Annotated in this window: 55 protein-coding genes, 1 other RNA gene, 4 pseudogenes and 1 other annotated feature (1 of these 61 running past the window's edge); of the genes and pseudogenes, 33 read left to right on the forward strand and 27 right to left on the reverse strand. The window is 47.2% G+C overall.

The genetic code is table 11. From position 1 onward, the window contains the following. Positions 1-246: 246 nt before the first annotated feature. From clpB to rluD, 3 genes are all read right to left on the reverse strand, one after another. A complete protein-coding gene (clpB, locus tag ACVCAM_RS10285; RefSeq protein ID WP_025912341.1) occupies positions 247-2,820 on the reverse strand; it encodes an ATP-dependent chaperone ClpB in 2,574 nt (857 codons plus the stop codon). A 129-nt stretch (positions 2,821-2,949) separates the two neighbouring features. After that, complete coding sequence (gene yfiH, locus ACVCAM_RS10290) at positions 2,950-3,681, reverse strand: purine nucleoside phosphorylase YfiH (RefSeq protein ID WP_023344708.1); 732 nt, start codon at positions 3,679-3,681, stop codon at positions 2,950-2,952. Beyond that, positions 3,678-4,658 (reverse strand): 23S rRNA pseudouridine(1911/1915/1917) synthase RluD, encoded by a 981-nt coding sequence (gene rluD, locus ACVCAM_RS10295; RefSeq protein ID WP_008502468.1) that lies wholly within the window; start codon positions 4,656-4,658, stop codon positions 3,678-3,680. Before rluD ends, yfiH begins: the two co-directional genes overlap by 4 nt. A gap of 131 nt (positions 4,659-4,789) precedes the next feature. On the opposite strand from rluD, the gene bamD reads away from it, so the two are divergent. The 4 genes from bamD to pheA all read left to right on the forward strand — a co-directional run bounded on the left by bamD (position 4,790) and on the right by pheA (position 7,564). Beyond that, complete coding sequence (bamD, locus tag ACVCAM_RS10300; protein ID WP_008502469.1) at positions 4,790-5,527, forward strand: outer membrane protein assembly factor BamD; 738 nt, start codon at positions 4,790-4,792, stop codon at positions 5,525-5,527. 268 nt (positions 5,528-5,795) lie between these two features. After that, positions 5,796-6,137: a ribosome-associated translation inhibitor RaiA gene (gene raiA / locus ACVCAM_RS10305; protein ID WP_008502470.1), complete on the forward strand. Its 342-nt coding sequence runs from the start codon at positions 5,796-5,798 to the stop codon at positions 6,135-6,137. A gap of 110 nt (positions 6,138-6,247) precedes the next feature. After that, positions 6,248-6,373, forward strand: a sequence feature (Phe leader region). Next, positions 6,249-6,296, forward strand: a complete 48-nt coding sequence (gene pheL / locus ACVCAM_RS10310; RefSeq protein ID WP_100249759.1) for a pheA operon leader peptide PheL — start codon at positions 6,249-6,251, stop codon at positions 6,294-6,296. It overlaps the preceding feature by 48 nt. 30 nt (positions 6,374-6,403) lie before the next feature. Continuing rightward, positions 6,404-7,564, forward strand: a complete 1,161-nt coding sequence (gene pheA, locus ACVCAM_RS10315; protein WP_008502471.1) for a bifunctional chorismate mutase/prephenate dehydratase — start codon at positions 6,404-6,406, stop codon at positions 7,562-7,564. Here the strand turns inward: pheA and ACVCAM_RS10320 are convergent. Genes ACVCAM_RS10320 through aroF form a run of 3 tightly spaced genes read right to left on the reverse strand, consistent with a single transcriptional unit; the run spans position 7,561 to position 10,696 of the window. Beyond that, a complete protein-coding gene (locus ACVCAM_RS10320) occupies positions 7,561-8,433 on the reverse strand; it encodes an SMP-30/gluconolactonase/LRE family protein (RefSeq protein WP_025912342.1) in 873 nt (290 codons plus the stop codon). The genes pheA and ACVCAM_RS10320 overlap by 4 nt on opposite strands. A 60-nt stretch (positions 8,434-8,493) precedes the next feature. Beyond that, the gene (gene tyrA / locus ACVCAM_RS10325; protein WP_008502473.1) at positions 8,494-9,615 is read right to left on the reverse strand and encodes a bifunctional chorismate mutase/prephenate dehydrogenase; all 1,122 of its coding nucleotides are present in this window, start codon (positions 9,613-9,615) and stop codon (positions 8,494-8,496) included. 10 nt (positions 9,616-9,625) lie between these two features. Next, a complete protein-coding gene (gene aroF / locus ACVCAM_RS10330) occupies positions 9,626-10,696 on the reverse strand; it encodes a 3-deoxy-7-phosphoheptulonate synthase AroF (protein WP_023294341.1) in 1,071 nt (356 codons plus the stop codon). A 214-nt stretch (positions 10,697-10,910) separates the two neighbouring features. Here aroF and ACVCAM_RS10335 point away from each other — a divergent pair, with 214 nt between their 5' ends. From ACVCAM_RS10335 to ACVCAM_RS10350, 4 genes are all read left to right on the forward strand, one after another. Beyond that, the gene (locus tag ACVCAM_RS10335) at positions 10,911-11,285 is read left to right on the forward strand and encodes a DUF2799 domain-containing protein (protein ID WP_008502475.1); all 375 of its coding nucleotides are present in this window, start codon (positions 10,911-10,913) and stop codon (positions 11,283-11,285) included. A gap of 138 nt (positions 11,286-11,423) precedes the next feature. Next, a complete protein-coding gene (locus ACVCAM_RS10340) occupies positions 11,424-11,975 on the forward strand; it encodes a YfiR family protein (protein WP_447093589.1) in 552 nt (183 codons plus the stop codon). Continuing rightward, positions 11,968-13,188: a diguanylate cyclase DgcN gene (gene dgcN / locus ACVCAM_RS10345; RefSeq protein ID WP_021241998.1), complete on the forward strand. Its 1,221-nt coding sequence runs from the start codon at positions 11,968-11,970 to the stop codon at positions 13,186-13,188. Before ACVCAM_RS10340 ends, dgcN begins: the two co-directional genes overlap by 8 nt. Before the next feature lie 12 nt (positions 13,189-13,200). After that, positions 13,201-13,686 (forward strand): OmpA family protein, encoded by a 486-nt coding sequence (locus tag ACVCAM_RS10350; RefSeq protein ID WP_407223596.1) that lies wholly within the window; start codon positions 13,201-13,203, stop codon positions 13,684-13,686. A 2-nt stretch (positions 13,687-13,688) separates the two neighbouring features. Here the strand turns inward: ACVCAM_RS10350 and ACVCAM_RS10355 are convergent, their stop codons facing one another. From ACVCAM_RS10355 to ffh, 7 genes are all read right to left on the reverse strand, one after another. Continuing rightward, positions 13,689-15,059 carry a PepSY-associated TM helix domain-containing protein gene (locus tag ACVCAM_RS10355; RefSeq protein WP_407223597.1) on the reverse strand — a complete coding sequence of 457 codons (1,371 nt, stop codon included), beginning with the start codon at positions 15,057-15,059 and terminating at the stop codon, positions 13,689-13,691. A gap of 37 nt (positions 15,060-15,096) precedes the next feature. Then, the gene (locus ACVCAM_RS10360; RefSeq protein WP_008502480.1) at positions 15,097-15,501 is read right to left on the reverse strand and encodes a DUF2946 domain-containing protein; all 405 of its coding nucleotides are present in this window, start codon (positions 15,499-15,501) and stop codon (positions 15,097-15,099) included. 132 nt (positions 15,502-15,633) lie between these two features. After that, positions 15,634-15,981 (reverse strand): 50S ribosomal protein L19, encoded by a 348-nt coding sequence (gene rplS / locus ACVCAM_RS10365; protein WP_002914145.1) that lies wholly within the window; start codon positions 15,979-15,981, stop codon positions 15,634-15,636. Positions 15,982-16,024: 43 nt separating this feature from the next. Beyond that, complete coding sequence (gene trmD, locus ACVCAM_RS10370; protein WP_008502493.1) at positions 16,025-16,792, reverse strand: tRNA (guanosine(37)-N1)-methyltransferase TrmD; 768 nt, start codon at positions 16,790-16,792, stop codon at positions 16,025-16,027. Positions 16,793-16,823: 31 nt separating this feature from the next. After that, positions 16,824-17,363: a ribosome maturation factor RimM gene (rimM, locus tag ACVCAM_RS10375; RefSeq protein ID WP_021241995.1), complete on the reverse strand. Its 540-nt coding sequence runs from the start codon at positions 17,361-17,363 to the stop codon at positions 16,824-16,826. Positions 17,364-17,378: 15 nt separating this feature from the next. Beyond that, positions 17,379-17,627 carry a 30S ribosomal protein S16 gene (rpsP, locus tag ACVCAM_RS10380; protein ID WP_003863133.1) on the reverse strand — a complete coding sequence of 83 codons (249 nt, stop codon included), beginning with the start codon at positions 17,625-17,627 and terminating at the stop codon, positions 17,379-17,381. Between the two features lie 116 nt (positions 17,628-17,743). Then, on the reverse strand, positions 17,744-19,105 hold the full coding sequence (gene ffh, locus ACVCAM_RS10385; RefSeq protein WP_008502496.1) for a signal recognition particle protein: 1,362 nt from the start codon (positions 19,103-19,105) through the stop codon (positions 17,744-17,746). A gap of 166 nt (positions 19,106-19,271) precedes the next feature. Between ffh and ACVCAM_RS10390 the strand changes: the two genes are divergently transcribed. Then, a complete protein-coding gene (locus ACVCAM_RS10390) occupies positions 19,272-20,063 on the forward strand; it encodes a cytochrome C assembly family protein (protein ID WP_032623031.1) in 792 nt (263 codons plus the stop codon). 18 nt (positions 20,064-20,081) lie between these two features. After that, complete coding sequence (locus ACVCAM_RS10395) at positions 20,082-21,368, forward strand: HlyC/CorC family transporter (protein ID WP_025759264.1); 1,287 nt, start codon at positions 20,082-20,084, stop codon at positions 21,366-21,368. Positions 21,369-21,420: 52 nt separating this feature from the next. Here the strand turns inward: ACVCAM_RS10395 and grpE are convergent, their stop codons facing one another. Beyond that, positions 21,421-22,014 carry a nucleotide exchange factor GrpE gene (gene grpE / locus ACVCAM_RS10400; RefSeq protein ID WP_008502499.1) on the reverse strand — a complete coding sequence of 198 codons (594 nt, stop codon included), beginning with the start codon at positions 22,012-22,014 and terminating at the stop codon, positions 21,421-21,423. A 122-nt stretch (positions 22,015-22,136) separates the two neighbouring features. Between grpE and nadK the strand changes: the two genes are divergently transcribed. The 3 genes from nadK (at position 22,137) to bamE (ending at position 25,239) form a co-directional block, all read left to right on the forward strand. Beyond that, the gene (gene nadK, locus ACVCAM_RS10405) at positions 22,137-23,015 is read left to right on the forward strand and encodes an NAD(+) kinase (protein WP_008502500.1); all 879 of its coding nucleotides are present in this window, start codon (positions 22,137-22,139) and stop codon (positions 23,013-23,015) included. A gap of 85 nt (positions 23,016-23,100) precedes the next feature. After that, on the forward strand, positions 23,101-24,762 hold the full coding sequence (gene recN / locus ACVCAM_RS10410; protein WP_023325902.1) for a DNA repair protein RecN: 1,662 nt from the start codon (positions 23,101-23,103) through the stop codon (positions 24,760-24,762). Between the two features lie 138 nt (positions 24,763-24,900). Continuing rightward, positions 24,901-25,239: an outer membrane protein assembly factor BamE gene (gene bamE / locus ACVCAM_RS10415; RefSeq protein ID WP_407223598.1), complete on the forward strand. Its 339-nt coding sequence runs from the start codon at positions 24,901-24,903 to the stop codon at positions 25,237-25,239. A 108-nt stretch (positions 25,240-25,347) separates the two neighbouring features. Here bamE and ACVCAM_RS10420 read toward each other — a convergent pair whose 3' ends face one another. Continuing rightward, positions 25,348-25,635, reverse strand: coding sequence for an RnfH family protein (locus ACVCAM_RS10420; RefSeq protein ID WP_025912348.1), 288 nt, complete (start codon positions 25,633-25,635; stop codon positions 25,348-25,350). Beyond that, on the reverse strand, positions 25,625-26,062 hold the full coding sequence (locus ACVCAM_RS10425) for a type II toxin-antitoxin system RatA family toxin (RefSeq protein WP_014832955.1): 438 nt from the start codon (positions 26,060-26,062) through the stop codon (positions 25,625-25,627). The genes ACVCAM_RS10420 and ACVCAM_RS10425 overlap by 11 nt, the downstream gene beginning before the upstream one ends. A gap of 156 nt (positions 26,063-26,218) precedes the next feature. Here ACVCAM_RS10425 and smpB point away from each other — a divergent pair, with 156 nt between their 5' ends. The 3 genes from smpB (at position 26,219) to ACVCAM_RS10440 (ending at position 28,549) form a co-directional block, all read left to right on the forward strand. Next, a complete protein-coding gene (gene smpB, locus ACVCAM_RS10430) occupies positions 26,219-26,701 on the forward strand; it encodes an SsrA-binding protein SmpB (RefSeq protein WP_008502505.1) in 483 nt (160 codons plus the stop codon). An 89-nt stretch (positions 26,702-26,790) separates the two neighbouring features. Further along, positions 26,791-27,154, forward strand: a transfer-messenger RNA (tmRNA) gene (ssrA, locus tag ACVCAM_RS10435). A 165-nt stretch (positions 27,155-27,319) separates the two neighbouring features. Then, positions 27,320-28,549 carry an integrase arm-type DNA-binding domain-containing protein gene (locus ACVCAM_RS10440; protein WP_174592890.1) on the forward strand — a complete coding sequence of 410 codons (1,230 nt, stop codon included), beginning with the start codon at positions 27,320-27,322 and terminating at the stop codon, positions 28,547-28,549. 1,059 nt (positions 28,550-29,608) lie between these two features. Here ACVCAM_RS10440 and ACVCAM_RS10445 read toward each other — a convergent pair. Beyond that, positions 29,609-29,884 (reverse strand): annotated as a pseudogene (locus ACVCAM_RS10445) (integrase core domain-containing protein); the annotation flags it as partial. Between the two features lie 211 nt (positions 29,885-30,095). On the opposite strand from ACVCAM_RS10445, the gene ACVCAM_RS10450 reads away from it, so the two are divergent. The 11 genes from ACVCAM_RS10450 (at position 30,096) to ACVCAM_RS10500 (ending at position 42,345) form a co-directional block, all read left to right on the forward strand. Then, positions 30,096-31,643 (forward strand): type I restriction-modification system subunit M, encoded by a 1,548-nt coding sequence (locus ACVCAM_RS10450; protein ID WP_021241924.1) that lies wholly within the window; start codon positions 30,096-30,098, stop codon positions 31,641-31,643. Next, a complete protein-coding gene (locus tag ACVCAM_RS10455) occupies positions 31,640-32,764 on the forward strand; it encodes a restriction endonuclease subunit S (protein ID WP_447093590.1) in 1,125 nt (374 codons plus the stop codon). Before ACVCAM_RS10450 ends, ACVCAM_RS10455 begins: the two co-directional genes overlap by 4 nt. Before the next feature lie 58 nt (positions 32,765-32,822). Beyond that, positions 32,823-36,062 (forward strand): type I restriction endonuclease subunit R, encoded by a 3,240-nt coding sequence (locus ACVCAM_RS10460; protein ID WP_089667082.1) that lies wholly within the window; start codon positions 32,823-32,825, stop codon positions 36,060-36,062. Positions 36,063-36,555: 493 nt separating this feature from the next. After that, on the forward strand, positions 36,556-37,542 hold the full coding sequence (locus ACVCAM_RS10465; protein ID WP_073544700.1) for an ankyrin repeat domain-containing protein: 987 nt from the start codon (positions 36,556-36,558) through the stop codon (positions 37,540-37,542). 356 nt (positions 37,543-37,898) lie between these two features. Next, on the forward strand, positions 37,899-38,339 hold the full coding sequence (locus tag ACVCAM_RS10470; protein WP_001044498.1) for a hypothetical protein: 441 nt from the start codon (positions 37,899-37,901) through the stop codon (positions 38,337-38,339). 15 nt (positions 38,340-38,354) lie between these two features. Next, on the forward strand, positions 38,355-39,299 hold the full coding sequence (locus ACVCAM_RS10475; protein ID WP_021554038.1) for an ankyrin repeat domain-containing protein: 945 nt from the start codon (positions 38,355-38,357) through the stop codon (positions 39,297-39,299). A 177-nt stretch (positions 39,300-39,476) separates the two neighbouring features. Further along, positions 39,477-39,881, forward strand: a complete 405-nt coding sequence (locus ACVCAM_RS10480; RefSeq protein ID WP_012139001.1) for a hypothetical protein — start codon at positions 39,477-39,479, stop codon at positions 39,879-39,881. After that, positions 39,878-41,101: a relaxase/mobilization nuclease domain-containing protein gene (locus tag ACVCAM_RS10485; protein ID WP_112016342.1), complete on the forward strand. Its 1,224-nt coding sequence runs from the start codon at positions 39,878-39,880 to the stop codon at positions 41,099-41,101. The genes ACVCAM_RS10480 and ACVCAM_RS10485 overlap by 4 nt, the downstream gene beginning before the upstream one ends. A gap of 188 nt (positions 41,102-41,289) precedes the next feature. Continuing rightward, complete coding sequence (locus ACVCAM_RS10490; RefSeq protein WP_016246257.1) at positions 41,290-41,562, forward strand: hypothetical protein; 273 nt, start codon at positions 41,290-41,292, stop codon at positions 41,560-41,562. A gap of 49 nt (positions 41,563-41,611) precedes the next feature. Further along, positions 41,612-41,998, forward strand: a complete 387-nt coding sequence (locus ACVCAM_RS10495; RefSeq protein WP_016239769.1) for a hypothetical protein — start codon at positions 41,612-41,614, stop codon at positions 41,996-41,998. A 26-nt stretch (positions 41,999-42,024) separates the two neighbouring features. Next, positions 42,025-42,345 (forward strand): hypothetical protein, encoded by a 321-nt coding sequence (locus ACVCAM_RS10500; protein WP_016246258.1) that lies wholly within the window; start codon positions 42,025-42,027, stop codon positions 42,343-42,345. A gap of 140 nt (positions 42,346-42,485) precedes the next feature. Here ACVCAM_RS10500 and ACVCAM_RS10505 read toward each other — a convergent pair whose 3' ends face one another. Then, on the reverse strand, positions 42,486-42,911 hold the full coding sequence (locus tag ACVCAM_RS10505; RefSeq protein ID WP_016246259.1) for a hypothetical protein: 426 nt from the start codon (positions 42,909-42,911) through the stop codon (positions 42,486-42,488). Positions 42,912-43,906: 995 nt separating this feature from the next. On the opposite strand from ACVCAM_RS10505, the gene ACVCAM_RS10510 reads away from it, so the two are divergent. Beyond that, positions 43,907-44,470, forward strand: coding sequence for a helix-turn-helix domain-containing protein (locus ACVCAM_RS10510; protein WP_032298277.1), 564 nt, complete (start codon positions 43,907-43,909; stop codon positions 44,468-44,470). A gap of 70 nt (positions 44,471-44,540) precedes the next feature. Next, positions 44,541-44,846, forward strand: a complete 306-nt coding sequence (locus tag ACVCAM_RS10515; protein ID WP_112016340.1) for a hypothetical protein — start codon at positions 44,541-44,543, stop codon at positions 44,844-44,846. Between the two features lie 173 nt (positions 44,847-45,019). On the opposite strand, the gene ACVCAM_RS10520 is transcribed toward ACVCAM_RS10515, so the two are convergent. The 3 genes from ACVCAM_RS10520 to ACVCAM_RS10530 all read right to left on the reverse strand — a co-directional run bounded on the left by ACVCAM_RS10520 (position 45,020) and on the right by ACVCAM_RS10530 (position 46,683). Continuing rightward, complete coding sequence (locus ACVCAM_RS10520; protein WP_001065761.1) at positions 45,020-45,295, reverse strand: hypothetical protein; 276 nt, start codon at positions 45,293-45,295, stop codon at positions 45,020-45,022. A 204-nt stretch (positions 45,296-45,499) separates the two neighbouring features. Beyond that, positions 45,500-45,706 carry a helix-turn-helix transcriptional regulator gene (locus tag ACVCAM_RS10525; protein WP_032298274.1) on the reverse strand — a complete coding sequence of 69 codons (207 nt, stop codon included), beginning with the start codon at positions 45,704-45,706 and terminating at the stop codon, positions 45,500-45,502. Between the two features lie 122 nt (positions 45,707-45,828). Further along, positions 45,829-46,683, reverse strand: coding sequence for a DUF6387 family protein (locus ACVCAM_RS10530; protein ID WP_016246264.1), 855 nt, complete (start codon positions 46,681-46,683; stop codon positions 45,829-45,831). A 240-nt stretch (positions 46,684-46,923) separates the two neighbouring features. Here ACVCAM_RS10530 and ACVCAM_RS10535 point away from each other — a divergent pair. After that, positions 46,924-47,050 (forward strand): annotated as a pseudogene (locus ACVCAM_RS10535) (IS3 family transposase); the annotation flags it as partial. Between the two features lie 66 nt (positions 47,051-47,116). Here the strand turns inward: ACVCAM_RS10535 and ACVCAM_RS10540 are convergent. Further along, positions 47,117-47,264, reverse strand: a pseudogene (locus ACVCAM_RS10540) (ATP-binding protein); the annotation flags it as partial. Between the two features lie 186 nt (positions 47,265-47,450). On the opposite strand from ACVCAM_RS10540, the gene ACVCAM_RS10545 reads away from it, so the two are divergent. Further along, positions 47,451-48,431, forward strand: coding sequence for an ankyrin repeat domain-containing protein (locus tag ACVCAM_RS10545; protein WP_232101137.1), 981 nt, complete (start codon positions 47,451-47,453; stop codon positions 48,429-48,431). 734 nt (positions 48,432-49,165) lie between these two features. Here the strand turns inward: ACVCAM_RS10545 and ACVCAM_RS10550 are convergent. Both ACVCAM_RS10550 and ACVCAM_RS10555 read right to left on the reverse strand, forming a co-directional pair. Continuing rightward, positions 49,166-50,935, reverse strand: a complete 1,770-nt coding sequence (locus ACVCAM_RS10550; RefSeq protein WP_016808123.1) for an ATP-dependent nuclease — start codon at positions 50,933-50,935, stop codon at positions 49,166-49,168. A gap of 315 nt (positions 50,936-51,250) precedes the next feature. Further along, positions 51,251-53,515: an nSTAND3 domain-containing NTPase gene (locus ACVCAM_RS10555; protein WP_182944990.1), complete on the reverse strand. Its 2,265-nt coding sequence runs from the start codon at positions 53,513-53,515 to the stop codon at positions 51,251-51,253. Positions 53,516-53,844: 329 nt separating this feature from the next. Between ACVCAM_RS10555 and ACVCAM_RS10560 the strand changes: the two are divergent. Then, positions 53,845-53,986: pseudogene (locus ACVCAM_RS10560) on the forward strand (arsenate reductase); the annotation flags it as partial. 149 nt (positions 53,987-54,135) lie between these two features. Here the strand turns inward: ACVCAM_RS10560 and ACVCAM_RS10565 are convergent. Beyond that, entirely contained in the window at positions 54,136-54,792 is a 657-nt protein-coding gene (locus ACVCAM_RS10565; RefSeq protein ID WP_229837704.1) for an alpha/beta fold hydrolase, read from the reverse strand. A 297-nt stretch (positions 54,793-55,089) separates the two neighbouring features. On the opposite strand from ACVCAM_RS10565, the gene leuE reads away from it, so the two are divergent. Further along, on the forward strand, positions 55,090-55,734 hold the full coding sequence (gene leuE, locus ACVCAM_RS10570; protein ID WP_181631215.1) for a leucine efflux protein LeuE: 645 nt from the start codon (positions 55,090-55,092) through the stop codon (positions 55,732-55,734). Between the two features lie 551 nt (positions 55,735-56,285). Here leuE and ACVCAM_RS10575 read toward each other — a convergent pair. Then, complete coding sequence (locus ACVCAM_RS10575; protein WP_407223811.1) at positions 56,286-57,332, reverse strand: bifunctional transcriptional activator/DNA repair enzyme AdaA; 1,047 nt, start codon at positions 57,330-57,332, stop codon at positions 56,286-56,288. Next, positions 57,316-57,671 carry the 3' end of an isocitrate lyase/PEP mutase family protein gene (locus ACVCAM_RS10580; protein ID WP_407223600.1) on the reverse strand. Its footprint extends 421 nt past the window's final position, so the window shows 356 of its 777 coding nt (coding positions 422-777); the start codon falls outside the window, past its right edge — the gene reads right to left on this strand; it ends in the stop codon at positions 57,316-57,318. The genes ACVCAM_RS10575 and ACVCAM_RS10580 overlap by 17 nt, the downstream gene beginning before the upstream one ends.

Genomic DNA, 57,671 nt, shown 5'->3' on the forward strand with positions numbered 1-57,671 from the left:
ATTACGCTTTCCCGCTTCAGAGTCAAGCGTTTATTTTCGCTATTCTCTGCTGACCCGGCGGCGTGTGTGCCGTTATTCCGTGTCAGTGGAGGCGCATTATAGGGAGTAATTCCGAACCTGCAAGGATAAAGTGAAAATTATTTACTGACTGCTCACTTTCCAGGCAAACCTCACTCCAGACCTCAATTTTCGCCTGGTTTTTAAACAAAAACGAGCCGCAAGCGGCTCGTTTTTGCGTTTTGTGACTTACTGCACTGCCACAATACGATCGTCGTTGGCTTCCAGACGGATAATTTTACCAGGAACCAGTTCCCCGGAGAGGATCTGCTGCGCCAGCGGGTTTTCGATCTGCTGCTGGATAGCACGTTTCAATGGACGCGCACCGTACACCGGATCGTAACCATTCTTACTCAGCAGTTTCAGCGCATCGTCGGAGATGTGAATTTCATATCCACGCTCTTCCAGACGTTTGTACAGACGCTGCAGCTGGATCTGCGCAATCGACGCAATGTGTTTCTCACCCAGAGGATGGAATACCACCACTTCATCAATACGGTTGATGAACTCCGGACGGAAGTTATGGCTTACCACACCCAGCACCAGATCCTTAATGTGGCTGTAGTCCAGTTCACCGAAACGTTCCTGAATCAAATCGGAACCCAGGTTCGACGTCATAATGACAACCGTATTACGGAAGTCGACCGTTCTCCCCTGCCCGTCGGTCAGACGACCATCGTCCAGCACCTGAAGCAGGATGTTGAACACATCCGGATGCGCTTTTTCCACCTCATCCAGCAGGATGACGGAATAAGGACGACGACGCACCGCTTCTGTCAGGTACCCACCTTCTTCATAACCCACATATCCTGGAGGCGCCCCGACCAGACGCGAGACGGAGTGTTTCTCCATAAACTCTGACATGTCGATACGCACCATCGCATCGTCGCTGTCGAACATAAAGTTAGCCAGCGCTTTGCACAGCTCGGTTTTACCGACACCCGTCGGCCCCAGGAACAGGAATGAACCAATCGGACGGTTCGGATCGGACAGCCCTGCACGACTACGACGAATAGCATTCGAAACCGCTTCAACCGCTTCGTTCTGGCCAATCACACGATTGTGGAGATCGTTCTCCATGCGCAGCAGTTTTTCACGCTCGCCTTCCAGCATGCGCGCCACCGGAATACCGGTCCAGCGGGCAAGCACTTCCGCAATCTCGGCATCCGTCACTTTATTACGTAACAGACGCATCGTTTTTCCTTCTGACTGCGTCGCAATCTCAAGCTGTTTTTCCAGCTCAGGAATTTTGCCGTACTGCAGCTCTGACATTCGCGCCAGGTCGCCCACGCGTCGCGCCTGCTCAATGGCAATTTTTGCCTGTTCGAGTTCAGCTTTGATGGTCTGCGTACCAGAAAGGGAGGCTTTCTCGGCTTTCCACTCTTCTTCCAGCTCAGAATACTGGCGCTCTTTATCGTCCAGTTCTTCATTGAGCATATCGAGACGTTTCTTACTGGCTTCATCAGACTCTTTCTTCAGCGCCTGCTGTTCCAGCTTGAGCTGAATGATGCGTCGGTCGAGTCGGTCCAGCTCTTCCGGCTTCGAGTCAATCTGCATACGAATGCTCGACGCCGCTTCATCAATCAGGTCGATGGCTTTATCCGGCAGCTGACGGTCAGCAATATAACGATGCGAAAGCGTCGCCGCCGCAACGATGGCCGGGTCAGTGATCTGCACATGGTGGTGCAGTTCATAACGCTCTTTCAGACCACGCAGGATCGCGATGGTATCTTCAACGCTTGGCTCGGCAACAAATACTTTTTGGAAACGACGTTCCAGCGCAGCATCTTTCTCAATGTACTGACGGTACTCATCCAGCGTGGTGGCACCGACGCAGTGAAGTTCACCGCGCGCCAGTGCAGGTTTCAGCATGTTCCCGGCATCCATTGCGCCGTCTGCCTTACCGGCACCGACCATGGTGTGCAGCTCGTCGATAAACAGGATGACGTTACCTTCCTGTTTCGCCAGATCGTTCAGCACGCCTTTCAGACGCTCTTCAAACTCACCGCGGTATTTCGCACCGGCCACCAGCGCGCCCATGTCCAGCGCCAGTACGCGGCGGCCTTTCAGGCCTTCCGGCACTTCACCGTTCACAATACGCTGCGCCAGCCCTTCAACAATCGCGGTTTTACCGACACCCGGTTCACCTATCAGTACCGGGTTGTTCTTGGTACGACGTTGCAGTACCTGAATGGTACGGCGGATTTCTTCATCACGGCCGATCACCGGGTCAAGTTTGCCCTGTTCAGCACGCTCGGTCAGATCGACCGTAAATTTCTTCAAAGCCTGACGTTGGTCTTCGGCTCCCTGATCGTTCACGCTTTCACCTCCGCGCATGTTCTCAATCGCCTGAGTCACATTGGCGGTGGTCGCACCGGCGGATTTCAGCAGGTCGGTCAAGGTACCGCGTGATTCAAGCGCCGCCAGAACAAACAGCTCTGACGAAATAAAATTGTCCCCACGTTTTTGCGCCAGCTTGTCGCAAAGGTTCAGGACACGCACCAGATCCTGCGACGGCTGAACGTCGCCGCCGGTCCCTTCGACCTGCGGTAAACGGCTCAGCGCCTGATCGATAGCGGTGCGTAACTGGCCAGCATTAATGCCAGCGGACGTTAATAAAGGACGTACCGATCCCCCTTCCTGATTCAGCAAGGCGCTCATTAGATGAAGAGGTTCGATAAATTGGTTGTCGTGCCCCAGTGCGAGGGACTGGGCATCGGCGAGAGCAAGCTGGAATTTATTAGTAAGACGATCCAGACGCATAACTCCTCCCATAACAGGTCAAATTTGCTACTGGAGATTAAATGAGGTCATCCCTCAATTATTCAAGGTTAATGACCTGAATTATGTGAAAAGAAAACGGCACGTGCCGGATCGTCTTGATTCTTTAGGTTATATCAGCCAAATGAAACTTGCCATACGGCCCGTCGTCTTGTCGCGGCGATAAGAGAAAAAATCACCCTTTTCGGTGAAGGTGCAGCGATCGCCGCCGAAGATCTGCGTCACGCCGACGCGGTTCAGGCGCTGGCGGGCGAGCTGGTAAATATCGGCCAGATATTTATCCCCCGAAGGCAGGAAGGCGTCCACCGCTTGCGGATCTTTTTCCATAAAGGCTTCGCGAACTTCCGGCCCCACTTCAAAAGCGCGAGGGCCAATGGCCGGGCCAAGCCAGGCCATAATATTGGCGGGCTCATCCTTAAAGCAGGCGACGGTTTCTTCCAGCACGCCTTCACACAGTCCACGCCAGCCCGCGTGCGCTGCAGCCACCTCGGTGCCTGCACGGTTGCAGAACAGCACTGGCAGACAATCGGCGGTCATTACGGCACAAACGGTTCCCGGCGTATTGCTGTAAGAGGCATCAGCGCGTTTGGAAGCATAGGGCTCTCCCGTCAACTTCAGCACCGCCTTGCCATGAACCTGTTCCAGCCAGACCGGTTTCGACGGCAGGTTCCCCGCTGCAAACAGACGCCTGCGGTTCTCTTCCACGTGTTCCAGGTTATCGCCACAGTGTGCGCCGAGGTTCAACGACGCCCACGCGCCCTGACTCACACCGCCAGTGCGGGTTGAACTGCAGGCAGCCACGCCGGCAGGCAATGGCCACTCCGGGACAATCAGTTTGGTCATAACCAGTCCACTTGATCCTTATGTTCTTCGAAATCAGCACGCATGGCGTCAATAAGGTCCACCATATCCTGCGGGATAGGCGCATGCCACTCCATCTGAATACCGGTGATAGGGTGATAAAGACGCAGCATGGTCGCGTGCAGCGCCTGACGATCGAATTTACGCAATACGCTGATGAACTCATCCGATGCGCCTTTAGGCGGACGCGGACGACCACCGTAGACCTGATCCCCCACCAGCGGATGGGTAATGTGGGCCATATGCACGCGGATCTGGTGAGTACGTCCGGTCTCCAGACGCAGACGCAGGCGCGTATGAATACGGAAGTGCTCCATAATGCGGTAATGCGTCACCGCCGGTTTACCCATCGGATGCACCGACATATGGGTACGCTTGGTCGGGTGACGGCTAATGGGCTCTTCCACCGTCCCGCCAGAAGTCATATGTCCAATGGCTACCGCTTCATATTCACGGGTGATTTCGCGCAGCTGCAGCGACTCCACCAGACGGGTCTGAGCAGGAACGGTCTTCGCCACCACCATCAGACCGGTAGTGTCTTTATCCAGACGGTGCACGATGCCCGCGCGCGGAACATCCGCGATCGGCGGATAGTAATGGAGAAGTGCGTTAAGTACCGTACCGTCAGGGTTTCCCGCGCCCGGATGAACAACCAGGTCGCGCGGCTTGTTGATCACCAGAATGTCATCATCTTCATAGACGATGTCCAGTGGGATATCCTGCGGCTCGAAGCGGATTTCCTCTTCGATTTCAGCATTGATGGCGACAGCTTCCCCACCTAACACTTTCTCTTTTGGTTTGTCCCAGATCTTGCCGTTTACCATCACGCGCTGGTCAAGGATCCATTCTTTTATGCGTGAACGCGAATAATCAGGGAACAATTCGGCCAAAGCCTGATCTAAGCGTTGACCGAGCTGATTTTCGGAGACTGTTGCGGTGAGTTCTACTCGTTGTGCCATAAACTGCTTCTTCGTTTAACGTTGGGTTTTACGGCTTTGCCGTTTAATATAGTGTGCTATTGTAGCTGGTCTTAATCGGGAGCAGGAACAGAGTTTCTCCCGGACAAACATTTGAGGAAAGTCAAAACGTCATGACGCGCATGAAATATCTGGTGGCAGCGGCCACGTTGAGCCTGGCTTTGGTGGGCTGCTCCGGTTCAAATGAACAGGTCCCTGACAATCCGCCGAATGAAATCTATGCGACTGCACAACAAAAGTTGCAGGACGGTAACTGGAAACAGGCGATAACGCAACTGGAAGCGTTGGATAATCGCTATCCATTTGGTCCGTATTCGCAGCAGGTACAGTTAGATCTCATCTACGCATACTATAAAAATGCCGATCTACCGCTGGCTCAGGCAACCATCGATCGTTTCATGCGTCTGAACCCGACTCATCCTAACATCGACTATGTGATGTACATGCGCGGGCTCACCAACATGGCGCTGGATGACAGTGCGCTGCAGGGCTTCTTCGGAGTGGATCGTTCCGACCGTGACCCGCAGCATGCGCGTGACGCCTTCAATGACTTCTCTAAACTGGTGCGCGGCTATCCAAACAGCCAGTACGTGACCGACGCCACCAAGCGTCTGGTGTTCCTGAAAGATCGTCTGGCGAAATATGAATACTCCGTGGCGGACTACTATACCCGCCGTGGCGCATGGGTTGCCGTGGTTAACCGCGTAGAAGGTATGCTGCGTGATTACCCGGATACTCAGGCAACGCGCGACGGCCTGAAGCTGATGGAAAATGCTTACCGTCAGATGCAGATGACCGCTCAGGCTGAAAAAGTGGCGAAAATCATCGCCGCGAACAGCAGCAACACCTGATTTTGCCTCAATGCAAAACGGCAGCCCGAAGGCTGCCGTTTTTTTATTCGTTTCTGAGCGTCGCTGAAGCGCGTTAGCCTCAACACATCCAGTCAACTATGTCCTCAATTTTTGCCTTCTACAAGGTAAATCTCACCTCTTCCTGCCCTGCCTCACAAAAAAGATTCCCTGACAAAAACCGACAAAATAACGTGATCTAAATCACACATTTTGACATTAGGTCGGGTATGCTGGAATCACCAAGACGGAAAGACAAGAGGTAAAATTTATGACAATGAACATTACCAGTAAACAAATGGAAATTACTCCGGCAATTCGCCAGCACGTCGCAGACCGTCTCGCCAAACTGGATAAATGGCAAACACATTTGATTAATCCACATATCATCCTGTCCAAGGAGCCGCAGGGTTTCATCGCTGACGCAACTATCAATACTCCAAACGGCCATCTGGTCGCCAGCGCAAAACATGAGGATATGTACACCGCTATAAACGATTTGATCAACAAGCTGGAACGGCAGCTCAATAAAGTGCAACACAAAGGTGAAGCCCGTCGCGCCACAACGTCGGTGAAAGACGCCAGCTTCGCGGAAGAAGTTGAAGAAGAGTAATCCTTTAAATTGAGTGTACCGCCAACGCGCCTTCGGGCGCGTTTTTTGTTTTTTATTGACAGGGTGAAAACAGTACGGGTACTTTAACGATATCACTCACAGGATGACTTTATGAAACTTACGCCGTTCTTCTTCGCATTCTTTTTTACCTTCCCCTGAACGGGAGGCGTTTCGTCGTGTGATAAAGAATGCGAAGACGAACAACAAGGCCTCCCACACCGGGGGGCCTTTTTTATTGATAACGATAAGATGAGACAGGCAACACTATGACACCGGAAAACCCGTTACTGGATCTGCGCGTAAAAATCAGCGCGCTGGATGAGAAACTGCTGGCGCTGCTGGCCGAACGCCGCTCCCTCGCCGTTGAAGTGGGCAAAGCCAAGCTGGACTCCCATCGTCCGGTCCGTGATATCGACCGCGAGCGGGATCTGCTGGAACGTCTCATTCAGCTCGGCAAAGCGCATCATCTCGATGCCCACTACATTACCCGGCTGTTCCAGCTCATCATCGAAGACTCCGTTCTGACCCAGCAAGCGCTACTCCAGCAGCACCTCAATAAAACCAATCCGCACTCTGCGCGTATCGCTTTCCTCGGGCCAAAGGGCTCTTATTCTCACCTGGCCGCACGTCAGTATGCCGCTCGCCATTTCGAAGAATTTATTGAAAGCGGCTGCGCGAAGTTTGCCGACATTTTTAACCAGGTCGAGACCGGCCAGGCGGATTACGCCGTGGTGCCGATTGAAAACACCAGCTCCGGCGCCATCAACGACGTCTACGATTTGCTGCAGCACACCAGCCTGTCGCTGGTCGGCGAGCTGACGATCCCTATCGATCACTGCGTGCTGGTCTCCGGCTCAACGGACCTGAACACGATCGAAACGGTCTACAGCCACCCGCAGCCGTTCCAGCAGTGCAGCCAGTTCCTGAACCGCTATCCGAACTGGAAAATTGAGTACACCGAAAGCACCTCGGCGGCGATGGAAAAAGTCGCCCAGGCGAACTCCCCCAACGTTGCGGCGCTGGGCAGCGAAGCGGGCGGCGCGCTGTATGGTTTACAGGTGCTGGAACGCAACCTGGCGAACCAGACGCAAAATATTACCCGCTTCGTGGTGCTGGCCCGCAAGGCAATCAATGTGTCTGACCAGGTACCGGCCAAGACTACGCTGCTGATGGCCACCGGCCAACAGGCCGGTGCACTGGTTGAAGCCCTTCTGGTGCTGCGTAATCACAATCTGATCATGACCCGGCTGGAATCGCGCCCAATCCACGGTAACCCGTGGGAAGAGATGTTCTACCTTGATATCCAGGCCAACCTGGAGTCTGCTTCCATGCAGAAAGCCCTGCGCGAGCTGGGCGAAATCACCCGCTCTATGAAAGTGCTGGGCTGCTATCCGAGCGAAAACGTCGTCCCGGTCGATCCAATCTAACGTTCGATAAAACGGCTTTTCTTCATCCCTGCCACGCTCATCGGCAGGGTGAAGATGGCGCCGGAGAGCGGATATTTCGCCACCTCCTCCGCATCCATATTTTCCCGCGTGGTGGTAATAAAAAGCGTTTTCATATCATCGCCGCCAAAGCAGACCATCGTCGGGCAACGCACCGGCATGCGATACTCTTCCAGCTGCTCCCCTTGCGGTGAAAAACGCGCGATGCGCCAGCCGTCAAACATCGCGCTCCAGTAACAGCCTTCCACATCCATCGCCGCGCCGTCCGGTATCCCCTCGCCCTCTTTAAACTGACGAAACACCTCTCGCTTACCCGGTTCGCCCTGCTCATCAAGCGGGGTACGGTAGATCACACCGTTTGGCGTATCTGAGGTAAACATCCACTGCTTATCCGGGCTAAACGCCAGGCCGTTATGCCCGTGGATATCGCACTGGATCACCTTCGGCGTCAGGTCGTTGTCGATGCGCATCAGCAGGGCGCCGTTGTAATCTCCCGGCCCCCAGAACGTGCCCGCATAGAACCGGCCCAGATGGTCGGTGCCTCCATCGTTAAAACGCGCCAGCTGCGGGTTAGAGGGGTTATCACACACCTTGCGGCGCAGCAGGCCGTGTTTATCGGTCAGCCAGATACCCGTTCGCATCGCAACGATAAAACCACCCTGCTCACGCAGCGCGAAACACCCCACCTCCTCGTGGAAAGAGAGTACGGTGTGTTCCGCCGTCGGCAGATGGTAGCGGTGGATCTCGCCTTCCAGAATATCGGCCCAGTAGAGCGCCTGCTCTTCGGCGCTCCATGTCGGGCATTCAGGCAAATGCCCGGTGTAATTCAACAGCAGCTGCGGTTCAGCCATGACAGTTCCCCAAAATGAAAAAAGCCAGCATTGCTGGCTTTCAGTATATACATCATCGCATTACTGGCGACTGTCATTTGCCTGGCGCAACAACGTCCGGCTCTCATTCTGGAAACGCTGCGCATAATCGCCAAACCAGTGCTCGACCTTGCGGAAGCTATCGATAAACGCCTGCTTGTCTCCGTGCTCAAGCAGCGTAATGGCTTCTCCAAAGCGCTGATAGTAGCGCTTGATCAGAGCCAGGTTGTTTTCGGAAGACATAATGATGTCCGCGTACAGCTGCGGATCCTGCGCGAACAGACGTCCAACCATCGCCAGCTCCAGACGATAGATAGGTGAAGAGAGCGCCAGCAGCTGTTCAAGCTGCACGTTCTCTTCCGCCAGATGCAGGCCGTAGGCAAACGTCGCAAAGTGGCGCAGCGCCTGAATGAACGCCATGTTCTGGTCGTGCTCAACCGCGCTGATGCGGTGCAGTCGCGCGCCCCATACCTGAATTTGTTCCAGGAACCACTGATAGGCTTCCGGCTGACGACCGTCGCAGTAAACCACCACCTGCTTAGCCAGGCTGCCGCTGTCCGGACCAAACATCGGGTGCAGACCCAGCACCGGCCCGGTATGCGCAGCCAGCATTGCCTGCAGCGGACCATTTTTGACGGAGGCCAGATCCACCAGGATACAGTCTTTCGGTAAAGGAGGAAGCTTCCCGACGATCTGCTCCGTCACGTGGATCGGCACGCTGACGATAACCATCCCGGCATCTTTCATGAGCTCCGGCGCCTGCGCCCAGTCCTCTTTTTCCAGAATGCGCACCTGATAGCCAGAAAGCGTCAGCATTTTTTCAAACAGACGCCCCATCTGTCCTGCCCCGCCGACAATCACCACCGGCCGCAGGGTCGGGCAAAGGGTTTTGAACCCCTTGTCGTTTTCGCTGGAATAGGATTCCCGCATCACGCGACGCAGGACGTCTTCAATCAAGTCCGGCGAAACGCCCAGCGCCTGCGCCTCTTTGCGACGGGAGGCCAGCATTGAGGCTTCGCGCTCCGGGACGTAAATCGGCAGGCCGTATTTGCTTTTCACCTCACCGACTTCGGCAACCAGCGCCATGCGGCGCGCCAGCAGATCCAGCAGCGCCTTATCCACTTCATCAATTTGATCGCGCAGTGCGGTCAATTCAGCAACCATAACTACCCTCTTAAGCCAGACGCGTCGCCAGCTGGCCGCTTAAATCTTTATGGATCTCACGCAGCAGTGCATCGGTGGTTTCCCAGCTGATGCAGGCATCCGTCACGGAGACGCCGTGCTTCATGGCGCTGCGCGGTTGTTCAGATGATTGATTGCCTTCATGAATATTGCTCTCAATCATCAGACCGATAATCGAACGGTTGCCATCTTTGATCTGGGCGACCACGGATTCCGCAACCGCAGGCTGACGACGGTAATCTTTATTCGAATTACCATGACTGCAATCTACCATCAGTGCCGGGCGCAGTCCCGCCTGCTCCATCTCTTTTTCACACTGCGCCACGTCCGCCGGACTGTAGTTCGGGGCTTTCCCGCCGCGCAGGATCACGTGCCCGTCCGGGTTACCCTGCGTTTGCAGGAGGCAGACCTGGCCCGCCTGGTTGATACCGACGAAACGGTGCGGCATGGCGGCCGCGCGCATGGCGTTGATCGCCGTCGCCAGGCTGCCATCGGTACCGTTTTTAAAACCAACCGGCATCGACAGGCCAGACGCCATCTCGCGGTGGGTTTGCGATTCCGTGGTACGCGCGCCAATCGCGGACCAGCTGAACAGATCGCCAAGGTATTGCGGGCTGTTCGGATCCAGCGCTTCGGTTGCCAGCGGCAGCCCCATGCTGACCAGCTCCACCAGCAGGCGACGCGCAATCTTCAGGCCTGCTTCCACATCAAACGAGCCATCCATGTGCGGATCGTTAATCAACCCTTTCCAGCCAACGGTAGTACGTGGCTTCTCAAAATAGACGCGCATCACCAGGTAGAGGCTATCGCTGACCTCCTCCGCTAATGCTTTAAATCGACGAGCGTACTCAATGGCGGCTTCAGGATCGTGAATAGAGCAAGGACCACACACCACCAGCAGGCGCGGATCGCGGCCGGCGATGATGTCAGAAATGGTCTGGCGCGAGTGCTCAATCTGAGCCTCCTGCGCGACGCTCAGCGGAAATTCTGCTTTCAGCTGATCCGGAGTAATTAAAACCTGTTCGTCAGTGATATGTACGTTGTTCAGCGCGTCTTTTTGCATGATGGCGATCCTGTAAAGCTCGTTTGCGATAGTTGTTTTCCTCAATGAGGTGAAACCACGATACCATAAAAAGTAAACATTTCAATCCAAAATACGTACACATTACTTTACAGTAGCCAATTTATTGCAAAAATCAGCCGTCAAAAACGTAAAGTTTAAATTACAGGTATACTTTCTTAAGCCAGGCTATGCTGAAGTAAAAAGGAGAATGGCTATGCGTTCAATTGCTCTCACGCTGTTGTCGCTGTTTTTAACGGGCTGCCAGATCAATCCTTATACCTTCCAGCCCGACTGGACCAGTCCATCCTGGTTTGATGCCGGTAAAGAAGACGCCATGAATGGCCTGCCGGTTAAAGATAACCAGACCCTGGCCGATAGTTTTAACGACACCCACGTGGATCGTAGTGAATATCTTCGCGGCTATGCCGATGGTCAGAAGAGAGTCTGCGAAGAAGGGTTTATTCACGCCTGGGGATTAGCGGGCAAATCTTTCCCTGCCAGTTGCGATACTGCTGAAAACGCGGCAAAACTGCGTGCGTCATGGCAAAAAGGGATGGATGAAAGTATGCGCTCCAGCAGACTCAATTAAGTCTGTTTTTAATCACCGGAAAATAAACAACAGTAGGATTTAGCTTAGGTTGACCTGAGGCTATTTCTGACATAATGACGGCTCTGATAAACAATGGTATTCTGCCCGCAACTCTTAAGGACATCTATTTCCAGAGCGATGTGGCGGATTCTGGTGAGAAATTTATTCTTGATCTCTTTTTTCCGACTCACTCTGGTGTTAATGCTGTTCATTATGGTGGGCCCAGCGACGGCAGGCACGCTCACGGAAACGGATAAATCGGTACACTCGATAGTCTCAGGCATTGTGAGCTATACGCGATGGCCGTCACTATCCGGGCAGCCTAAACTCTGCATCTATGCCACTTCTCACTATACGCACGCGCTTAGCGGCGACGAAGGGCACAACGAGTTACCCTATACTCCCGCTATTGTACATAACGATCGGGAAGCCCTGGCCGCGACGTGCGATGCGATTTATTTCGGGTCTGAATCACCGGCAAAACAACTTGAATTAATAAGCCAATATCAGGGCAGAGCATTGCTATTAATCTCAGAGCAAAATCCGGAATGTGTAATTGGCAGTGCCTTTTGCCTGATGATCGATCGCGGCCAGGTCCGGTTCTCCGTCAACCTGGATGCATTGACGCGCAGTGGCGTAAGAGTCAATCCGGATGTATTAATGCTGGCACGGAATAAGCAGCATCGATAAAGATTTCACATCAACGCCACGTCCGACGTTTAAAAGAACGTTGAGGCGAAACAGCATGATAAGCGTCATTATCACGATGACGTTAATATGGCTGTTGCTCTGTTTTGCTTCCGTTGTGACGTTAAAACAATACGCGCAAAAGAACCTTGAATTAACCGGGGCCACGATGAGCCACAGCCTGGAAGCCTCGCTGGTTTTCAACGACTCGCTGGCGGCCAACGAAACGCTTGCCGCCCTGGGCAAACAGGGGCAGTTTGCCGCGGCGGAGGTGATTAATGCGCATAAAAAGCGGTTCGCCTACTGGTCCTGGAACCCGGAAGATAACAACGACACGCTGGGCGCGCTGGTCAGCCGCTGGCTTTTCCCCGTACCGGTTGCGCAGCCCATCATGCATAACGGCTTAACGATCGGCGAAATCCGCCTTACCGCGCGTGACAGTCTGATCAGCCATTTCATCTGGACGTCGTTTGCCGTACTGACCGGCTGCATTCTCTTTGCCGCCGTGGTCGCGCTCGTCATTACCCAGTCTTTGCATCGTGGAATGGTCACGGCCCTGCAGAACATTACCGACGTCGTTCATGACGTGCGCACGAACCGAAATTTCTCCCGCCGGGTGAAAGACGGCCGTATCGAAGAATTTCACCAATTTGGCGAAGACTTCAATAGTCTTCTGGATGAAATGGAAGAGTGGCAGCTGAAGCTTCAGGCGAAAAATGCCCAGCTGTTGCGGACCGCCATGCACGACCCGCTTACCGGTCTTGCCAACCGCGCGGCGTTTCGTAACAGCATTGCGGCATTAATGAATGACCCTTCAGCCAGAACAAACTCGGCCCTGCTCTTCCTCGACGGTGATAATTTTAAGTTTATTAACGACACCTGGGGACACGCGGCAGGAGACTGCGTGCTGATCGAAGTCGCCAGCAGGATGATGGAGTTTGGCGACAAACGTCATCAGTCCTACCGTCTTGGCGGTGACGAATTTGCCATGGTGCTGTACGGCGTGCACTCTGAGCTTGAGGTTCAACATATTTGTGCTGCGCTTTCGCAGCAGTTTATCCGTCCGTTTGATCTTCATAACGGACAAAAAGCATCGATGTCACTCAGCATTGGCTTTGCTCTGGCGTGGGAAAATACTTCCGTGGAAGCATTACTGGAGAGGGCTGACCGCAACATGTACCAGGTTAAAAACCAGCGTACGAAAACAATAAGTTAGAAAGGATACACTATGTTAAAACGTTACTTCGCGCCCTTAGTCCTGGCCTCACTGGTTCTGGCAGGCTGCCAGTCGCCGCCGGAAGGCAAATTCACTCCTGAGCAAATTGCGGCGATGAAGTCTTACGGTTTTAACGAACTGAACGGTGACTGGTCGCTTGGGATGTCGGACACCATCCTGTTTGATAAAAATGACGCCAGGCTGCGATCGGAGAGTGAAACGCAGATCCAGTCCATGGCCTCTCGCCTGGCGGAAACCGGCCTGACCCACGCGCGAATGGACGGTCACACGGATAACTACGGGAAAGAGAGCTACAACGAAGCGCTCTCGTTAAAACGCGCCAACGCCGTGGCCGATGCCTGGGCGAAGGGGGCAAATATCCCGCGCAGCAATCTCACCACGCGGGGATTAGGTCAAAAATATCCGGTTGCGAGCAACAGTACCTCACAAGGGCGCGCTGAAAACCGCCGCGTCGCAGTGGTGATCAGCACGCCATAAGGCTATTTAGCGGAGGATTCGGCGAGCGTCACCCTGGTTGCCGCTCGCCAGCGCAGCCAGTCCACCAGAACAAACAGCGCCAGACTCACGCCCATGACCGGCAGGGCCAGCCCCAACAGTACGCTGATTAACACCGTAACGCCTCTTCCCCACACTGACAAGGCAAGCCAGCTCTGGCAAAGCGTCTGTACCGGACTCACAGCCGATTGCGCCGGACGACGCATCCACCACATCCGGTATCCCCAGATAATGAGCACGCAAAGGGCGAGGCCGAACGCAACCAGCAGCAGCTGATTTGCGAGGCCGAATAAGATCCCCATATGGAAATCCACGCCCCAGCGGGTCAGTTTTGCCATTAGCGGAAAATCCTCGAATCGGGTTCTGTCCAGAACCTGCATCGTATGAGGATCAACCGCCACGGCGTCCACCTGGGTCGGCCAGCTGCGATCGATTTCCGTCACGGTCCAGGCGCGACCCCTCGTTTTCGCCGGGCGGATCTCCAGCTTGCCGGCATCAATACCCGCGTTACGCGCCGCGCTTAATACCCCATCAAACAGCGTCAAATCCATCGCCATTTCCGGCATCACCATTCCACCGTGATGACCGCGGTGTTCGGCATGTTCATCCACGACCTCATGTTGGCCGGATAGCGTCGTGTTCACCTGCGGGGTGAGCCAGTTCATCTCTGCCCGCAGCTTATCCACGTTCCCGCCAGCCCACTGGGACCAGGTCAGGCCGGTTGCGGAGAACAGCAGCATTCCACCCAGCAGGCTCCAGCCCAGCGTCACATGCACCCGACGCCGGTTCTGGAAGCGATTATTGATCCGCCGTTTGGGCCGGGTATAACACCACAGGGCAATACCGCCCAGCGCGGCGACCCACATCCACGAGGCCGCAAGCTCGCTGTAAAGGCGCCCAATGTCGCCCAGCATCAGGGACGTATGCAGGTAATCAATGGTCTGACGCAGGGGTAAAATCCCGCTGGTGCCGTATACCGTCAGATCTCCCAGCACCGTCAGGCTTACCGGATCGATAAAGATAGCCCGGTTCTCCGATGGCCCAAGTTTCGGGTCAGCGAACATCACGCGGGTGGTTTCGCCCTCAACCAGCCCCGGACGAACGGCGTGCAAACGTAAATCTGATCCAACGGTTTTTTTCGCCACGGCGATTTGTTCCGCCAGAGGCTGTGGCTCGCCCATAGAATCCGCGTGGAGCGCGTGCCGGTAGAGTGCGTTTTCCAGCTGTGGGGTCGCCACATACAGCGTCCCGGTTAGCGCGGCGAAGAAGATAAACGGGCCGACAAACAGCCCAACGTAGAAATGAAGGCGACGCAGCAGGTTTCCCCATGCCGCGCGCGAGGTGCAGGTAGTCATACTTTTCCTTTTTAAGGCAAAAAGTTATCGATATTTTTTAAAGTGAAAAAGCAGACTGCCGCGGCGGCGCGCGGGTATCAGGGTAAAGCCAGGGGAAAAAGTGCCAGTGCTTGACCGCCTGACGCGGCGGCTTAACGCGAAGCCTCTGCAGCACCACGCTGAGCAGGACGATGAGCGCCAGCATCACGCCAGGGACATGCGCTAACAGCACGCAGTAGCCGCACGCTTCCGCATGGTCGACGGGCATCGTGTGTGGCATATCGCCGTGATGCTCGTCCATCGACATCATGCTCATGTCATGATGCATGCCCGGCATGGCGCTCATGGGATCTTTCTGCAATGAGACGGAGATAAGGGGTGCTACCACGATCAGCAGGATCGCAAACAGCGCGGTCAATGCCGCTGCGCGTTTCCAACTATGCTGATGCAGTACGTTATCCACTTCCCCTCCATTCAAGAGGCAAGCATTGTAAATGATTTATGACGAAAGGGTTAACGCCAGAGGTGCGATGGAATAAAAAAAGGGCCGGCCTTTCGGCCAGCCCTTTCTAACAGGATGTCGCTTAAGCGAATCTTAGTTCAGACGCTCTTTAATACGAGCAGACTTACCAGTACGCTCACGCAGGTAGTACAGTTTAGCTTTACGTACAGCACCACGACGTTTAACAGCAATGCTGTCAACTACCGGAGAGTGAGTCTGGAAGACACGCTCAACGCCTTCGCCGTTGGAAATTTTACGAACAGTGAATGCAGAGTGCAGACCGCGGTTACGAATAGCGATAACCACGCCCTCGAATGCCTGCAGACGTTTTTTGGAACCTTCAACAACCCATACTTTCACTTCCACGGTGTCACCTGGACGGAAGGAAGGTACGTCCTGCTTCATCTGCTCTTGTTCAAGTTGCTTAATAATGTTGCTCATAATTTAATCTCTTATCCTGGGTAAACTGATATTCGGGAGCGTATTACGCATTCCCATCATGTTCATGCTGCTGTTGCGCGTGTTCAGTTTTGAACTCGGCCAGCAACTTTGCTTGCTCTTCAGTCAGAGCCAGGTTTTCCAGAAGTTCAGGTCTTCTAAGCCAGGTTCGGCCCAGCGACTGCTTCAAACGCCAGCGACGTATCTCGGCATGGTTTCCTGACAGTAACACTGCCGGGACCTCCATCCCTTCTAACACTTCAGGACGGGTATAGTGTGGACAGTCCAGCAACCCATCGGCAAAGGAATCTTCCGTTGCCGAAGCTTCATGGCCCAGTACTCCCGGAATGAACCGGGCGACAGAGTCAATCAGCGTCATTGCGGGTAACTCACCACCGCTGAGAACGTAATCGCCGATAGACCATTCTTCGTCAATCTCGGTTTGAATTACGCGCTCATCTATCCCTTCGTAGCGACCACAGACCAGAATCAGCTTTTGATTCGTCGCCAGTTCGCTCACGCCCGCTTGATCAAGCTTGCGTCCCTGAGGTGACAGATAAATCACCTTTGCGCCTTCACCTGCCGCGGCTTTTGCTGTGTGAATGGCGTCCCGTAAGGGTTGCACCATCATTAGCATCCCCGGTCCGCCGCCGTAAGGACGATCGTCCACGGTACGGTGCCGGTCATGAGTAAAGTCACGAGGACTCCAGCTCTGGATGCTCAGCAGGCCATTCTTTACTGCCCGGCCAGTTACCCCGTAATCGGTAATCGCGCGGAACATTTCAGGAAACAGGCTAATTATGCCAATCCACATAGCGCCGTCTTTTACCGTTTATCCGGAGAATTTAAAAACCAGGATCCCAATCTACTTCAATGGTTTGAGTAGTGAGATCGACTTTCTTGATAACCTGTCCATCGAGGAACGGGACCAACCGCTCCTTGATGCCAAATGCATCTTTCAGGTTTGCCTTAATGACGAGAACGTCATTTGACCCGGTTTCCATCATATCGATGACTTTCCCCAGGCTGTAGCCTTCAGTCGTGACTACCTGGCAACCCATAAGGTCTTTCCAGTAGTAGTCACCCTCTTCCAGCTGTGGCAACTGCGACGAATCCACGACAATTTCACAATTAGTCAGCGCATTCGCGGCATCACGATCGTCAACGCCTTTCAGCTTGATGATGATGTCCTGATTGTGGTGACGCCAGCTTTCCAGCTCGACCTCTTCCCACTTACCGCCTTTCTGGATAAACCAGGGCTGGTAATTAAAAATGCTATCAGCGTCTTCAGTGGAGGAAAACACTCTGAGCCAACCACGGATACCGTAGCAAGAACCCATTTTTCCCAATACGATCGGTTCAACAGGTGCTTTATTGCTCATCATGACCACCGTGACAGATTAAGCTGCTTTGTTTGCTGCTTTGATCAGCGTAGCAACGCGATCGGAAACAGTAGCGCCCTGGCCAACCCAGTGAGCGATACGATCCAGATCCAGACGAGTTTCTTCTTCTGCGCCAGCGGCCAGTGGGTTGAAGAAACCAACGCGCTCGATGAAGCGACCGTTGCGTGCATTACGGCTGTCAGTCACAACAACCTGGTAGAACGGACGCTTTTTAGCGCCGTGACGTGCTAAACGAATAGTTACCATAACATCCTCTTGTGTGAATAAAACAACCGGGCCCCATCGAGGAACGGAGCCCGGGTGTCATATTAAAAGCCCGAAAATTTTACTCATTTTCGGGCAAAAAGCAATCTCAAAAGCGATTAACGCCCAGGAAAACCGGGAGGCATCATCCCTTTCATGCCGCGCATCATCTTCGCCATGCCGCCTTTCTTCATTTTCTTCATCATGCGCTGCATGTCGTCGAACTGTTTCAGAAGGCGGTTAACGTCCTGCACCTGCATGCCGCAACCGGCTGCGATACGGCGTTTACGGGAACCTTTGATGATGTCGGGGTTAGCGCGCTCTTTCAGCGTCATCGAGTTGATGATCGCCTCCATACGCACCAGCACCTTGTCATCCATCTGCGCTTTCACGTTGTCAGGGATCTGGCCCATGCCCGGCAGTTTGCCCATCAGGCTGGCCATGCCGCCCATGTTTTTCATCTGACGCAGCTGCTCAAGGAAGTCGGTGAGATCGAAACCGTCGCCTTTTTTCAGCTTGCTGGCCAGCTTCTCGGCCTGCGCGCGGTCAACCTTGCTCTCGATATCTTCGATCAGCGACAGCACGTCGCCCATGCCGAGAATACGAGAGGCAATACGATCCGGGTGGAACGGCTCCAGCGCTTCGGTTTTTTCGCCCACGCCGAGGAATTTGATCGGCTTACCGGTGATGTGACGAATCGAGAGGGCCGCACCGCCGCGGGCGTCACCGTCCACTTTAGTCAGCACCACGCCGGTTAACGGCAGCGCTTCGTTAAACGCTTTCGCGGTATTCGCCGCATCCTGACCGGTCATGGCGTCGACGACAAACAGGGTCTCTACCGGGTTGATAGAGGCATGCACCTGCTTGATCTCGTCCATCATCGCTTCGTCAACGTGCAGACGACCGGCGGTATCCACCAGCAGCACGTCGTAGAATTTCAGCTTCGCCTCTTTCAGCGCGGCGTTAACGATGTCGACAGGCTTCTGCGCCACGTCGGACGGGAAGAAATCCACGCCGACCTGCTCTGCCAGGGTCTCCAGCTGCTTGATCGCCGCCGGGCGATAGACGTCCGCAGAGACCACCAGCACTTTCTTCTTGTGCTTTTCGCGCAGGAACTTACCCAGCTTACCGACGCTGGTGGTTTTACCCGCACCCTGCAGGCCCGCCATCAGCACCACGGCCGGTGGCTGAGCGGCCAGGTTAAGCACCTGGTTCTCTTCGCCCATCGCCGAAACCAGTTCATTACGAACGATTTTGACGAACTCCTGACCCGGGGTCAGGCTCTTGTTAACTTCATGACCAACCGCCTTCTCTTTCACGCGGTTGATAAAATCACGAACAACCGGCAACGCGACGTCTGCTTCCAGCAGCGCCATGCGCACTTCGCGCAGCGTTTCCTTGATGTTGTCTTCAGTAAGGCGTCCGCGGCCGCTGATGTTGCGCAGCGTGCGCGACAAACGATCGGTTAAATTATCAAACATTGTCTCTCGCCTGAGTAGAAACGTTGGGCCGCCATGAGCGACACATACACAGAATTTTGCCGGAGTATAACATGAAGGCGCCTTTGTTGTTATGCAACGGTTGGAGCAGGCGTCACGTAACGTTATACTGCTTCTCTTTCTTATTAAGACAACTGTCGATGCCTATATGCCTGTTTTCGCACTGATCGCCCTTGTTGCCTACTCTGTCAGCCTCGCGCTGATTATTCCCGGACTGCTGCAAAAAAACAGCGGCTGGCGGCGCATGGCTATTCTTTCGGCGGTGATCGCACTGATTAGCCACGCCTTTGCGCTGGAATCACGCATTATCCCCGGCGACGGCAGCGTGCAAAACCTGAGCGTGCTGAACGTCGGCTCGCTGGTCAGCCTGATGATCTGTACGGTAATGACCATCGTCGCGTCTAAAAATCGCGGCTGGCTGCTGCTGCCGATTGTCTACACCTTCGCGCTGATCAATCTGGCCCTCGCCACCTTTATGCCTAATGAGTTCATTACGCATCTGGAGGCGACACCGGGGATGCTGGTGCATATCGGCCTGTCGCTCTTTGCCTACGCGACGCTGATCATCGCCGCGCTTTATGCCATGCAGCTCGCCTGGATTGACTACCAGCTGAAAAACAAAAAACTGGCGTTTAACCATGAAATGCCGCCGCTGATGGTGATTGAGCGTAAGATGTTCCACATCACCCAGGTGGGCGTGGTGCTGCTGACGCTCACGCTCTGCACCGGGCTGTTTTACATGAAGAACCTGTTCAGCGTGGAGAATATCGATAAAGCGGTGCTCTCCATCATCGCGTGGTTTGTCTATATTGTCCTGTTATGGGGCCATTATCATGAAGGCTGGCGCGGTCGTCGCGTGGTCTGGTTCAACGTCGCGGGTGCGGGCATTCTCACCCTTGCCTATTTTGGCAGCCGCTTCATACAGCAATTTGCTGGCTAAGAAACAAAGGAGTTCCCCCTGGAACACATCTCAACCACCACGCTGATCGTTATCCTGATCGTCATGGTGGTCATCTCCGCCTATTTCTCCGGCTCGGAAACCGGCATGATGACCCTGAACCGCTACCGGTTACGTCATCGTGCTAAACAGGGTAACCGCGCCGCCCGTCGCGTTGAAAAACTGCTCCGCAAGCCGGATCGCCTGATTAGCCTGGTGCTCATCGGCAACAACCTCGTCAACATTCTGGCCTCTGCCCTCGGCACCATCGTCGGGATGCGCCTGTACGGCAACGCCGGGGTGGCGATTGCCACCGGCGTGCTGACGTTCGTGGTGCTGGTGTTTGCCGAAGTGCTGCCGAAAACCATCGCCGCGCTTTACCCGGAGAAGGTCGCCTACCCGAGCAGCTTCCTGCTGGCACCGCTGCAGATCCTGATGATGCCGCTGGTCTGGCTGCTGAACATGGTGACGCGCGTTCTGATGCGGATGGTGGGAATCAAAGCCGACGTCACCATCAGCAGCGCGCTCAGCAAAGAGGAGCTTCGCACCATCGTGAACGAATCCCGCTCGCAGATCTCCCGACGTAATCAGGACATGCTCCTGTCGGTGCTCGATCTGGAAAAGGTGAGCGTGAACGACATCATGGTGCCGCGTAACGAAATCGTCGGTATCGACATCAATGACGACTGGAAAGCCATCGTTCGCCAGCTGACGCACTCCCCGCACGGGCGCATTGTGCTGTACCGCGACTCGCTGGATGACGCCATCAGCATGCTGCGCGTGCGCGAAGCCTACCGTCTGATGACCGAGAAAAAAGAGTTCACCAAAGAGGTGATGCTGCGCGCCGCCGACGAGATTTACTACGTGCCGGAAGGAACGCCGCTCAGCACGCAGCTGGTGAAATTCCAGCGCAACAAGAAGAAAGTCGGCCTGGTGGTCAATGAGTACGGCGATATCCAGGGGCTGGTGACGGTCGAAGATATTCTGGAAGAGATTGTCGGGGACTTTACCACCTCAATGTCGCCTTCCCTCGCGGAAGAGGTCACCCCGCAAAACGACGGCTCGGTGCTGATTGACGGTAGCGCAAACATTCGTGAACTCAACAAAGCCTTTAACTGGCATTTGCCGGAGGATGAGGCTCGCACCATTAACGGAATGATTCTGGAAGCGCTGGAAGAGATCCCGGCCGCGGGCACGCGGGTGCGCATTGAGCAGTACGATATTGATATCCTGGACGTGCAGGACAATATGATCAAGCAGGTGAAAGTCCTGCCCGTTAAACCCCTGCGCGAAAGTATCGCGGAGTAAGGTTGTAGGCCGGGTAAGGCGAACGTCGCTACCCGGCACTACGGATAGCGAATTACGCTTTCGCTTTCGCCACGGTCACCATCGCAGCGCGGATGGTACGGCCGTTCAGGGTGTAACCTTTCTGCATCACGCCCAGCACTTTACCGGCTTCAATCTCTTCAGATTCAACCATCGCAATCGCCTGATGAACGTTTGGATCCAGCGGAACGTCGGTATCGGCAATCACTTCCACGCCAAACTTACGCACCACGTCGAGCATGGATTTCAGCGTCAGTTCGATACCTTCGATCATCGCCGCGTTGTCCGGATTCGCTTTGTCAGCCACTTCCAGCGCACGATCGAGGCTATCGATCACCGGCAGCAGTTCGTTGACGAATTTCTCCAGCGCGAACTTGTGCGCCTTCTCAACGTCCTGCTCGGTACGACGACGCAGGTTTTCCATTTCCGCCTTGATGCGCAGAACACTGTCGCGTTCGCGATTCTGTGCTTCTACCAGCTGGGCTTCCAGATTCGCAATTTTTTCATCGCGCGGGTCCACCTGCTCAGCAGATGCGTCTGGCTCTACAGCCTCAACTTCATCGTGCTGTTCCGTGATAATTTCTTCAGGGGCTTGCCCCTCAGGCGTTTTCTGTTCTTTACTACTCATGAATTTCTCCGCGTTTTTCTGCATTCATCTCGCTAACTTCGCTTATTATGGGGATCAGTTTCCGGGATTCAAGGGAACAAGACAGATTGTCATCATTCATCAGGCACAAGGACCTCCAGAAAATGAATAATCATTTCAGGTGTATTGGGATCGTCGGGCATCCGCGTCACCCTACCGCACTAACGACACATGAAATGTTGTATCGCTGGTTGTGTAGCAAAGGCTATGAAGTGATGGTCGAGCAGCAGATTGCCCAGGAACTGCAGCTGAAGAGCGTCAAAACCGGCACGCTGGCAGAGATTGGCCAGCAGGCCGATCTCGCCGTGGTGGTGGGCGGCGACGGCAACATGCTCGGCGCAGCCCGCACGCTGGCGCGTTATGACATTAAGGTCATCGGTATCAACCGTGGCAATCTCGGTTTTTTAACCGACCTCGACCCGGACAATGCGCAGCAGCAGCTGGCCGACGTGCTGGAAGGCCACTATATCAGTGAAAAACGCTTTTTACTGGAAGCGCAGGTGTGCCAGCAGGACTGCCAGAAACGCATCAGCACCGCCATTAACGAGGTTGTCCTTCACCCTGGCAAAGTGGCGCACATGATCGAGTTCGAAGTCTATATCGACGAGATCTTTGCCTTCTCCCAGCGTTCTGACGGGCTGATTATCTCCACCCCGACCGGCTCAACCGCCTACTCGCTTTCTGCCGGCGGCCCGATCCTGACGCCCTCATTGGATGCCATTACCCTGGTACCGATGTTCCCGCACACGCTCTCCGCCCGCCCGCTGGTGATCAACGGCGACAGCACGATCCGTCTGCGCTTCTCGCACCGCCGTAACGACCTGGAGATCAGCTGCGACAGCCAGATAGCGCTGCCTATCCAGGAAGGTGAAGATGTGCTTATTCGCCGGTGTGATTACCACCTGAATTTAATACATCCAAAAGATTACAGCTATTTCAACACATTAAGCTCGAAGCTTGGCTGGTCAAAAAAATTGTTCTGATTTTGCATCCAGTACTTTACTGTATAAAAAACCAGTTTATACTGTATGAAAACACAGTTATGGTTTTTCATACAGGAAAACAATTATGCTGGCACAACTGACCATCAGCAACTTTGCCATTGTTCGTGAGCTTGAGATCGATTTCCACAGCGGCATGACGGCGATCACCGGGGAAACCGGTGCGGGTAAATCCATTGCCATTGATGCCCTCGGCTTGTGCCTTGGCGGCCGCGCTGAGGGCGACATGGTGCGCATGGGCGCAAACCGTGCCGACCTGTGCGCCCGTTTCTCCCTGAAAGACACCCCTGCCGCCCAGCGCTGGCTGGAACAGAACCAGCTTGAAGATGGACGTGAGTGTTTACTTCGCCGCGTTATTAGCAGCGACGGTCGCTCACGCGGCTTTATCAACGGCACGGCGGTCCCGCTCTCCCAGCTCCGTGAACTCGGCCAGTTGCTTATCCAGATCCACGGTCAGCACGCGCATCAGCAACTCGTTAAACCCGAACAGCAGAAAGCGCTGCTGGATGGTTATGCGGGTGAGTACGCGCTTACTCAGCTTATGGCAGAGCACTATCGCCAGTGGCATCAGAGCTGCCGCGAGCTCGCTCAACACCAGCAGCAAAGCCAGGAGCGCGCCGCCCGTGCGGAGCTGCTGGAATACCAGCTCAAAGAGCTGAACGAATTCAACCCGCAGCCGGGTGAGTTTGAGCAAATCGACGAAGAGTACAAGCGCCTGGCGAACAGCGGTCACTTGCTCTCAACCAGCCAGAATGCGCTCAACCTGCTGGCGGATGGCGAAGACGTTAACCTTCAGAGCCAGCTGTATAACGTCCGTCAGCTGCTTACCGAACTGGTCGGCATGGACAGCAAACTGTCTGGCGTCCTGGATATGCTGGAAGAGGCGGCCATTCAGATCTCTGAAGCCGGTGACGAACTTCGCCACTACTGTGAGCGTCTGGATCTCGACCCGAACCGTCTTTTTGAGCTGGAGCAGCGTATCTCCCGTCAGATCTCGCTGGCACGCAAGCACCACGTTACGCCGGAAGAGCTGCCGGGCTACTATCAGTCTCTGCTGGACGAGCAACAGCAGCTTGACGATCAGGCTGACTCGCAGGAGACCCTCTCTCTGGCGGTGAGCCTGCACCATGAACAGGCGCTGGCGACAGCGCAAAAGCTGCATGAAATTCGTCAGCACTATGCTCAGGAGTTAAGCCAGCACATTACCGACAGCATGCACACGCTGGCGATGCCGCACGGCGTCTTCACCATTGACGTTCGCTTTGAAGAGAACCACCTGACGGCGGAAGGTGCGGATCGCATCGAATTCCGCGTCACCACCAACCCGGGGCAGCCGCTGCAGGCGATCTCCAAAGTGGCCTCAGGCGGTGAACTGTCGCGTATTGCGCTGGCGATTCAGGTGATCACCGCGCGTAAAATGGACACCCCGGCGCTGATTTTCGATGAAGTGGATGTCGGCATCAGCGGCCCGACGGCGGCGGTGGTGGGTAAACTGCTGCGCCAGCTCGGCGAATCCACGCAGGTGATGTGTGTCACCCACCTGCCACAGGTCGCGGGCTGCGGTCATCATCACTTTATTGTCAGCAAAGAAACCGACGGCGAAATGACCGAAACGCACATGAAGCCGCTGGATAAACGTGCGCGTCTGCAGGAGCTGGCACGCCTGCTCGGCGGCAGCGAAGTCACGCGTAACACGCTCGCGAACGCGAAAGAACTGCTGGCGGCATAAACTTTTTCGGGATCTCAGGGTCATACAGAACAACAAAAACGCCGCCAGACCGGTTTCAAAGTGGGGCAAGGTCTATTATCATCGGCATATTACATATGAGCCGCGTTCTGCTCGGGCCCGAAAAGGAATCAAATCACTATGCGTTGTAAAATGCTGACCGCTGCCGCAGCGGTTCTTCTGATGTTGACCGCAGGCTGTTCCACTCTGGAGAAAGTGGTTTACCGTCCTGACATCAACCAGGGGAACTACCTTACCCCTAACGATGTGTCCAAAATCCGCGTGGGGATGACACAACAGCAGGTCGCTTATGCACTGGGAACCCCGATGATGTCCGATCCGTTCGGCACTAACACCTGGTTCTATGTATTCCGTCAGAAGCCGGGCCATGAAGATGCGACCCAGCAGACCCTGACGCTGAACTTCAGCAGCGCCGGTGTGTTGACCAACATCGACAACAAGCCTGCCCTGACTAAATAATCCGGTGTCAGAAATGCAAAAAGGTGCTCATTGAGCACCTTTTTTGTATCTGAGTTCTTACGAAGAATCGTAGCCCCGGTAAGCGCAGCGCCACCGGGGAAGAAAGCGCTACTTACTGGCCTTCTCCGCGCGTTGGCGACGCAGCTCTTTCGGGTCGGCAATCAGCGGACGATAAATCTCCACCCGGTCGCCCTCTTTCAGCACATCGCCCAGCTTCACCGGACGGCTAAAAATCCCGACCTTGTTCTTCGCCAGGTCGATATCGCTGCGAAGCTCGAGGATGCCGGAAGCACGGATGGCCTCCTCAACGGTCGCCCCCTCTTCCAGCGTCACGCGCTGCAGATACTGCTTCTCCGGCAACGCATAAACCACTTCTACAGCAATCTTATGCGACACTGTAAACCTCTTTGGCGCGGGTGGTGAACGCCTGAACCATATTCGATGCCAGCTCTTTAAAGATGCGGCCAAACGCCAGCTCAATCAGCTTATTGGTAAACTCGAAATCCAGATGGAACTCAATGCGGCAGGCGTCAGCGCTCAGCGGCGTAAACTTCCAGCCTCCCATCAGGGTCTTGAACGGACCATCCACCAGATGCATCAAAATGCTCTGATTGCTCGTCAGCGTATTGCGGGTGGTGAACGTCTTGCTGATCCCCGCTTTGGAGACATCCACCGCCGCGGTCATCTGCGTCGGGCCGGATTCCAGAACGCGGCTCCCGGTGCATCCCGGAATAAATTCTGGATAAGACTGAACATCGTTCACTAACTGATACATTTGTTCCGCGCTGTAAGGCACAAGCGCAGTACGGCTAATCTGAGGCATAGCATTTCCCATGGTCACACAACGGACAAATAATAACATTTATCACCTGTTAAAAAAACGCTAAGCCTCATCTCGTGCTAAGATAGCGCGTTAGACCTCACAGGACGCAATGAGGTGACTTTTTGAAATCAGATTACCGACGGCTTTACGACACTTATGACGAAGAAAAAAGCACATAAACCAGGCTCGGCGACCATTGCGCTCAACAAGCGTGCTCGCCACGAGTATTTCATTGAAGAAGAATTCGAAGCTGGCCTTGCGTTGCAGGGCTGGGAAGTAAAATCGCTGCGCGCCGGGAAAGCCAACATCGGCGATAGCTACGTGATCCTGAAAGATGGCGAAGCCTTCCTGTTCGGCGCAAACTTTACGCCGCTGACCGTCGCCTCTTCACACTACGTGTGTGACCCAACGCGCACGCGTAAACTGCTGCTAAACAAGCGTGAACTGGAATCCCTCTACGGACGCATCAACCGTGAAGGTTTCACCGTGGTCGCCCTGTCGCTGTACTGGAAAAACGCCTGGTGCAAAGTGAAAGTTGGCGTCGCGAAGGGTAAAAAACAGCACGACAAACGTACTGACCTGAAAGAGCGCGAGTGGCAGTTGGACAAAGCGCGCATTATGAAAAACGCAGGACGTTGATTCTGCACACTTATTGTACTATTCAATAAGTTAGCGTTCCGGGCTGGTATCCAGGAAGTGAAATCTGGTATACTCAGTTCAACACTATTGGGGCTGATTCTGGATTCGACGGGATTTGCGAAACCCAAGGTGCATGCCGAGGGGCGGTTTGCCTCGTTAAAAGCCGCAAAAAAATAGTCGCAAACGACGAAAACTACGCTTTAGCAGCTTAATAACCTGCTCTGAGCCCTCTCTCCCTAGCTTCCGCTCTTAAGACGGGGATCAAAGAGAGGTCAAACCCAAAAGAGATCGCGTGGAAGCCCTGCCTGGGGTTGAAGCGTTAAAACTAATCAGGCTAGTTCGTTAGTGGCGTGTCTGTCCGCAGCTGGCGTGCGAATGTAAAGACAAACTAAGCATGTAGTACCGAGGATGTAGAAATTTCGGACGCGGGTTCAACTCCCGCCAGCTCCACCAAATATTGATGTACCGAAGTTCAGTAAAGTCTACTAAGCCCGCACAGCACAAGCTCTGCGGGCTTTTTTACGTCCATTGTCGTCTAGTGAGAATTGCTGAGAACCACGAGTTATGGCACCCTAAATGGGACCCAAGACAAAGGGTCCAAAAATCGAGGGTCCCAAAATGGCAAAGATCGCGAAGAAACTCACCGACACTGAAATCAAAAACACCAAGCCAGCAGACAAAGAAATCAACTTGTTTGACGGTGATGGCTTGATTCTACGAATCTCTCCCCTCTCAACAGGTGGGAAAAAGAATTGGTATTTCAGGTATTCAGTACCAGTGAGCAAGAAAAGAACCAAGATGAGCCTTGGGACCTACCCTCACCTTACCCTGGCAAGAGCAAGAGCCTTACGTGATGAATACCTCTCCTTGCTTGCCAATGGCACGGACCCTCAAGTCCATAACAACGATAAAGCTAATGCATTAAAGAATGCCACAGAACACACATTACAAGCCGTGGCGAGAAAATGGTTGGATGAGAAGGTAAAGACCTCTGGCATCTCACAAGACCATGCAGAAGACATCTGGCGGAGCCTTGAACGAAATATTTTCCCCGGTCTGGGTAATGTGCCAATCAATGAGATCCGTCCCAAGCTCTTAAAACAGCATCTTGATCCAATTGAACAACGGGGAGTACTGGAAACCTTGCGGCGGCTAATTTCCAGGTTGAATGAAATCTTCCGTTGGGCGGCTACAGAAGAGCTGATTGAATTTAACCCCGCAGATAATCTAGGCCAACGTTTCAGTAAGCCTAAAAAACAGAATATGCCTGCCTTACCCCCCTCTGAACTCCCTCGTTTTCTGGCAGCACTGAACAATGCTTCTGTCCGTTTAGAAACAAGACTACTGATTGAATGGCAACTTCTCACATGGGTTCGCCCTGGTGAAGCTGTCCGCGCAAGATGGTCTGATATAGATATGGATAACAGCATGTGGAACATCCCAGCTGAATTTATGAAGATGAAAAAACCTCATAAGGTCCCATTAAGCAAACAATCTCTTCGGATACTCAAGTCTATGGAATCAATCAGTGGGCACCGCGAGTGGGTATTTCCCAGCATAAAGGCTCCCTTAAATCATATGCATGAACAAACAGCCAATGCAGCAATTATCCGTATGGGCTTGGGAGGTGAACTTGTTGCCCACGGGATGCGATCTATTGCAAGAACGGCAGCGGAAGAGTCAGGTAAGTTCAGGACAGATGCCCTTGAAGCGGCCCTTGCCCACTCAAAAAAAGACGAAATTATCGCTGCATATAATCGTGCGGAATATATTACCGAACGAGTAGCTCTCATGCAGTGGTGGGGAGATTATGTCCTGGCGCAACAGCTTAAAATTTTTGCTGCTTAAAGGGACGAAAGGCTACTAATCAGTAGCCTTTCCAGTATCCCCATACATGGGGCAAATAACAAACTGTACATAGTACAGGATACATATCAGCAAAAACACTTGATGACATACATTATTAATAAATCATTTTTAAATAATGTCAACGTCTGTGATGTGATTTATTTCTATAATTAATGTTAGATCTGGCAATGCCATTATACTTTTAAAAAAAATAAAATCCATACTATCCCCCCCGTTACTTATAATCAAATGAAAATATAACTTATCCTAATCCTGTCAAATAAAATTTATTTTTCACTTACAAATAATCAGCCTTTAAAAAAATAACTAATACAAATTCAATACACAATAATAATTTCACACCTATACATTTACCATTCACTGTTATAGCCCATTATAATCTTGAGCTAAAGAAATGTATTACCGGGTTTCACTTGCACAATCGAAGATGTATATTAGAAGCACTACCTGCGCTGCAAGAGAAGCCTTTAAAATCAATACAAGCGAAGCATTTAAACAGCCTTTTCATATAACTTCCTTTAAGCTACCGAAGCGATGCATTCGGAGCTTCTCCTGAACTGCAAGAGAAGCTTTAAAATCAATGCAAGCGAAGCTGTATATATTTACATAAGAATATCCGTTACTACGTTTTTTATTATTATAACTAAAGCAAGGGCTAACTCTGCGAAGCCGCTGCGCTTGCTTCTTCGAGTTCCCCTTGCTTTTCTGCCCTTCGGTTAGAAAAGAAACCAAACCGCTACCAACCTTGAATATCTATATCCTTGAATAGCCCCTCCCCCCTTAACTATCATTATCAAAAATAAAAAAATAATTTTACAAACAACCCCATACACATCATTTTAATTACAACCTTATTAAATTAAAAATTCAACCTTAGATGGAATTTAATGTGCAAGGAATGTCTTGCTGTAACGGAGAATTTTAAATATTGAAAATTATAGTTATGGTTTGTCATAGCCTGTGCATATATTCACCTCATGTATGTGCACTAAGAAATCTTTTTGAATACTGGAGTTACCCCTGCTAAAACGGACACGGCTAATTAACTGCTAATATGGCATCACAATATTCGCGTGGCGATTTCATGTTCCCCCCCCCTTGTGTGGACGCAGATTATTATAGCCCTCTATCCATTCTGCCATTTTTTCCATCACTGAGACTGCATACAGCCAGCAGATCATTTACGTACACGTAACCCCTCTTGAACGTCTTCACAAACGATTCTGCCATGCCGTTACTTTCTGGACTGTGTACTGGTGTAGTACACACGATGAACCCCAGTAAACTGGCGAATGTACGCGTGGCATCGGCTGTGCAGCAATTATGCCAATGACAGTGGCTCCATTGACGGCAATGAGCTGACATCTACAATCCCGCTACAAAGCACTTACTCCATGAGTCATTGCACTTGCTGAGCTAAACAAACACACTAAAACAGATAAAAAATTAATCGCTTTATAAGCTCGTAACAACCGGAACTTTAAGGCAAAATAGGGCGATTTTCCTTATTCATGAAGTTACGCTAATGGCTAGAAAACCTAAAGAAATCAAAACAGACCCGTTAGAGGTCATCCTGTGGAAAGCGGCTGATAAGCTACGTAAAAACATTGATGCCGCAGAGTACAAGCACGTGGTACTGGGCTTGATTTTTCTTAAATACATTTCAGATTCTTTTGAATCACATTACGAACAGCTAAAAGCCGGAGAAGGTGAATTTGCAGGAGCCGATCCGGAAGACAAAGACGAATATACCGCCTATAACGTGTTCTATGTTCCTGAACTGGCGCGATGGAGTTACCTGATATCTAAGGCCAAGCTACCGGAAATCGGTAAGCTGGTTGATGATGCGATGGAGTTTATCGAAGCGGGTAACCCACAGCTAAAAGGAGTCTTGCCGAAAGTCTATGCTCGCCAGAATCTTGATGCCACAGTGCTGGGGGAACTGATAGATTTGATTGGCAACATTGCTTTGGGAGATGCCAAAGCGCGTTCTGCTGACGTTTTAGGCCACGTATTCGAATACTTTCTTGGTGAATTTGCACTGGCAGAAGGCAAACAAGGCGGTCAGTTCTATACGCCTAAATCTATTGTAAGCCTGCTGGTCAACATGCTGGAACCCTACAAAGGCCGTGTGTTTGACCCCTGTTGCGGTTCTGGTGGTATGTTTGTTCAGTCAGAGAAATTCGTTGAAGCTCATCAGGGTAATATCGACGATATTTCGATTTACGGTCAGGAATCCAACCAGACGACCTGGCGACTGGCAAAAATGAACCTTGCTATTCGTGGTATCAACTCAGAACACGTCCGCTGGAACAGTGAAGGCTCATTCCTGAACGATGCCCATAAAGATTTAAAATCTGATTTTATCATTGCTAACCCACCGTTTAACGTTTCCGACTGGTCAGGTGAACAACTTCGGAGTGATGCCCGTTGGCAATACGGTATCCCTCCTGCTGGCAACGCTAACTTTGCCTGGATGCAACATTTTCTGTATCACCTGTCGCCAAAAGGTCAGGCTGGGGTTGTGCTGGCAAAAGGGGCTTTGACTTCGAAAAGTTCTGGTGAAGGTGATATCCGTGCGGCGCTGGTTAAAGATGCAAATGTTATTGACTGTATCGTTAACTTACCCGCAAAACTGTTCCTGAATACCCAGATCCCTGCCGCATTATGGTTTATGCGCCGTGATCGTGAAAACAGCAGCCAGTATCGTGATCGCAGTAAAGAAATTCTGTTTATTGATGCCCGTAATCTTGGTCATTTGATTAATCGTCGTACCAAAGTGCTTTCTGACGACGATATCAAGACCATTGCTGATACCTACCATAACTGGCGTAATAAAGGTGGTGACTATGAGGACGTTGCTGGTTTCTGTGCTTCCGTAGACATTGATGAAGTGGCTAAACTCGATTATGTGCTGACACCGGGTCGTTATGTCGGTCTCGCTGATGAAGAAGACGATTTCGACTTTAAAGAACGGTTTACTGCTCTTAAAGCGGAGTTTGAAGCACAACTGGAAGAAGAAGCGCGCCTGAATAAAACTATCGCTGATAATCTGGCGAAGGTGATGTTATGAGTGAGTGGTCAAACGTAAATCTAGCGTCATTGTTGTCGTTTGGTAATGGCAAATCCCGGCCATTAGATTCTGGAAATATTCCAGTATATGGCGGCAACGGTATTATGAGCTATGTATCTCACTTTAACTATGATCATGAAACAATCATAATTGGTCGTGTAGGGGCCTATTGCGGTGCTACTTATTATGAAAATAAGCCCATTTGGATTTCTGACAATGCTCTGTCAGCCAAAGCGGTTGGTGAACATAATACAAAATATTTATATTATCTATTAAAAAACTTAGATTTAAATCAATTTGCAGAAGGTTCAAGTCATCCTCTGCTAACACAAAAGCTGTTAAATTCAATTGAAACAAAAACAGCATTAAATCCTAATGAACAAAAATCTATTGCCTCTGTGCTGTCCTCTCTTGATGACAAAATAGATCTGCTTCATCGCCAGAATAAAACTCTGGAATCTATGGCTGAAACCCTGTTTAGACAGTGGTTTATTGAGGAATCGCAAGATGAATGGCCTGAAGCAACCCTAAACCAATATGTTGAGTTAAATAAATCATCAATAGATAAAAAATATAACATCAAAGAAATACAATACTTGGATACAGGTTCCTTAACCAAAGGGAAAATATCTAAACTTCAAAAAATATTATTATCTGACGCACCCAGTCGAGCTAAAAGATTAGTGAATAATTTTGATATAATCATATCAACAGTACGCCCAGATCAATGTCATTATGGTATTTGTATTGCCCCCCCCTCAAACCTCGTTGTTTCGACGGGATTTTGCGTCATTACTAGCAAATCACTTAGCCCGTTCTTCATTTATTATTTAATAACTTCCGAAGATATGACTGAATACCTTCACTCTATTGCAGAAGGTTCTACGTCAACCTACCCTTCTTTAAAACCAGAGGATATTGGCAATATTCCATTCCTTTACCCAAGTGAAGAAAAATTAAAAAACTTTCATGATCTTGTTGGCTCTTACTGGAACAAGATTCATAACAACCACAAAAAAATACAGACCCTAGAAACTCTCCGCGACACCCTGCTTCCCAAACTGATGAGCGGTGATGTACGGGTTCAGTATGCAGAAGAAGCAATCGCATCAGTAGCATAAAATAATTAAGCGGGCTCACAACCCGCTATCTGGTTAAGCAGCAATAAGGACAGTACGCATGGCAAAGATGACCGAATCCGATATTGAAGTAATGGCGATTGAGTACCTGCAAGGGCTGGGTTATGAATACGTTTACGGCCCGGACATTGAACCCAGTGGAATCAATCCGTTACGTAGCTATCAGCAGGTTATCCTTGAAGATAAAGTGCGTACAGCATTGCAACGAATTAACCCGCACCTTAGTGAGCAGAAGTGTGAGGAAGCGCTAAAACAGGTGATGCAGATAAGCACACCTGATCTGATGGCAAACAATCTGGCCTTTCATCGCCTGTTGACCGAAGGAATCAATATCGAAGTCAGCAAGGATGGTAATACACAAGGAGAGCTGGCCTGCCTGATCGACTTTAACGATCCCACGAATAATGAATTTTTGGTTGTGAACCAGATAACCATTAAAGAAGGCAATCATACCCGCCGACCAGACCTTATTTTATTCATTAACGGTCTGCCGTTAGTCGTTATCGAACTTAAAAATGCCGCTGACGAAAATGCAACGGTTGCAGGTGCTTATAACCAGATAAAAACGTATCAGAACCAAATCCCCAGCCTGTTTACCTACAATGCCTTTAATGTTGTTTCAGACGGACTGGAAGCCAAAGCGGGAACGGTTTCCGCCGATTTCAGTCGTTATATGACATGGAAAACCGCTAATGGTAAAACACAAGCTACCAGTACCCAACCACAGCTCGAAGTTTTATTACAGGGGTTGCTTAATCCTGTAACGCTGTTGGATGTGATCCGCCACTTTATCGTGTTTGAAGCCAGCAAACATGAAGACAGCAAAGGGATTATCAGTATCCGTACCGTTAAAAAAATGGCTGCTTATCACCAGTACTACGCGGTTAATGCAGCAGTACTTTCCACTATTCGTGCCTCAGGTGTAAATGCAGATTCCCCCTCTGCCGAAGTAGCACTGCGCCAGCAGGGACGTAACAGTAAAGTTCTTGTTAATGCGCAAAAAACCGGAGATCGTAAAGCGGGGGTCGTGTGGCATACCCAGGGTTCCGGTAAATCGCTTTCGATGGTGTTTTATACCGGGAAGATTGTACTGGCGCTGAATAATCCAACAGTGGTAGTGATCACTGACCGTAACGATTTGGATGATCAGCTATTCGGTACGTTTTCTTCTGCCACTCAGCTACTTCGTCAGACACCAAAACAGGCCAACAACCGGGAAGAACTCAAAGAATATTTGCGTGTCGCCTCTGGCGGTGTGGTGTTTACTACTATTCAAAAATTCCAGCCTGATGATGGCAGCAATATCTATGAGTTGCTGTCCGACAGAACTAATATTGTCGTTATCGCTGATGAAGCACACCGTTCCCAGTACGGTTTCAGCGCCAAAGAAGTTGACGTGAAAGACAGCGAAGGCAACGTAACAGGTAAACGCACCGTTTACGGCTTTGCCAAATATATGCGTGATGCCTTGCCCAATGCTACCTATCTTGGCTTTACCGGAACCCCCATAGAAAAAACGGACGTAAACACACCTGCTGTTTTTGGTAACTACGTTGATATCTACGATATCTCACAGGCCGTAGAAGACGGTGCAACCGTGCGTATCTTCTATGAAAGCCGTCTTGCCAAAATTGCCATCAGTGACGAAGGTCGCCAGCTAATTGAAGACTTCGACGATGAGTTTAACGAAGACGAGCTGACGCTTACCCAGAAAGAACGGTCTAAATGGGCCAGAATCGAAGGTTTGATTGGCAGTTCAAAACGTATTAAAGCTATTGCGGCGGATATGGTTCAGCACTTTGAACAGCGCTTAAAATCTAATGCCGATCATGGCAAGGGCATGATTGTCACCATGTCCCGTCGTATTGCTGCTGAACTTTATAAAGAAATCATAGAGTTAAAACCTGAATGGCACAGCGATAATCTAAATGATGGCGTGATTAAAGTCGTCATGACCTCTTCTGCTGCTGACGGACCAGAAATCGCTAAACACCACACCACAAAAAAAGAACGTCAGGTTTTGGCTAATCGTATGAAGGATGACGACGACAAGCTGAAACTGGTGATAGTGCGTGATATGTGGTTAACCGGCTTCGACGCTCCCAGCATGCATACGCTGTATATCGACAAACCAATGAAAGGCCACAACCTCATGCAGGCAATTGCCCGTGTGAACCGTGTGTATAAAGATAAGATAGGCGGTCTGGTTGTTGACTATCTGGGCATTGCCTCTGATTTAAAAGAAGCCCTCTCCTTTTACTCTGATGCAGGTGGACGTGGAGATCCTGCTGAGGTTCAGGAAGAAGCTGTAACGCTCATGCAGGAAAAGCTGGAAATCCTGGAAGGCATGATGCATGGCTACGATTACAAAGCTTACTTTGCCGCAACTACTTCACAACGCCTGACAATTATTCTTGAATCAGAAAACCATATTTTAGGGCTGGATAACGGTAAAGGTAAAATGCGTTTCCTGGCTGCGGTTGCAGCCTTGTCGCAGGCATTTGCATTGGCGACACCGCACGATAAAGCAATGGAAGCGGCACCCGAAGTAGCATTCTTCCAGGCAGTAAAAGCCAGACTGAATAAATTTACTGAAAACTCAGACGGATCAGAAGAAGAACACAATGACAGTCTGGAAGTTCGGGTAAAACAGACTATCGATCAGGCTCTGGTTACCGATAAAGTTGTTGATATTTTTGACGCTGCTGGGATACAAAAACCAGATATTTCCGTTCTTTCTGAAGAATTCCTTCAGGAAATGAAGGATTACCAACACAGAAATATTGCTTTGGAAACGCTTAAAAAACTGCTTTCTGACGAGATTAAGGTTCGCTCGAATCAAAGTATCACCCAAGGCAAAAAACTGATTGATATGCTGACCTCTGCAATCAATGGCTACCAGAACAAGGTACTGACCGCAGCGGAGGTAATTGATGAGCTAATCAAGCTTGCCAAGACTATCCAGGAATCTGACAGCCTTGCCAGCCAGTTAAACCTCAGCGCTTATGAATATGCCTTCTATTCTGCTGTTGCAGATAACGACAGTGCTCGCGAGTTAATGGAAAAGGAAAAACTACGAGAACTGGCAGTCGTACTTACAGAGGCTATCCGCAACAATGTCAGTCTTGACTGGACAGTGAAAGAAGCAGCAAGAGCAAAAATTCGCGTGGTGGTAAAACGTCTGCTCAAAAAATATGGTTATCCACCCGATATGTCCTTGCTCGCCACAGAGACCATTTTGAAGCAGGCCGAACTTTTAGCTGGAGAATTAGGAAAATGATTCCCCTAAATTTTAACATACAAACTATTTTAAGTTATACAGGAGAAGCTAATGGATAGCAGGCCATATCTTAAAACAGTACTATATATACTATCACTGTGACTTTTCTTTTTATCATTATTAATTATGTCCTACGATAAGGTTTTGATAAAAAATGTGTGGGACTATATTTTCACGAAAAACTTTACTCTCTCAATCTCGTCATTGAAAGTGAGAAATATCGTTTTCATAGTTAGTTTGATTTTCATCTTTATTGGTGCAATTATTTTAATAGTCCTTGCAAATAGCTTTGGTTCGGGTTGGTCTGTTGCATGCACTGTCTCGGATATCAGCAATGAAAACCATGAACATTTAGAGTTTTTAACCACTTATATAATGCCCTTAGTTTGTAGGCGAGATGCCAGCTCGCTTACTAATAAAACAAAAATAAATTTGAATACCGTACAATCTGGTGTCATTAATATCTTGAAAACAACAAAAAAGGAGATAAACAATGATATCAAGCGAAAATAATAAAAATAACCTATTCCGTGTAAAGTCTAAAAATGGTGTCCTTCGTTGCCTTAAGGCTGGCATGGATATAAATATATGCAATAGTAAAGGCCAAACTGCTCTTTTTACCTGTAATGTACCTGAAGCTATACAGGCAATGATTGACGCTGACATTGACATTCACCACTTGGATAATGAAGGTAATAATGCATTATTCTATGCTCAAAATGTTGAAACAGTGGAACTTCTTGTCAGCAATGGTATTAATGTTAACCACCGGAATAAGTCAGGCACCCTTGCGATTCAACATATTGATGTTTCACCAGGGTTAGTAAAATATCTTATCAAAGCAGGACTAGATATCCATACCAAAGATAGCTATGGCAATTCCTTTCTTTTCATTCCATTTGAAGGATATGTATACGATGCACTCATTGAGGCTGGTTGCGACATTAATCATAAAAATTTAAGCGGGCAGACAGCATTCGATTACTGGCAGTCAGAAAACCACAGCATAGTTGGTAAATATACTCACTGGGAATCTAAAAACGATAACTACATTCGTTTTCTTATCCGTAATATTCATCTTAAAGACAGTTCAAAAATTGTATTCACGAACATTACATTTAAATCAATTGAGCTCTTGTCGTTACTTATAAAGCAAAAAAATGAATTTGAGATAAGTGATAAGTGCATTATCACACCAACAAATGCCGACGTTAAAAAATTAATTTTACAACTAAAGAAACTGACAGACATTAGTCATGTTTGGTTTTACATAAACAGTACATATCTACTGACTCAATATGTAGGAAGACTGCTAATTAAATGGTTAATATGTCATGATATAAAAGTTGATGTAGAATCACTAAAAGAACGCTACTTCTATGAAGAAATCCTCCAGGAAAAATCACAGAGAGAGCAAAAGGTTTTACGAACAACGCTTCAACCAGTTACCTGTAAAGCAATTACAAAAAAAAGATTATGAATTGAATATGCCTGAACACTCTCCCCTTGGCTTTAACCTTTAGTTAGATAGCCAAGGGGCGCTAACATCATTAATTTAATACAAAGCCCCACATTGCACCTTAGCACTTTGATAAATTTATTTTTTAAAACACCCTCATCGCCAATTCATACAATATCAATCACTACTCTCAAACCAAATCAATCAGATAAAACACAGCACTTTTTGATAAAAATAATATAACAATGAAAAACAACACCTTATATGAAATATAATAAAAATATATCTATTTAATTAAATAAATATAAAAATATATTTGCATTTTGTTTATTTAATAATATATATTTCCTTTGTTAATTAAATAAAGGAGAACTAAAATGAATAAAACAAACTATCCAAGCCTGACTAACTATCTCGCCAAAACAAAAAAGAACGCAGATCTTTATAGATTATATAATCCACAATTTTCTTTTTTCTGCAAAAGTGACACTCAGGAGCAAAGATTTTATTTCGATTATTTCTCAAGACATATGGTCTCGAAGAGAAATATTTTAACCGTATTCTCTATCTATACATTCACCTCTTATAACATGAACAAAAAAGAGACAATAAAAAATTTCATACGATTTCTCAAAACGACGAATGAAAGTACATTCCATAATGCTTTTTCATTTCGCGGTGGTAACATTTTGTATGTAAGCAACAAAAACATGTTGAAAGAGATCTCATGGTTTTCACTCGCTCGAATTTACGAAGACATTAAAAAAATAAAGGAATATAAAACCAACCATGACAACTATATCAGATTAGTCGCTTAACAGAGGAGAAAAATTATGAATAACAACGCAATAAATGCATTACTCTCTTGTAAAACTCCAAAAGACATTCAGGCTTGCATTAATGCAGGCTCCGATATTAATACACTGGATTCGTTTGGAAGAAATATACTGTTTTACTGTAAAAACCCAAGAATGATTGACACTCTGGTTAAAGCAGGAATAGATTTTAACCATGCTGACAACTATGGTCACAATGTTTTGTTTAACCAGCGAAATCCTCACATACTGAAAAAATTGATTGATTCCGGCGTAGATATACACCACAAAAATGGTCTCGGCCAAACCTGTTTATGCTCGTTAGCTGATAATATATCCTGTTGCAAAACCCTGATCAATGCTGGAATTAATGTCAACAATGTGGATAAATGCGGAAGAACAATACTTTTTTACGTAAAAAATCACTCTATCTTTGATTTGATGGTACAGGCCGGTTGCGATATAAACCACAGAGATAACCAGGGTCACGGTATTTTTGAAATTTGCTATTCATTAGGCGATTTCAAAGCCAAAATGCTCATTCGTCATATTAGTATGAAGGATAGCAGTCCAGTAATTTTCAACTACCTCAACAGCGAAAGTCTGCAGATAATGGATTTGCTTCAGAAGAAAAACCTTAACTTTACTATCTCTGATAACTGCCAGGTTTATCTAAGTGCCAATGAAAATGAAATGAGCTCTTTCTTCAGTGAACTAAAGAAGAAGACAGATATCAGCAAAACACATTTTCGCCATATTGTACTGCGAGGTTATGATTTACGCGGGGACATTGAAACCATTAAATGGTTTATCCGCAATGACATCAAAATAGATAAAAAACAACTGGAACAGCATATTCGACATGATGAGATTTGTAAATATATAGCAGAACATGAGAGAAAGAAACTTAGCGAAATTATGAAACAAACAATCTCTTTAATGCCAGTAAAACGTAGATTGTAACCTCCGCCCCTCCTCACTGTCATAATGAATTTAATATGAACCCTATATTTACCCAGAGCAGATTACCTAATTAGCAATCTGCTCCACCTCTCTTATTTATAAATTTCGACACTGCCTTGACTTATTTTACCAATGCGCTAACTGTAGATCATGAACACATTTTAAAAAAGGTTAGATATGCATAAAAATGAAAGTAAAGAAGATCTATCAAGAAGCTCAAGAAGAGGTAAATTCCATACAGCAAAATATTCACCTAATGAAGTTCGAACTCACTGCGTCAGCGTTCGGTTAAACGAAGAAGAATTATCTATTCTCGATAGTAAAAGAGGCCCTTATAAAAAAGGGGAATGGCTAAGAATGGCATCCCTCAACAAACTCCCACCGGTATTACCTGAAATCAATCGTGAAGCATGGGTTAAACTCGGCAACCTTTCACAGGATTTAAACCGCCTGCTGAATCATCTCGACAGCAAAAGCCCTGACAGCGAACTGACCCGTACAGAACTCTTCGCCCTGCGCAGACAAATCAAAACTCTCAGGGATCACCTTATTCCATCAACCTTTCTGGAGCAAGACCAGTGAAAGGCATGCAGAAAATAAAGCGGGGTAAACAGTTTGCAGGTGTGGTTCTCTATAGCCTTAAGTCAGGATCTCACCACAAAATCACGCCTTATATTATCGGTGGCAACATGACGGGAAGCACTGCTGCTGAACTTATCAGTGAATTTGAAGGCACAAGACTACTGCGCCCCGGTGTCGCCAAACCTGTCTGGCATAATTCGATTCGCCTGCCAAAGGGAGAAACACTGTCAGTCAGACAATGGGCGGCATTCGCTGACGATTATATGACCCGGATGGGATTCACTGAAACCCATCTTCGCTGCTATATCATGCACGATGATTCGGACGGGCAGCATATCCATATAATAGCTAACAGAATTAACATGGTCGGTGGGAAGCTGTACCTTGGGAAAAATGAAAATCTTATCAGTACCCGGATTATCAGCGAGCTGGAGAAAGTCCACAAACTCACTCAAACCACATCTGCAATCAGTAGTCATAGTCAGGAGAAAAGAAAGCCTTCCCGCAACGAGCTGATGATGGCTGAAAGAACGACAACTCCCTGCCCCAGGTCCACTCTGCAGAGCCTGATTGATAATGCGTTAACCGGCCGCCCTGATTTGCTGACTTTTATCACTATGCTGGAAAAGGAAGGCGTGAACTGTAAACCCAATATCGCCTCAACGGGAAAAATGAACGGCTTTTCATTTCAGTACCAGGGCATTGCCTTTAAAGCGTCTCAGCTTGGAAAAAAGTATGGCTGGTCTTCTCTGCAAACACAGATTGATTTTACACCAGAGCACCTGGCTTTACTGAAAAAAGAGCAACAGCAGACTGTGCCAGTGCCAGTGCCAGTGCCAGTGCCAGTGCCAGTGCCAGTGCCATCATGCGAGCCTGAAGAACAGGCTGCAAACCGGGAAACGATTCTGGAGAAAATCCTTCAGCTTGAAGAAAAAATTCGTCTGGAAAGACAACAGGAAACAGTGGGTGTCATTCAACTCAGGAGCAAACTGCACAATACAGCTCGTCAGATACCCCGCCAGCGTCGTCTGCATTCGTGGCTTGTATTACTCGGCCATATTGTGGCACTTCTCAGGCGCAGGGGCATGTCTCTGTTACATGCCACTGCACATCCTTTCCACCAAATCCTGCACCTGCATCTTCTGACACCCTGTCATTCCATGACAACAAATCCCATTAAAGAACAATTAGTTAAAAACAACCCCCATCCTGCACCATAAGTTAAACAGTCCATACTTTAGTAATAGTCAACAAAATATTGATCGTTTATATAGATCGATAAACTAGTTATGATAGTTACAACCTATCAACCAAGATCCATCGATCGGTACAAGCAATTTTACTAAAGCGGATCATTCATCGAAAATGTTCAAAAATACATCACCTTAAATCAGGCCACGGAGTCATGATGGATAGTAAAACGATTAGCTGCCCCTTCTGCTTTACACAAAGCCCGTACGGCGTGCGGATTTGCAAAGGTTGCCATGCAAAAGTGGCCTATGGTGAAAGTCCGCTCAGTGTGGCATTCCTGTTTCAATTCGTGGCATTCGGTCTCGCCTGGTTAGTATTTTCATTGACCGGTAGCACTCCTGTCTCAGTCATTACATTTTTTTCCAGCGTCATTATTCTTATCTGCATAATTAAAAAGAAATATGCAGACAGAGTTGTTTTTATACGGTGATATTAATTTCGCACCACCGCAAACATAAAAAATTAATATGGGAGAACTTATGAACAGATTCATGATTTCTGTTTTTTTTATTTCTGCATTCCTTATTTCTGGTTGTTCAATATCAGGCAACCAGCATCTAAAAAAAGAAACATCACAAAGTCTGCAGTCGAAGATTATCAAAAATAAAACAACGAAATCAGAAATCATTACCGCATTAGGTGAGCCGGAAACCAAAACTACACTTGATAGTGGCAATGAAGAATGGACTTATTCCATGGATAACAATCAGTTTGATGCCACCACATTTATTCCCGTGATTGGACTGCTGACAGGGGGTTCACAGACGCAGGCCAAAACGCTGGAAATCGAATTTAAAGGCGAAACGGTCAGCAAGTGGACGTTCTCTGAAAACAACAGCAAGATGAAAACCGGTCTTATTCAATAACGTACTCTACAGTCTGGGATTATTTTATGAAAACATATGCATTTGCCACACTCATTGCGTCCATTTTTTTGCTGAGTGGCTGTACCGGTGAACCGTCTGAGCAGGATATTTACACTGCGATGAATAAGGTCGTGGAGCAGACGAATGCCATCGTTAAATCCATAGCAGGTAAAGATGTCCCGAAAGACGCACTGCGGGAATTAAAATCTGTCAAAAAGCATGACTGCGTGAAAGTATCGGATAAAAGCTATAAATGCAATGTGACGGCTATTGTCGATAACGAAAAGCGTACTGCTGCTGTAACCCTTGTCAAAACGGATGATGGCTGGCAGGTCGTTGATAAGTAAACCCACCGTAAAACCATCACGACAGGCGGGACACCGAATGGGTGGCCCTGCCTTTTTAATGCCCGGTAATGTCTTGCGGGAAACGACTGCTCTTATGTCACTCTGCCATACTCTGCCTTGCCCGGCGCATTTCCGCTGCCTCACAGCCTTTTCCTGACCACGGATCCTGGTGGTGTATAAGCCAGAGAACGTGCAATGCGTTTCTTTTCATACTGTGCCAGTAAATCAGCATAAATGTGCTCTGCTTCATCCAGATTGCCTGAAATATAATTCACGAGCGAATTCAGGCAATGCAGCAATGTGTCACTGTTAGCGAGTTGCCTGAGCAGAGGGGGCTTCAGGGTAGAAACGACACCCATAAACATCTGCATGATATTATCAACGTGATAACACGAATAGCGATATTGCGCCCGTGAATAAAAATACTTCAGATGATATCCAGCGAAAAGCACATAAAGTTTTCTGTAAAAATTATTGTTATTAACACTGTCGCGATGGTGTGTTATATATTTATCAACAACAAATATAAACTTTTCTTCCTGAGATGAAACACAAATATTACTCATAACCCTCTCCTTTTTTGTTTTTATAATTAAGTACTATCAGCTTTAAAATTTAAATCAATACAAAATTGAAAATATTTTATTTTAAAATGACAACTATTTATTCTGTTAATACTGGAAACAGCTTTCGCTGTTGCAATGTTGAGTCCGATCGATTGCATTACCACTTCCTTTTTTCAAAAGCCAGGTAGTTTCTAGATTTCAGATAAAACCCCTTCAGGAATTTTTTTGAGAGAGTGCTACGCACTGGCTCACGCCCCCGACGACAGATATATGTAGATTATTTTTACCCGTCAGATGAAAACCCAACGCTTAATCCCCCTTGCAGCGCCGCTGAGTGCCCTCAGCACTCACTCGCTGAAGCAGAAAGGATTTTTCCGAAGGGGTTCCGGCGTGAGCCGTATTAAGTTAACGGGTAAATCATGTAGTTGGATCCACTCTTTCGCTAAACTCAGCAGTCTGAATCCTGCGCGAAGCATATTTGTGCTGAGAGCTAAACCCAACTGTCTGAACTCCTGCGCGAAGCGTATTTCTACTGACAGTTAAACACTATAGCAATGTTCTGAAGCCCAGTGGCGCAACACACAGGTGCGCAGGCTTCACTTAAGGAATAATATTACGAAGGAAAATCAGCAATAGCAGTGTTTGTCAAACTGTGTACAATGGAATTTTGTGTCAGTCTAAAGCTAAATTTCGGTTTCTTGTTTCTTTATCACTCTTTTATCTTGCAAATTCAAAAAGAAAATTAATCAATTACATCAACAAGTTAAGATGTAATATTGGTTGTATCTTTCAGAACCAAAAATTATTAAGGACATAACAGGTGATGGTGAAATTTAGCACCCTTCGTAATAACTCTGACAACCCTTAATATTCCACTAAAAAAAATAATCACAGAGCAATAAATATAATATTTTTTAAATTTTTATTACTAAGAATATTGACAAACAAATTTAATATGCCATATCTGTTATCAGAATAATAAAAAAGGAGCCATTATGTCAAACACAAGTGTTATGTTAACTAAAGAACAAAAAGCAATTATTGCAGAAGCATTAGATGTTATGCCCGAAGATCTGGAAGAAATAAAAGTTAAAGCAAGTGCCTGTAAAAAGACATCCTTTCGTGACGATTTTTCGATGGTCTTTAAAGATAATACGGCCACACTCGCCCGAATGGATCTGACACCAACGGCATTCAGAATTGTTCTTTATCTTTTCTCAGCCATTGATTATGGAAATATTATCCCTGGCTTTTCACAGTCACGTACCGCCAGAGAGTTAGGACTGAATAAATCGAATGTTTCACGTGCATTCAGAGAATTATTTGAGAGGAAAATACTGATCCGTAATGCTGAAGATGGTCAGGTTTACCTGAATTCTAATTTATGCGTGAAAGGTATTCCTCATCGTTTCAATGAAGATCTGATGGATAAATTCAGTAAATCAAGACTTGAGACTGAAGACTTTGCCACTTCATTCAACTTTTATCGCGCAGGGCGAAAAACAAAGCCTGTAAAAAAATCCAGAAACAGATATCCAACTGACGGCATTCCATTTTAAAAGACATAACAGCGCTGGTGATTTTACTCCTGACACCAGCGAAAAATTTAACAAAATAAAGGATATCTTTATGAAACAAAGACTCCCTGCTTACCTTCACCAGAATAAATTATCAGATGAACAACGCAATCTGAACAATACTGTTCACAATGTGTTTTGGCTTCTCACATTAATCGCTTCATACACACCAGATAAAAGCACTGTTTACCTGAGTTTTCACCGTGCAACATCCATCGCACAGCAGGAAGAGATACATATCACACCAGCCCGATTTTATCAGGCCATCGATAAACTGATTGATACAAATGTTATTATGTGTACTGAGTTTAAATACCAGTATCGTTTAAACCCTGTATTTTTCAGTTATCTTAAATAAAACAAAGGGCAGAGAATGAAAGTTCAGGATATTCCTATCCTGCCATGCTTGCTATAGCAAAACCACATGACCACTATCAAAAGCACATAATTTTTATATATCATTGCCAGTAGGATTAAAATAAGAAGGTACAGACTTGTGCTGTCTGTACCCATGATAATTTATTACAGACTTTACACCTTTTTACCTGCGTTATTCTTTCTGATAATATTTTTTTCATTGACAAGGTGCTCAATACACATTCGTACTTCATCATTAATGGTAACATCTGTAGCACCCTCGACCAGTATAGAACACAACAAATAAAGAAGGACGTGCTCAAACTCTATCTCTTCGACTGGATCTACATAATTACGATAGGTTTCAATAGCCTCATACAAGCTATCCGGTGAAGTCACAAATGCACATACAAAATCTTTATCTTCCGGTACTCTGATTGAATTATTCATTTTAAATCTCCTGTACTTATTAATCTATAATGTCACGGTAAAAATGCCATCATAATTTTCACCAATGACTATTGTTATTACTTCTTAATACCAAAGCCTGACCTAATACTACTTATAAAATATCAGGCGGCCCTCTACTCATTGTTGAATAGCACCATTTATTTTTACACACCAAATTTAATACACTCATCATTAACCCCGTAATCAGGCTGCATTTTTACGTGAACGCTCAATTGCAGATGCGATCCATTCATCAACTTCGCTTTCGACAAATGCAATTGCACGCGAACCAATTTTTATTGGTTGTGGAAATAAACCTTCGTTGATTAGACGATAAATCCAGGCCTTGCCATAGCCGGTTCTGTTCATAACTTCTGGGAAGCGAATTAGGCGAGTATTTTGATTGTTCATTTTGTTTTCCCTTTGTCGTTGTGATGGGATCACTATACGAACAGTTGGGAAAAGATAGGAGCGAGCTTCCTAACTGCAGGGTTACGGTCTGCCCTGCAGTAGTAGACTTCGGGAATTCGAGATCAGTTAGAATCAGAGAGTTTCATCACATCTGAAACTCTCATGTTTTTCAGGTGGGGATTTCGGTTCATGAAAAAATTGAACTGCCTAATGAAGTCTATCGTTGCAGCTTTCATCGCAAGCGGACGATCTGAGTCTTTAATGTGATACCCTAAACGGGTAGTTGTTTCTTCATCTTCATCAGTATAAAGAAGCCGGGAGAGGCGATCATCTGAGATTCTTAGTTCTTTCCTTTTTGCCCAAAGTAAGATGTCCAGCATCGCAACCAACCTGTAATTTATGATTTTTTTAATGGTTCCGTAGCCGAAACGAACGATACCGGTTTCATTAACTTCCACTCCTTTTACCGATCTCCATTGTGGCAGGGCCGCTTTTATCGATTCGGCTATTTCATCGTCAGTACCACTACCAAGATCGATTTCAAGCAACACCGTTTTCTCACATAAGGGGGACAAGAGTTGTGACACATAAGCTTCGTGATGAGGCGCATTAACACAATATTCATCGTTTCCTTCCTCCCAAGTGAAAAGATTCACACTAAGGGCCATCACACTAAGTTCAGCAAGCCTGGTGATATCCGTGATAAAAATGTGTGGAGGACTGTAGAGAGTATCGTTAACTGTTGGATAATCGAGTTGTTTCCCTTTGAAAAGATGGGGGTTCCCACTGAAAATTTCAGTCATGTACACCCATAGCCCTTTCTTTTCTTCGTCAGTAGGCCCTGGCTTGTACAGAAGCGCTCTTGCCCAAAGTTCGTGATACAAGGCATTTAAACTGATGTCTTCGAGCTTGCGATAGTTATCTATGTCAAGCCAAGCTTTGATTTCTTTAGTATGCTCTGGTGACCAGTTTTTCAAAATTCAAATCTCCTGCCTTCTTAAAGATTTAAGTCATACGAATAGAGTTCAGTTAGTTTGAAAAAACTACCGTATTCACTAATCGATGAAAAGCAGTTCCTGCTTGCACGTTAACCTAGCCAGAAGGAAGTTGAACTGAGAGATTTGTTATCTTTTGATGCAACTTGCCAGGGTCTACGTCCTGTCAGGAGAGAAGAGGCAGGGATATGACCCGACTACGCCCTGCCTCTTACTTTACTCTGGGCGTATCTTGTCGTTGTTCTCGACCTGTTTGCCAGAAAACCCGGTGGGTGGCAATGAAATTCAATTCTCACCTGACAGCAAACTTACCATCAGAGCACTGGAAATGGCTTGGGAGCGCCGGGGGTCAACAACGGGTAAAAAGTGATCCACATACCGCCACCACCGAAGGTCTAATGTTGATCCACCTTGTTTACTCAGGATTAGCTTCAGCGACAACCCCGGCTTTCCGTTTTTGCTTCAGTCGATAGCCTTCTCCTTTTATTTGTACGACGTGTGTGATGTAAAATCCGGTTCAACATTGCCGATATAATGGTAGCATCTCCCACGAAGGTTTGGTCCTATAGTCCGGACGGTAGGTTACAGGCGTAAATTTACTGCAGGTGTTTCTGATGTATCCACGGGTGGTTTGTTGAAATTTTTATTCCGCACATCATGAACACCTTTCCCCAGTTGTTGCATTTCACAGAATTTCTGATATTTAATGACTTAAACATTTTTTCATGGGGGTGTTTATGGACTTAGTCATGTCCTTATTACAAAAGGGATTATTAGAAAAGGCATTAGACCTTGCCATTTCTGAATCATTCTTCAATGCAACGTCGCCTGATGGTATAAAGAATGCTTTAAAAGCTGGCTATGATATTAATGCTGTTAATAATAACGGTGACAATGCCCTTTTTAGCTGCAGAACCCTGGAAGCCATGGATTGCCTGCTAAGTTATGGAATTAATATACATCATATCAACGGACATGGGCAAAATGCGCTCTTTCATCAAAAAAATCCAGAAATACTGAAGAAACTGATTGGACTGGGTTTAGACACCTCGCATACGGATACTAATGGCTACACATGCATTTTTGAACATTACAGGAATGCTGAAGGACTGACAGAATTAATTAATGCTGGTTGTGATATAAATCACATCGATAAAAAAGGAAGAAATATTCTCTTCCTGCCCCTCTCCCCGGAAGTTTTATCCGTAGCAATAGATGCTGGATGCAATGTCAATCAAATTGATCATTCAGGGAAAGGGTTTATTGACAATGTATATGATTATGAATTACATGATATCATTCTTTCGCATATTGATAGATTTGACAGAAGAACGCTGCATGTAGATTTTTGTAATCTCGACTCAGCCTTTTTCTTGTATTACCTTTCTGAACATGGATTCAAAATAGAACTTAATAAAGACCATTTCACCATTAACAGTTACATTGGTGATTATAAAGAAATCTTATCCATACTTGATTTCATCAGTGAAATTCATGATATTCACTTCTATAAATACAAAGGCGGCCCTCTCTATAAAGATATCGACAAGCAAATTGTAAAGTGGATGATAAGAAATAAGCTCTTGGTTGATTTATCAAAAATAAATAAACACAAGGATTACGAAGAAATTAATTCATACAAAATCCGTCGCGAACAGAAAGAAATCTCCAAGCATTTAAAACCTGCTAAAAGTATATCTGTAACAGTTAAAAATGGCGGAAGATTGTGAGAGCTTATATGTGTGATTTATTCGAATTGTTTCAATATACTGCCTCAACATGAACAAAGAAATTCAGCATTAACTATATTGGGAATTACTCTATGAAACGTATGGTGCTAAGGGTCTGACGCCTCTGCCTGATGATGTGGAAGCAGCAGGCAATTTGAAAATATCTGCTCGTTGTTTAGTAAACTTGTCAATCATTACCCAAGTGATATTGGTTATCAGCACTCGTGCTGGATCACGGCACTTCTGAAAATAAAAACTAATGAGGTAAAGAATTGTCAGACGTATTCAGGAACTGCCCGTCGCTGATAGCCAGTATCAATGTCAAATCAGGTTCTGATCTCCTAATCGTGCTCTCGCGATCAGTTTTCATAGAAACAGTATCCTTTATGCTCAGAAAGGCATATACCCCTAAAGTAGCTCAGGTTTATCTGGTTGAGGCTAGGACGCGAAGCCATTGGGGAATCTGAAAAAAGTAAAGACTGTGTGATTTGTGAGCTTGATTGAATGCACTGTGAGCTCCCGCCGCTGGCGATATTGCTTAAACACCACCTGCAAATAGATCGATAGTCCCCACGAAGGAACGAGGGCATATGCCAGCTTACGTTGTTCGGGAACTTCTGCTTAGTGCCAGGAGCGGACGTTACACGTTGTTTCACACTAATCATAGTACTCAATTGAGATAATACATTTTTTATCTTATCCCCTGACTACGTATTATTTAGTCAGGGGAAGAGTCAAATCCATAATATAAAATCTTCCATTTCATCATAGTTCTTAATAATGGCACGGACCTCTTTTTCATCATCGCTTAAGCAATCTAATAAATTATCCCATTCGCTTTGTTTTTTTCCAAATCCGTATACTTGCTCAATATCCCCTGACTTCCAAATATATATTCCATCACTCTTTAATTTATCATGAATTTTTTTGATTGAGGCTTTTACTTCATGATGATTACAGATTTTTATAAAGTCTTTGCTTGAACTGCTTTTTAGTGAGTCTATAGAAATAATGGGGTTAGTAAGTTGCAAGCTTTGTGGATCAGACAAATTGGTTAAAGATGAGAGTAATTCATCGCATTCACTACTTAATACTTCATTATGAGAGGTTGTCAGTAGTATTGATAGAAAATCGCAATCGGCAAGGATTCGCGTTCTTATACCTATTGAATTGATAACATTGGCCATTTTCAAAAGACTGCCTTTGCCATCTACAGCTACAATACTTGTCTTGGTAGGGTTGAGTTCATTGTTTCTAATTTTTTTATAAAGTGCGCATAAAACATTCGTTTCTGTTTTGCCCTCGACTAATAAAACTTCTTCTGAAAATAAGAAAAATGATGAATTAGATAAGGTAAATGCAGAGTGAAGTTGTGGTGAGGATGCCTCATATAATTCTTGTATTTTTTCCGAAATGGTTTTCCGGGCTATAGTACCTTCGGAACTTTTAAAGACCTGTATAGCATTGCAGGCATGTTTTGCTGAGAGCATGCTGGCCGAGTGAGTTGAGATGATGACTTGGAATCCAAGATCGCTTAAAGCAACCAGAGATTCTCTCACAGAGTTTATGGCAGATGGATGTAAGTATAACTCTGGTTCATCAATGAAAATAAGAGTGTTTGATTTTTTTGTATCATCGCTTCTTTTCTTAATATCAGCTAAATATTGAATCAAAGCCATCTGTATTGAACGCTGCGTACCATGGCCGAATCGGCTGATGTCTTGCATTATTGAGGAACCAGCTCGTTCTTCAAATACTTTCAAGGTTCCTGATTTGAATATTTCATCCAGAGTGGGGGTAGGAAAGTGTAGTTTCACACTCACATCGGGGAAAAACTGATTTACTTTCTGACTAACGCCACTGTCTATTTTGTTCAAACCATCTAACCTAGTAGAACCATCATGAGCAAGATATTTACCGATTTCCGAGATGTTTTCAGAGAATTTTACTTCATATTCTTTTTTTATTTCGCTAACAATTGCAGCTAATATTTTCGCGATTGTTGTACCGGCTTTATTTTTGGTTGCATCTTCTACAGCATCAGACATCGCAGGAATATGAATTGGTTCAGGGAAAAGATTCGAGATAGCGCCATCGATTCCACCAGGATTTTTTTTCCATGTGGTACCATCAAAAACCTCAAGTGTTTTTTTGACTTTTAACTTATCACCATCAACAACTTCTCTGTCCTGCTTTCTTGCAAACCTCAAAGTTTTATCTATGATGAATGGTGCAATTTTTTGCTGATTTTCTTCGCTAAGTAACGTCAGGGTATCATCAGTAATCCCTTCAATGACTCCCTCTACTCGCACTGGATTTTGTGGGTCGTACATATCAGCATCGCTTAGTAGGGAGCCATCTAAGAGCCATTTTATAGCCAATATAATATTTGATTTACCTGCGTTATTATAGCCGACCAATGCTGTATATGGCCTTAGAAAAGCTTCGGTGTATTTGCAAGACCTGAAGTTAGTTATTGATACTTTATTCAATCGAACTGTCATTATATTATCCTTGTTCTAATCTCATTTGGGTCTAACCAACAGTTGTTTCATCATAGTTTCTGCTTGAACTTTATCGATAATCTAACTTCGCGACCAAGGATACAATGAGCTGAATCACAGCCCGGTTAAAACGTCTGTTTTTCGCTCACTGCGGACCTTCAGCTCAGTCAGAACGTCCGCTTCGTGCCAGGAGCGGACATTGCTAAGTTCGGAACGTACTAAGCGTAGGGGCAGGTCAGGCTGGCCTCCGGTGGTCTGCGCATTTGTGCAATAATATTTTTCATGTGTGGCCAAAAGGGTGAGTTATGAAATTAGTTAATGTTTTTGAAATAAATCGTTTATATAGCTTTCGCTATGTTCTTTTTCATCTCTGTGGCTATGGAAGCGATCTCTTTCATCCTCATCATAATCGTAAGAGTCATAGAGGTGTGTAGACGCATCAACTTTACTATACATATATTCAATTTCATTGTCCTCAAAGGGCAAATCGTATTCATTAATTAAATCATGTAGCATGTCATATGCAATGTCATCAGCTTTAGATCTTTCGTCATAATCTAATGATTGAATTTTCCCTGTTCCAGATAAATGTTCGTCATAATTTTCATGCCAATATTCTTTGATATGTTCCATTAGTTCATGAGTAACTTCCTCTCCTTTTATTGCAGGTCGAAGATTGATTAAGTGTGCTAAGGGGAGGTAATCGTCATGGTTGAGGGTATATCTCCAACTAGACCTCATGGCATAATTTATAAAGTCAGAGATGAATTGATCTGAAAATAGACTTGGAGCATTTTTTACAGCCCATAACACGCACTCCCCAACTTCGTAATCGTAAGTGAGATATTCTTCTTCAATGTTTAAAAATAAGCTTGGGTACACCATTCTATTTTTATTGGTGGAGATTAGATTGGAATGTATGATCGAATGAAGGAGATGAATTGAGTAATCATTTAAGCATTTAAGATCAACAGCATTGAGTACTGACTCAAGCACTGAAATAAATACATCAGCACTGATTTTCCTATTGCTGTGCAAAGAGAATAAAGTGTTAATTGATTGATTTGTCTTAAGGGCTGAAAAGTAAAGTGCAAGAGAGGTTTCATCAGTAGCATAGCGATTGATGATATAGTCAGACACCGATGGGTTGAATGGTGTCAATCTTATCATTACATTTTTATTTAGCTGTGTCAGACTTCTATTAAGTGTTGATTTTATTGACTCTTTTATGTATTCATCTATTTTATTTACTTTGGAGTGAAAGTTATTTTTATATTTGATATTGAAAACACGCTTTAATGAATTTTTACACTCCCGTTCTTCCATGTTATTAGCATTAAAAACAACCAAGCAAACTAGATCAATGACTTCCTCACGTGTTTGATTATTGAAACAGTGCGACCAGATCATTTCTGGATTGTCTAATGAATTTTCGATATACGACCAAAAATTCGAACTGTCGATTCCTGATATTCTGTCGCTATCTGTAATAAACGATATAAGTCGTGGGTTAAAGTTTGGATGATGTATTATTTTCCAATAATTACGATTATCATAAAAAGTGTCAATGTACTCCTGTGGTAATGAACTATGCCAAACATGATTGTAAAGTATATCAGCCTTTTCTATATCAGTAAGATCTGATACATTTATCTCAATTTCTTTTTTTCCAATTTTTTCTATATTAAATATCTCACTGAGATTTTTAGCTCTGTTTAATATGTTGGTTCTTGACGTCAAAATCATCTTTTTGTTTTTGTCGGTAATGATTTTTTTAATAAACTGAACGATTTTAGAATCAGAGTTTCTAGTGAAAATTTCTAAAAGAGTAGCGCCGAGAAAATCATCAAAATAGAAAAATTGCTTTCTCTCTTTTAAATATATAGATTCTATTTCTGAAATTGATCCTTCAATGTGGTAAATTTCATAGTCGCGATTACAATGCATGAGCATCACTTGTTTTGCAAGAGTGGTTTTACCAACGCCAGGCAAACCAGTGATGATTACAACTTTGTTTTCATCTAAAATCTCTAAAGCTTTTTGTAATTGCTTGGTTTCGATGAATTTGTATGATTCTTTTCTCGCATCTTCAATCAGAAAGTTACTATTTTGAATTGCAGCATTATTTAGCAGACTCATTAAAAAATTTGTACTGGAAAGCCAAAGTTTGTAATGGTTCCGTTCTGTTTCGGGGTAAAGTGCTAAAAGATCATTGAGATGCTCAGGACCAATGATGTCATTATTGCTTAGAATGTAAGGGTTAAATAAATCGAAGATTTCTTTTTTATTAGCAGGGGATAAACCAACGCTTGTGATGAAAATGTATCGATTAGGTTTTAAGTTTTTAACTTTTGCAACTTCTTCGCTTTTAAGTTTACTTAATAATCCACTATAACCAGTTTTAACATAGTGTTTAACTTGGATTATTACTTCGCCAGAGTGATAAAAACGACCATCAATCCCACCATCTTTTCCTGATTTAAAACGCTCAATAAGCAGATTTTCTCTCTTGCTTAAGAGGTCCGTAGCTAGTCTTTCAAACTCTTCATTATTGAGTGCTCTAAAATCATAGTTTGTCATTGGAGTTCTTAATAAGTGGCTGAAAATGAAAGCAATGTTACATGGTGGAAAAATCAAAAAAAAGTGGAATGATGATAGATTGTTATATTCATAGAGTTCATAAGGATTAAATTGTGATTTAGTGCATGATTTTGCGCAAAATTGCACAATTTTTCAAGGTAACTAAAAGTTGTGCCGCGTCGTATATGGCGCAGCTTTGCTGCCTTTCAGAAAGAGCACAAAAATGGGGTCGTAATGTGCGCAGGCGAGGCGGGGGAGCAAGCGCGCGCAAAGGTGGACAGGTCACTGGTTCACTGCATTGAATGACTCTGTACCTCCGCAGACCTGCATTAGTCGTTACGCCGCTTGGCACTCGTCTTTGCCGCCCTTCAGAATATAGTACTGGATATTCTAACGGAAGGTCAGAAAGGAGCGTTTACCAAAGAGGATGGCGAGAAGGTCATTGACGAAACGGGGAAGCGGGTTAAGTAATCTGCCCACTTCAGAATATCGGACGCCTGTTTACACTATGTGGGCGTCCGGTTTTCGCTCACAGCAGACATTCAGTTGCATTCGTTCGTTCGCTCCATGCCAGGAGCGGACATTTAAAAAAAACGCGACCAGGTGCTTAGTTCGCAGTTTCAAAGGTCTTTTTTATTGAGCCATACGTACATGAGTTGGGCCAATTCATACGGTTTCTCCAGAGGAATAAGATGCCCACAGCCGTCAATATAAACAGCACAGGTGCCGGTTAGCTTGGCCAGTTCTTCTGCCTCCTCTTTTGAACGCAGCCGGTCATGTTCAGCTGCAATGACATAGGTCGGGCATGAAACTGGTTTTAACGTTATTCGCTCACGGTTTAGCCCTGACTGGACACTGAATGCATGTGCTCCCAGCCTTTTTCCCATGTCACGGATTTTATCAATAAGGGGCGTATTATCGGCAAGATCAGCGTGAAGCGACTTTCTAATTGCCATGGTGCTCAGTCCACTGAATGCTCTGGAGGAATGAGTAACCGCAGTCGCTATGCGTGTTTTTTTCTGCTCTGGTGAATCTTCTCTGAGAGAGGTAGCAATGAGAATCATAGCCGCTGTCCGTTCCGGAAAAGCTTCATAAATAGCTCTGGCTACGTAGCCACCCAACGAAAAACCTGCCAGAACAAAACGCTCAGGTAGTTTCTGGGCTATGTTGGCGGCAATATCCTGGATTGTTGTTCCCCCATTCAGGCTCACAGGAATAAAGCGTCTACTATCGGGAAATGCAGCGATAAAATCGTCCCATAATGTTTCATCAAGCATAAATCCTGGAATGAGTACAACAGGGAGGTTCTCTAGGTTATCCGGCAAGCTCATTTCTTGACTGCGGCTCCATTGCTATGGTTTCAGAATTGATAAACATAGCCTATTGCGGAGCATGAATACATTGCCACCTCGTTGAAGTCCGCTTCTCGCTCGTAGCAGACATGATGGTCACGCATCTTGTCCTCTGCGTGCCAGAAGCCGACGTTGGTTGAATAGAAAGTAGCTGCGATGTGTTTTCATTAACGCTGGCTACGTTAGAATAGCCTCGTTGAAAACGAATGAACTGGAGTGAAAATGTTTGCTGATTTTGGTGTCGTGAATTTCTGGACGTACCTGCTTGGTGCGACGCTGATAGTCCTTGTGCCTGGTCCTGAAAGAATGTTCGTGATTAAAACGAGCATTACCAGCGGCATAAAGCGGGGCTTCGCTGCAATATTTTCGATTCTGCTGAGCGACGTTATTCTGGTTCTGTTGGCATGGTGTGGGCTGGCGGCGGTCATAAGTTCAACCCCAGCCTTGTTTAACGCCATCAAGTACGCAGGCGCTGCTTATCTTTTCTATCTCGGTGTCCAGACATTACGCGCTATCTTTAAGCCGGCTGTCGAAACGAGTGAGGAAAAGAAATCTTCAGCTGATGCCGGGGGGATCATCGGACGCGGAATGTTGGTTACGCTATTGAATCCGAAGACGCTGCTGTTCTATATCTCTTTCTTCGCCCAGTTCATCAATGTTCAGGCTGAACACTCCTGGATGGCGTTCATCATTCTGGCAGCAGTAATGTTCGCAATTACTCTCGTTTATTTCGGCTTTCTCGTTTTCTGTGGCTCTTATCTGCTTAGCCGTCTTAAAGGCAACCGACGTCTTTCTGCAATCGGAAACGCGCTGGTAGGGATGTTCTTCATTGGATTTGCAGCAAGACTCGCAAGCGCAACTTCCTGAATGGATAGTTAAACCGCCGTGAGGCGGTTTTTTTACGTTCTTCCTGGGACGGGACGTCAGCTCCTCGCTCATAGCAGACATGAATACTCTGCTGATTGGCCGCTCCGTGCCTGAACGGGCGAGGTACACCATCTACTCAAACGGACAAGTTTATGGATCACTACAGTATTTGAGATAGAGCAGTTTTTATTGACCCCCTCAGTAATCAGACGCTAAATATCCCGCCACACTTACATTTAGTATGCCTATAGAGGGTGTTATTTTGAAGTCGCTAGGCATGTTGGAACCATGCGAGGTACTGTGGTTCTACTTTATGGTTCCTTTTTGGAACCCATAAAGAAATTAATTTAAACAAAAACATTAAATATCAATACACTATGATTAAAAGTACAGGGACGCCAGCTCCACCAAAATTCTCCATCGGCGATCACCAGAGTCGACTGATGAAGTCCTGAAAGCCCGCACGGCGCAAGCACTGCGGGCTTTTTTGTACCCTCAACATGTCCCGCGAAGTCCGTAAATTTTCCCGGCGACACAGAAACATCACGCCATTAAACATTATTTCTCTCATGCTCAATGAGCCATTCTTTGCGTGAAATCCCCCCTCCGTAACCTGTCATCGCCCCATCTTTTCCAATTATCCTGTGACAGGGGATGACAATCGCAATCCGGTTGGCACCGTTAGCGGCAGCGACGGCGCGCACAGCATTTGGCTTATTAAGCCGTAGTGCAATGGCCTGATAGTGTGAGGTCTGTCCATAGGGAACAGCACGCAACGCATGCCAGACGGATTGTTGAAAATCACTGCCCGGAGCATCTAAAGCCAGATCAAACTGTCGGCGCGTTCCGGCAAAATACTCGCCGATCTCTTTTACTGTCTGCCGGGTATGGCTGTTTTCGCCGGTGACGATTCTGGCGTTAAATAAACGCTGAATATCGCGGAATTCTGTTTCTAACATCCGGCGATCGGTAAACTCCAGCAGACAGACTCCCCACTCTGTCGCGCAGACAAACATCGGACCAAGCGTCGTGGTAAACCGGTGAATGACTATCACCTGGGTTGCCTGAGTCGGCGCTGCGCCAGTAAGCCGCTTGTAGGTATAACCAAAGCCGCTAAGCGATTCATAGCCATTGTCCAGCGCAACGTCAGTCGCCGGTCGTCCACTTTTTAGCTCCTGCAGGGCAACGTTCACCCGCTGCATTCGCTGGAAAGCCTGAAAAGTAATGCCGTGATGTTGCAGGAACCAGCGCCTTACCCGCTCCGGGCTGATGCCATGCTGACGAAGCTCCGCGTCTGCTACACGGGATTTGATATCGCGCCTGACAAGCGCAAGTGCCTGCTCAACGAATAATGGCGCGCTGTGTGCATTTTCCGCAGGTCTGCAGACCTTACAGGGACGAAAGCCGTCCGCCAGGGCAGATTTGGCATCTTTATAAAATTCGACATTTTCGCGTTTGGGCTTTCGCGCCCGGCATACCGAAATGCAGAATACGCCCGTGGTTTTGACGCCAACAAAAAACACGCCAGTGTAGTCTGAAGCACGTTCAAGTAATGCCTGATACCAGATATCGCATAAATTCTTATCGGTTATTTTCATCACCAAAAAGCCCTTCAAACGTCTGACGAGATCGGATCGCATGCATGACATCAGTCAGCGTTGACTGCATCGCTGAATGAACAAAATTGCCCATTGAAATGGGGCTTACCCCTGCCCGTTTCAGCCTGTCAAATGACGGAAGATCGGGCATACACATGACATTCAAAGGCAACCCCGTTGCCTCTGCAATGAGGCTGATGTCTTTCTCTGACGTCAGGCAGGGAACAAAAAGGCCGTCAGCACCTGCAGCTTTATAGCGTTGACCCCGTGATATCGTCTCCTGCAACGCGTCTTCATGCCCGAGCAGGTACGTGTCAGTCCGGATGTTCAGAAACAGGC

The sequence above is a fragment of the Enterobacter sp. CFEC122 genome, from assembly GCF_052983755.1.

Excerpts from the sequence above, each read along its gene's own strand:
- raiA (WP_008502470.1), top strand. The coding sequence starts at position 5,796 with ATGACAATGAACATTACCAGTAAACAAATGGAAATTACTCCGGCAATT.
- ffh (WP_008502496.1), bottom strand. The coding sequence starts at position 19,105 with ATGTTTGATAATTTAACCGATCGTTTGTCGCGCACGCTGCGCAACATC.
- ACVCAM_RS10555 (WP_182944990.1), bottom strand. The coding sequence starts at position 53,515 with ATGACAAACTATGATTTTAGAGCACTCAATAATGAAGAGTTTGAAAGA.
- ACVCAM_RS10525 (WP_032298274.1), bottom strand. The coding sequence starts at position 45,706 with ATGAACAATCAAAATACTCGCCTAATTCGCTTCCCAGAAGTTATGAAC.
- smpB (WP_008502505.1), top strand. The coding sequence starts at position 26,219 with ATGACGAAGAAAAAAGCACATAAACCAGGCTCGGCGACCATTGCGCTC.
- pheA (WP_008502471.1), top strand. The coding sequence starts at position 6,404 with ATGACACCGGAAAACCCGTTACTGGATCTGCGCGTAAAAATCAGCGCG.
- ACVCAM_RS10440 (WP_174592890.1), top strand. The coding sequence starts at position 27,320 with ATGGCAAAGATCGCGAAGAAACTCACCGACACTGAAATCAAAAACACC.
- rplS (WP_002914145.1), bottom strand. The coding sequence starts at position 15,981 with ATGAGCAACATTATTAAGCAACTTGAACAAGAGCAGATGAAGCAGGAC.
- ACVCAM_RS10550 (WP_016808123.1), bottom strand. The coding sequence starts at position 50,935 with ATGACAGTTCGATTGAATAAAGTATCAATAACTAACTTCAGGTCTTGC.
- tyrA (WP_008502473.1), bottom strand. The coding sequence starts at position 9,615 with ATGGTTGCTGAATTGACCGCACTGCGCGATCAAATTGATGAAGTGGAT.
- trmD (WP_008502493.1), bottom strand. The coding sequence starts at position 16,792 with ATGTGGATTGGCATAATTAGCCTGTTTCCTGAAATGTTCCGCGCGATT.
- leuE (WP_181631215.1), top strand. The coding sequence starts at position 55,090 with ATGTTTGCTGATTTTGGTGTCGTGAATTTCTGGACGTACCTGCTTGGT.
- ACVCAM_RS10520 (WP_001065761.1), bottom strand. The coding sequence starts at position 45,295 with ATGAATAATTCAATCAGAGTACCGGAAGATAAAGATTTTGTATGTGCA.
- recN (WP_023325902.1), top strand. The coding sequence starts at position 23,101 with ATGCTGGCACAACTGACCATCAGCAACTTTGCCATTGTTCGTGAGCTT.
- ACVCAM_RS10460 (WP_089667082.1), top strand. The coding sequence starts at position 32,823 with ATGGCAAAGATGACCGAATCCGATATTGAAGTAATGGCGATTGAGTAC.
- bamE (WP_407223598.1), top strand. The coding sequence starts at position 24,901 with ATGCGTTGTAAAATGCTGACCGCTGCCGCAGCGGTTCTTCTGATGTTG.
- ACVCAM_RS10510 (WP_032298277.1), top strand. The coding sequence starts at position 43,907 with ATGTCAAACACAAGTGTTATGTTAACTAAAGAACAAAAAGCAATTATT.
- rluD (WP_008502468.1), bottom strand. The coding sequence starts at position 4,658 with ATGGCACAACGAGTAGAACTCACCGCAACAGTCTCCGAAAATCAGCTC.
- ACVCAM_RS10575 (WP_407223811.1), bottom strand. The coding sequence starts at position 57,332 with ATGAAAATAACCGATAAGAATTTATGCGATATCTGGTATCAGGCATTA.
- ACVCAM_RS10320 (WP_025912342.1), bottom strand. The coding sequence starts at position 8,433 with ATGGCTGAACCGCAGCTGCTGTTGAATTACACCGGGCATTTGCCTGAA.
- clpB (WP_025912341.1), bottom strand. The coding sequence starts at position 2,820 with ATGCGTCTGGATCGTCTTACTAATAAATTCCAGCTTGCTCTCGCCGAT.
- ACVCAM_RS10350 (WP_407223596.1), top strand. The coding sequence starts at position 13,201 with ATGTTAAAACGTTACTTCGCGCCCTTAGTCCTGGCCTCACTGGTTCTG.
- grpE (WP_008502499.1), bottom strand. The coding sequence starts at position 22,014 with ATGAGTAGTAAAGAACAGAAAACGCCTGAGGGGCAAGCCCCTGAAGAA.
- ACVCAM_RS10480 (WP_012139001.1), top strand. The coding sequence starts at position 39,477 with ATGCATAAAAATGAAAGTAAAGAAGATCTATCAAGAAGCTCAAGAAGA.
- ACVCAM_RS10355 (WP_407223597.1), bottom strand. The coding sequence starts at position 15,059 with ATGACTACCTGCACCTCGCGCGCGGCATGGGGAAACCTGCTGCGTCGC.
- ACVCAM_RS10470 (WP_001044498.1), top strand. The coding sequence starts at position 37,899 with ATGAATAAAACAAACTATCCAAGCCTGACTAACTATCTCGCCAAAACA.
- ACVCAM_RS10455 (WP_447093590.1), top strand. The coding sequence starts at position 31,640 with ATGAGTGAGTGGTCAAACGTAAATCTAGCGTCATTGTTGTCGTTTGGT.
- ACVCAM_RS10335 (WP_008502475.1), top strand. The coding sequence starts at position 10,911 with ATGCGTTCAATTGCTCTCACGCTGTTGTCGCTGTTTTTAACGGGCTGC.
- rpsP (WP_003863133.1), bottom strand. The coding sequence starts at position 17,627 with ATGGTAACTATTCGTTTAGCACGTCACGGCGCTAAAAAGCGTCCGTTC.
- ACVCAM_RS10475 (WP_021554038.1), top strand. The coding sequence starts at position 38,355 with ATGAATAACAACGCAATAAATGCATTACTCTCTTGTAAAACTCCAAAA.
- ACVCAM_RS10545 (WP_232101137.1), top strand. The coding sequence starts at position 47,451 with ATGTCCTTATTACAAAAGGGATTATTAGAAAAGGCATTAGACCTTGCC.
- ACVCAM_RS10515 (WP_112016340.1), top strand. The coding sequence starts at position 44,541 with ATGAAACAAAGACTCCCTGCTTACCTTCACCAGAATAAATTATCAGAT.
- nadK (WP_008502500.1), top strand. The coding sequence starts at position 22,137 with ATGAATAATCATTTCAGGTGTATTGGGATCGTCGGGCATCCGCGTCAC.
- ACVCAM_RS10390 (WP_032623031.1), top strand. The coding sequence starts at position 19,272 with ATGCCTGTTTTCGCACTGATCGCCCTTGTTGCCTACTCTGTCAGCCTC.
- ACVCAM_RS10425 (WP_014832955.1), bottom strand. The coding sequence starts at position 26,062 with ATGCCTCAGATTAGCCGTACTGCGCTTGTGCCTTACAGCGCGGAACAA.
- ACVCAM_RS10490 (WP_016246257.1), top strand. The coding sequence starts at position 41,290 with ATGGATAGTAAAACGATTAGCTGCCCCTTCTGCTTTACACAAAGCCCG.
- ACVCAM_RS10340 (WP_447093589.1), top strand. The coding sequence starts at position 11,424 with ATGTGGCGGATTCTGGTGAGAAATTTATTCTTGATCTCTTTTTTCCGA.
- ACVCAM_RS10450 (WP_021241924.1), top strand. The coding sequence starts at position 30,096 with ATGGCTAGAAAACCTAAAGAAATCAAAACAGACCCGTTAGAGGTCATC.
- rimM (WP_021241995.1), bottom strand. The coding sequence starts at position 17,363 with ATGATGAGCAATAAAGCACCTGTTGAACCGATCGTATTGGGAAAAATG.
- bamD (WP_008502469.1), top strand. The coding sequence starts at position 4,790 with ATGACGCGCATGAAATATCTGGTGGCAGCGGCCACGTTGAGCCTGGCT.
- ACVCAM_RS10500 (WP_016246258.1), top strand. The coding sequence starts at position 42,025 with ATGAAAACATATGCATTTGCCACACTCATTGCGTCCATTTTTTTGCTG.
- ACVCAM_RS10505 (WP_016246259.1), bottom strand. The coding sequence starts at position 42,911 with ATGAGTAATATTTGTGTTTCATCTCAGGAAGAAAAGTTTATATTTGTT.
- aroF (WP_023294341.1), bottom strand. The coding sequence starts at position 10,696 with ATGCAAAAAGACGCGCTGAACAACGTACATATCACTGACGAACAGGTT.
- ACVCAM_RS10565 (WP_229837704.1), bottom strand. The coding sequence starts at position 54,792 with ATGCTTGATGAAACATTATGGGACGATTTTATCGCTGCATTTCCCGAT.
- ACVCAM_RS10495 (WP_016239769.1), top strand. The coding sequence starts at position 41,612 with ATGAACAGATTCATGATTTCTGTTTTTTTTATTTCTGCATTCCTTATT.
- ACVCAM_RS10465 (WP_073544700.1), top strand. The coding sequence starts at position 36,556 with ATGATATCAAGCGAAAATAATAAAAATAACCTATTCCGTGTAAAGTCT.
- yfiH (WP_023344708.1), bottom strand. The coding sequence starts at position 3,681 with ATGACCAAACTGATTGTCCCGGAGTGGCCATTGCCTGCCGGCGTGGCT.